We start from the raw sequence: 47173 nt of genomic DNA on the forward strand, positions 1-47173 counted from the left end.
TATAGAGCGACAATTACTCTGGCCGGCCGACGACAACTATTGTGGCCGGTTGCCCTAAGCTTGACCGCTTGTCCCGACCCACCAGGGAGCCGGTATGGCGGTCACCAGCCAACAGGTCACGCTCTATATGTCGCAACGCCAACAAGGCCAGACCCAGGAGGTCGCCGCCGCCAAGGCCGGCCTCTCCGTCAGAACCGCTCGCCGCCTCGAACGCCGGGCCGAGTCCTCTGAGCTGCCGGCACCACGGCACTGGCGAACCCGATCCGACCCCTTCGCCGATGTGTGGGAGACCACGCTCGTCCCCCAGTTGGCCGCTGCCCCGGGCTTGCAGGCACTGACCCTGCTGGAGTGGCTGCAGGAGCAGCACCCCGGCCAGTATCCGGACAGCCTGCTGCGCACCCTGCAGCGCCGGGTCAAGGGCTGGCGGGCCGCGCACGGCCCGGAGAAAGAGGTGATGTTCCCGCAAACCCATGGCCCCGGGCTGCGCGGCCTCTCCGACTTCACCGAACTCAAGGGGATCGTCATTACCGTGGCAGGGGAGCCGCTTGATCACCGGCTCTACCACTTCCGCTTGGCCTACAGCGGCTGGTGTGATGTGCGGGTGGTGCTCGGTGGAGAGAGCTACCCGGCGCTGGCCGAAGGCCTGACCCGCGCGCTGGAGCGCCTTGGCGGTGTCCCCGCGGAGCACCGCACCGACAGCCTGTCGGCGGCCTTCCGCAACCTGGGCCGGGAGACGGAAGCCGACCTCACCGTGCGTTATGCCGCCCTGTGCGCTCACTACGGCATGACGGCCACCCGCAACAACCCGGGGCGCGGCCATGAAAACGCCAGCATCGAGTCGCCGCATGGTCACTTCAAGCGGCGCCTGCAGCAGCGCCTGGCGCTGCGTGGCTCCCAGGACTTCGCCAGCCTCGATGACTATCAGGCGTTCCTCGATGAGGTGGCCGCCGCGATCAACCGCCGCAACGCGGCCCGCATCACCGTCGAGCGTGGCGCGCTGCAGCCACTGCCCAGCCGGCCCGGTACCGACTACAGCGAGGTGACGGTGCGCGTCACCACCTCCAGCACTATCCAGGTGCGCAAGGTGCTCTACTCGGTGCCGTCCCGGTTGATCGGCGAGCGGCTGCGTGTACACCTCTACGACGATCGCTTGGTGCTGCACCACGCGCAGCAGGAGTTGCTGACGCTGCGGCGACGGCATGCCACGCCGGAAAGCGGCCGGCTGCGGGTCATCGACTACCGCCATGTGATCGGCTGGCTGGTCCGCAAGCCCCGGGCGCTGGCGGGGCTGACGTTCCGCGACGAACTGTTGCCGAGCGCGGACTGGCGCGAGCTGTACGCCCGGCTGACCGCCGCCTTGCCGGTCGCCGAGGCCTGCAAGCGCATCGTCGGCGCCTTGGCGCTGGCCGCCGAGCAGGACCAGGCCGAGGCGATCGCCCGCTACTGGCTGGGCGCCCTGGAGCGAGGGAAGAGCCCAACGCTGGCTGAGCTTCAGGCCCGCTTCGCCGCCACCCCGAGCCACACGATTGCGTTTCCCCAGGTGACTCAGCATGAGATCGCCAGCTACGACCATCTGGTGCCCAGCGTGCCGGCCACAGAGGTGCGCTGCCATGCCTGATGCCCAGACCCTGCCACTGCTGCTGCGACAGCTCCGCCTGCCCACCATGGCCGCCTGCTGGACCCAGCTGGAAACCCGCGCCCGGGCCGAGAACTGGAGCCTGCCACAAACGCTGGCCGCCCTGTGCGAGCACGAACTGGCCGAGCGTGAGCGACGCCGGCTGGCCCGGCACCTCAAGGAGGCTCGGCTGCCGGTGGGCAAGACGCTGGAGACCTTTGAGTTCGCTGCCATCGCGGCGGAGCAGCGCCGGCAGCTGAGCACCCTCGCGGGCGACACGCAGTGGGTCGACCAGGCCCACAACCTGCTGCTGTTCGGGCCCTCCGGCGTCGGCAAGAGCCACGTGGCGGCCGGGCTCGGCCATGCGCTGGTCGACCAGGGCTACCGGGTGCGCTACGTCACCGCCTCAAGCCTGGTCCAGGAGCTCCAGGCCGCCAAGCAGGCCCTGCGCCTAAGCGATGCCCTGATCAAGCTCGACAAGTACGCCGTGCTGGTGATCGACGACATCGGCTACGTCAAGCGCAGCGAGGCCGAGACCTCGGTGCTGTTCGAGCTGATCGCCCACCGTTACGAGTCGGCCAGCCTGATCATCACCGCCAACCAACCGTTCAGCGCCTGGGACAGCATCTTCCCCGACAGCATGATGGCGGTGGCCGCCATCGACCGGTTGGTGCACCACGCCACGCTGATGGAGCTGAGCGGGGAAAGCTACCGTAAGCGTGCTTATCAACGTCAATTACAAGGAGGAAAAGCCGGGTCGTCAGACTGACGACAATTACCCCACCCAACCGGCCATTTTAATTGTCGCCAAGCGGCCAAAGTAGTTGACGTCGCATAAGCTGGGCCGCCTCCAAGCGAAATTCCGGGCTGAACGTTCTCTTCTTCGTCATCATCTGCAGCTGGGCCGCCTCCAAGCGAAATTCCGGGCTGAACGTTCTCTTCTTCGTCATCATCTGCACCTGACTGTCTATGGGAGTGATCATACACCCAAAACCAGGTGGCCAGATTCACTATGCCACTACAGAAGCGGCCATTGAGATATTTCTGATATTTAACGCCGCCAACCCGCGCGGCTTTGTAGTGTAGGCGAAGCCGCAACGTAAAAGCCGTTGGACTTCCCCCAGAAAAGTGGACACGCCCCATCAGTTAACCTCCTCGAACTCTACCGGAGTCCGGTAACCAAGGCCACTGTGCAACCGATGGCTGTTATAGTAGCCATCAATATAGTCCCTGATATGCTTGCGTAGCTGACGCAACGTCATGAAGCTGGTGGCGTGCAGCAACTCTCCCTTCAGCGTTTTGAAGAACGACTCCACTTCTGCATTATCAGTACACTGTCCCGGGCGGTTCATGCTGTGCCGTACACGGTAATGATTCAGCAGCGCCTGGGTCTTGTGAGCCCGGTACTCGATGCCGCGATCCGTATGGAACAGCAGGTCAGGTGCTGGTTGCCAACTTAGGAAGGCTTCACGCAGGGTGGCTCGAGCAAAGTCTGCGCTCAGACTCTCGCCCAATCGCCAGCTGATGATTCGACGTGAGAATAGGTCCAGTCCCACCGCCAGAAACACGTATTTTTTACCCAGCTTGATGTAGGTGACGTCGCTACTCCATTGCTGGTTTACCGCAACCGGCTTTTGGGCTTCTAACCGGTAATTTGGCAGGGCTTTCAGGTCGTCTCGACGTTTGCTCAAGCGGCGATAGACGCGCGTGACTCGGGCCTTCATGCCCCATTCCCTCATCAGTCTGGCCACCCGGTTCTCACCTACCGCAAGACCTTCTCGGCGCAGGGCCTGATAGACCCGGGGACTGCCATAACGGCCCTTGCTGGCGTTGTAGACTCTGCGGACCTTCAACAGCAGGTCTGCATTTTCAGCGGCTCTCTGGCTGGGCTTCCGGTTTGCCCAGGCGTAGTAGCCAGACCGAGAGATGTTCAGGTGGCGACATAGCGCCTTTACTCCGTGCTGTCCTCGGTGTTTCCAGACGAATCGGAACGCTTCCGTCGTTCCTCTGCCTGAAAACGTTGAAACTTTTTTAGGATGTCATTCTCCTCCTCAAGCTCCGATACGCGGCGCTTCAGGCGAGCGACCTCATCCTGCTCCTGAATCTTCTGCTTAGCATCAGGCGGGGCTTTCTTGACCCGTTTCATAGAGAACTGTCCCTCTCGGTATTCCTTTCGCCAGCGTGACAGCATGAAGGGGTGAATATCCAGTGCTTCGGCAACGCCTTTGACGCTTCTGTGGGCCTGGTGGCTCCACTCCACCGCTTTGACTTTGAACTCGGTGCTATAGCGTTGCGTTTTCTTCCCCGTGATCATCTCGGGCATCGGTTCTCTCCTGTTGGGGAGTTATCGATGCGTGTCCACTGGAGTGGGGGAACTCCACGTCGCGGTGCTTGGCATTGTTATGAATTGCCAAGAAATTCATCGAGCGTCATGCCAACTAATAGCTCTTTAGATCCCCCCCCGAGCTGCCGCCGCATTGTTCGTTCGAATGCGTCGATCAAGCCTTGATCTGCCTTGCTACGAAGCGCCTTTAAATATTTATCAAAATGGAGGCGCACACTCTTAGCCACCAGGGGGATGTTTAGGATTATCGACTCCACTCCTTGCGAGGTATCAAGTGTTCCATCAGGATTCTTAGGATAGGTGGCGTAAATCGGCTTTTGGCCTGCTTGGCTGTAGCTTACTCGAAAGCTCAACATACCTTCATGTACCAGGCCGCACCGAACATGCTTGTATATATGATTTGCGGCTGATTTAACTCCTGGCTGATCTGACGTGAACACGCGGCAAAACCCCGCAACAAAGAATTTACGTGATTTTTTTCACTGCTTTCGCCGGCATAGTGGCTTTCAATTGCTTCAAAATACGATGAAAGCAAAGTTGCGGCAGCAACGTGTCCGTATTGGTTGTTTAGAAGCATTTCCACAGGCGAAAATACGTACCCAATCCACAGATCCTCAAAAACATCAATCAGGTCATCAACTGTTGGGTTATCAAGCTTAGAATGATCGTATTTAGGGCTTAGGCAATACTCCACATTCTTTCCTCTTCATAACGCCGCGCTCTGCGGCAAATTTGGAGCGCAGCGAAAAATTTGTCCGACAGCAGCGCTTGGTTAGCTTTCATCGCTCATACGCTCAGTTCGAATATTAACCATAGAGTCGAATTCTGTGCCATTCCATGTCCTATCAGCTGACCACCGGGCATATAAATAACCTGTGCCAGTGTTCTCGTAGGTATTCAGATAAAAACTGTACGTATCAAGAAACAGCTGCTCCAAGTATTTGGAGATGCGGTTTTCGCACTCATAGAATGTAACCCAGAGAAATTGTGATTCTGGCCATTTATTTTTGACATGGCTCAGAACTCTGCTTTCAGCAATACCTTTACCTACGTAGACACATAGCATTGAATTAATGCCATGGTCATCGCACTCGCACATTGAAACCCAAAGGTGATAGATACCTGACCGCCCTTTTAAGCCTTTCAGGTGATCATTGATGGTTAGAACTTCCGCACCATCAGCCTCTTTAAGGATTTCAATTGGTAAGACAGTGCAAAAATCGCTTTCGTTAATTATCTCGTGAACTGATATTGGCTTTTTAAGCTCACTAGAACATACCTCATCGAAATGCTCATACTCAGTTACAAGGCACGGAACCCCAAACTCTTCACAGTGATACATAAATCTACTCGCAGAAAGCTAACGCCCACATAAACCGCGCGAGCTTGCGAGCGTCGGGCGAACGAAGAGAGCGAATTTAATGTGCTTGTTAGTGGTGTGACTGGCAAGGTTTTTCGAGGTAAGAGTCCAATGCACATAGGAAGCGGGAGGAATACCCCCAAACCTAGCAGAAAAAGAGTGGCCCGAAAGCAGAATGAATTGACGCTTTTTAGAACGTATTCTTTGATTTTACACAAGTTGCTTGCAAGCAAGCTATTTCTATTTTCGTTCATAGGTAGCACCTCGCTATTTTCCGTGGAGACTCGAACTCCAAAGTGATTGTAAAAGTTAACTGTTAAATCGTATGCCGCGACAGAAACTGCCACAATATTAGTTAAAATTTCGAACCACTCTCCCGCGCTACCTATGTGCACTGGATCCTGAACTATAACATAAAACGCCATATTTTTCAATGCATACGACTTGATCACTAACGCCGCGCTCTTGGGCAAACCGAAGCGAAGCGTAGGTTTGTCCCTAGCAGCGCCTTGTTAGCCATTTAGCCCATCATATTTTTGATCGAATATCATGAATATTCTAGTATTTACTCTCTCGATCCAATCGAGGATATTGATCATGTTCTCATCTAGGCAATCGATTCGTTCTAACCAGAGTCGGTATGACTCATTGCAAAACTTGAGTGTTGGACATATATATCTCACATCAGCCTCATGGTAGAACGGATATACGGAAAACGTAGAGTCTTCATTCTTTTGAAGACACCAATCCATAGATTCGTTCCACGAACCATGTATTGACTCTGACATCATCCCGTATGTGTACTTGTAGAGATCCTCATCCGTGATTTCCTTGAAAATATCGAAGAATGTTTTGCCCTGAAGTCTCCATCGATTTTTCTTTTGCTCTTTGAAATTGTCTTCTGAGAAGCCCTCCAGATCCATCTTTTCCTGCACAGACTTGAGCAGACGCTTCCCTGCCTTTGTCTCAAAGAAGCGAGAACCCTCTTTGAGTTCACGAAGTATCCTCAATCGGTCTTTGTACGAGCACTTTCTGTAATCTTCGATTACATCTGAATCGCTCATTAGCAGATATTCTGCTGTCACTGCGGCTTCGATTAATGGCCTTTCTAGAATGCTTATAATTTCAGCATTATCTTGCTCGTAGTAATTTACAACCTCTTTGAGCAATTTCCATATCCTAGTTAGCAAGCCCAAAATTGGAGCATCTTCTAAGCTGAAACCAGTAGGATTACGATCAACATTCCGAACTCTAGTAATGTAGTCATAAATCTCTGCCACATCTCTAACAAAAGTCCCGGTAAATCTATTTATGTCATCTAGTGACTGTAAGCCTTGCCCTACGTATTCCTCATCGTATCGGCCTATGATTTTCTCTATTTCATCCATGCGCAGTACTTTTTCGTATGGCTAACGCCGCCAGCACGTGCGGCTTTGTAGTGAAGGCGAAGCCGCAACGAAAAAGACGTCACGGTGACAGGCCTTGTTAAAAGCCGATTTCGCCAAGAACGACACCTACCACAATACCAACAAAACCTGCTATCGAGTGGTCTTTGACCTTCGATTTCCAACTATTTCCCTCAGCAATCTCGCACCTTAGTCCGCCAATGGTCTTTTCTAGTGACTCAATCATAAGAGTTTGTTTTTCCAGCACACCAGAAAGAGCTTCGATAGAACCACTAGACGATCCGACTAGTGATCTAATCTCATCTTGGTGCATCACTCTAATATTTTCGCCGTTTCGTATGTAGGCTCCAGAATCACAAAAAACAATTTGATCTGATTTTTCGACCGTTATAACAGCTACATTCAGAACAATACGGATTTTCTGTATATCGAATTTCACAATATCTGCTCTGCTGAGCATTCCAATAGCTTTTGTGATCTTTGACCGTGCGGTGTCTGGGTCTACTCCATCTATGGTGGAAGAGTCACTAACCCCAAGCAGAATTGTTCCACCATCTGCGTTTGCAAATGCAGATATAACTTTTGCGACAATCAGTGGCGAGACGTCGGCACACATAAACTCAACGTCTTGGCTCTCTCCACGAGACATCACTTCAAAAATATCGACTTCCAATCTATAATACTCCGAGTCTCTTTGGCTTTTAACGAGGCTGTAGAAAAACTCGATTCTGAGCCCTTCCCACCGCCTGTTTTCCGATTTTATGTATCGCCCACCAAATGGACATTTCCTTTGGCCAAGTGGCCAAGGTACCTAGCTGACCATTTCGGTACCTTGATGATGTCAAAGACACTCATCACCAGCATTTGGCGGCCACATTTAAGCCTTGTAGCCCCTTTATCACGTGCCTAACCGACCATAATTGGCGAGCTTCTCAATGTTGTGTATCAAGCAGTATAACTGCCACTGACCCTGTACCTTCTTCTTGCCACGAAGCCCGAATCGGTTCAAACGTTTCGTGGTGCCGATGTTGCCGAATACCGGCTCCACCACTGACATTCGATGGCTATATATCTCCTTACCTTGCTGGCTATCCACTCGGTGCTTCATCCAGTTTGTGTAGCTCGATTGTCCGTCGCGCTCTATCGTAAAGGAGACTTGTCGGCCAGCTCCGTTGCGGTGATCTGCCGAGGCGGGGTTCTGCATGCACCGGTGCTTCTTGGGGCAGTGCCGGCATTGCAGCAGTCGACCTTCAAAGTGCGCCCGAACCTTACCATTCTCAGCTTCCCGCTGTCCCCGGTAAGTCAGGGATTCCCCATTGGGGCAGATGCAGCTAAGGGTGACCGGGTCGAACTGGAATTCGCTGGCCGGAAAAGTGGCTTTCCATCCCTTGTCTGGCAGGTTCTGGTGCCGCTTGCCGTACTTGTCTTTCTGCTCGGCAAACCTCGGGTCTCGGCTACGGAACTGATTATCTGGCACATAGCCATTGATCTGTCGTTCGTGCAGGTACTTCATATTGGCTTCATTGGCGAAGCCCGTATCAGCAGTGACGACGGTGCCTTGTTGGTAGATGTTGTCAGCAATCCCCAGCTTCTTGAAGCGGGCCTTCACCCTCTCGAGTACCGGTTGCAGCGTGTGGTGTTCCTGCCCCTCTCCAAACGCCTGGGCATCAATGATGATCTGGTGTTTCTTGTCCACCGTGGCCACGCCGTTATAGCCCTGGATCGTGCCCTTGCTGGTGGTCATCTTGGCGCTTTGGTTATCCGTGATGTTGCTCTTCACTTCCTTGCTCCGCTTCCCCTGGCCCATCCTTGGGCTGTGCGTCTTTAGGAAGCGATCGACTTTGTTCATGGCAGCATCTAGCGAGAGGATCGTCTTGGCTCGACGGATATCCCGATCAAGGTCGGCCTCCGTCTCGGCTTTATCCCGCGCGTAGTGCTCCAGCAGGTGATGGCGAATCAACCGTCGTAGCTTCTCCCGTTTCTCACCCAGCTCTTTGAAGGTGCCAGACCACTCCTTCGAGGCATCCGAGGGCATCTTACAGCCGTCGATAGCAAAGAGCTCGTTGCCTAGCAGGCCTTGCTCATGGCACACCAGCAGCACCTGCTCAAAGAGCTCTTCAATCTCATCGGCATGGCTGCTGACGAACTTCGCCAAGGTGGTGAAATGAGGGACGGTATCGCAGGACAACGCCTTGAAGATGATGTTGGTTTCACAGCACCACTGCATCTCGCGGCTGGAGGTGATTCCCTTGGAATAGGCGAACAGGATGATCTTCAGCAGTATGGCGGGGGCATAGGCCAGCCGGCCCGTATCGTGGTTGCGGTACTGGGGATGGAAAACCGACAGGTCCAGCTTGTGTTCGATCAGGTAGTGCACAGCGTGCTCGAAGGTGCCGGGCTGCAGCTGGTCCTGGTAGTTGATCACCACCATGGCGTTCTGATCATGGTTGTAGGGCTTGAAGCGGGGCATGCTGACCACTCCTAGGCTGTTTTCCCGATCCTACCAAAACGGCGTGGGCTGTGGGCTTTTTCTACAGCCTCAACGCTTGCAGCATGCGCGCCCACGGAATGGAGCCGGAGGCGCAATGTAGTGGGCGTCGCCGTGCTGCACTGGTTAGAGTGCATTTTGCCGTGCGACCCATTGTGTATGCTCACGAGAGAAAGCGAGCTCTGCTTCATTAATAAAATCTGATAGATCTTCTTCAGATTCTATTTCTTCGAGGCGCCCTTGGATTATCCCGATTTCATGTGCGGTTAGCGTATAGGCCGAGGCCAATTCATTGAACTTCTTTATTTGCATCCAGCCGATAATTGACGACGCTAGCACTATTAGTGGCTCGAATGGCCAAAACTGCCATTCTGGGAATGAGGGACGGAGCACTAGTAGGACAATCGCAGCTCCATAGGTTGCCGTACACACGACGACCCAACGCGTTGCAGCTTTTTTATTGTCTCTCGCTTTCTTTGTGTACCAACCTCGCTGCTCCTTAATACGGTTTTCCATGTAGAACTGCTTACGTTCCTCAATCGATAGCGCTCTAATGTCATCCATCGAACCAGTGATCTGATCATCTGCGGCCGAATCTGGAGGGATACGGTCTCCGATGTATCGGTTGGCTCGTAAGATTTCGCGTAAATGATTTCTGAACTCAGCTCGAATTATGCGAACATCAGTTACATTCTCAAACGGAGCCGATCTGATACAGTAACGCCAAGTTGAGGTTTTAATTGATTCTGCAAGTGCCCGCCCCTTATACCAATCTTGCTCCGGTTTAGTCTTGAAGCGATAAAGCAACAACGCAGCAAGTGCAATAAATACTATTGTATGTATTGACTGAACTTCTCTACTAGGATCGGCCACCATCGAAATAACTGCGGCTAAGATCAAAAGGCAGTATTCCGATTTAAGGAGTCGGTGATACCAATTCTGAGATTTCTCGGACAAATCACTTGCAGCTTTATATAGTGCCGGATAATCCAAATCCTGAGATTTCAAGGGGTTATCTCCCTGATACCCGAAACGATGGTATTAGCGTTCCAGCCAACCATCTTATTTGCTGCCAATGACACACTTATCGGTGTCCGCTCTGCACCCCATGGAACAATTCCAAGAATGGGCTTACCGAGCGATTGAGCAAAGTCAATTTCAAACTGGATCCAATCACTATGGGCTGCATACATTCCCGCGAGCACAACTACGCACTGGGCGGGACGAATCTGCTGACGAAGCTCTTCTTCAAGCGCACGGACCGACATTTGCCCAAATCTCTTGTCAACGGGCACCGAGTAGTTTGTCCACGAAAAGTTAGGAGCTGCGTTTAAAAATTTGATCGCTCGGTCATACCGTTCGCTGTAACGCCAGGCATGGCTAACGAAAAGCCTGTAATTGTGTAGGTAAGGCATATACCTTATCTCCGATTGAATTCATTCTGTGATGTCTGACTTAGTATTCTCTAACAGGTATTAGATAGCGCGCTCGTTTATTGACTTGAACGAGCACGCGCGTTCAACAATGTTATACCGCACGCAAAAACACTCACAACCCATTGAAAACCCTATGACTTAAGTATAGCTCGGCAGTATAACACCAATCATCATGCATGCTACATATCCTCAATGGTCGTGCTTGCTGCCTTTGTCGCCATGTCAGCTTTGGGTCGAAAACGGACCTGATGGCGACATAATAAGCTGAATATCAAGGCAGTAATGCCTTGAGCAGATCTGAACAGCCATAACGAAGCCCCGATTTCTGAATATCCTAATGTTCAGTCAGCTTAGCACTTTTGTCCCCACAGCGCCCGGACCAGGCCTGAACGTGCCGCGGTCCCTTGGCAAGGTCTACTGCATGCCTGATACTGTATGTATATCTAGTGACAAGGAGGCCCTCCATGCCGCATGACACGCTGATCCTAGCCCGTCGCGAACCGCCGTCGCTACCGCTACCTTTTCCGCTGCCGCTGACCCGCGCAGGTCTGTCGGGCTTCCCGAGCCCGGCTCAGGACTATGAAGGCCGTACCCTGGACCTCAATGAGCGGCTGGTGAAACGGTCAGCCTCAACCTTCTTCATGACGGTGACCGGCGACAGCATGGAGTCGCTGGGCATCCAGGAGGGGGACCTGCTAGTGGTAGATAGCTCGATAGAACCACGGCCCGGGCATATCCTCGTCGCGACGGTGGAGGGGGAGCTAGTGGTCAAGCGCTACGAGCTGCTGGGCAACCGGCCTTACTTCACCTCGGGTAACCCTCGCTACCGTCCGATACCCGCCGCTGACCTGGAGTGCCAGGCCTGGGGCGTGGTCCGGGCGGTGATCCACGAGTACCCGGTGTAGCCAGGGGGCCACCAAGTGATTGGACTGATCGATTGCAACAATTTTTACGTGAGCTGCGAGCGGGCGTTCCGGCCGGATCTCGACGGTGTGCCGGTCGGTGTCCTTTCGAATAACGATGGCTGTGTGATTGCCCGTTCCAACGAGCTCAAGGCCCTGGGGGTGGAGATGGGCACGCCCGCCTTCGAGTTGAAGCAGCTGCTGCGTCAGCGTCGCATCGTGCTGCTGTCGTCCAACTACGAGCTCTATGGCGACATGTCATCACGGGTGCAGCAGGTGCTGGAGGAGTTCTCGGCCGGGGTAGAGCCTTATTCCATCGATGAGATGTTCGTGCGCTTCGATGGGTTTGCCCCGGAGCAGATGCATGACCATGCCCAGGATCTGTTTACCAAAGTGCGTCGCTTCACGCATATCCCGGTCAGCGTGGGGATCGCACCGACGCGCACCCTGGCTTTATCCGTAGAAAATCAAACCTGCCGGAAAGTTCTACCAAATCTGTGTCCTGACTTGTGCAAGTAATGCAAGCAATAATGTTCAACATACATGAATCATGAATTGGTCCAGTTGGAGCGGAGTGCGCCAAGCTTGGATTTTGATCGACAGATAGCGACAACGAAGTAGTGCCACTTCCACAGTTTCTACCCCAGGAACTTGATCATCACCCCGGCGGCCACCGCCGAGCCGATCACCCCGGCCACGTTGGGCCCCATGGCGTGCATCAGCAGGAAGTTGTGGGGGTTGGATTCCAGCCCTATTTTGTTGGAGACCCGCGCGGCCATCGGCACCGCCGAGACACCGGCCGAGCCGATCAACGGGTTGATCGGCATGCGACTCACCGTGTTCATCAGCTTGGCCATCAGCACCCCGCAAGCCGTGCCGATGGCGAACGCCACCATGCCCAGCGCCAGGATCCCCAGCGTCTCGAAGGCCAGGAAACGGTCGGCCATCAGCTTGGAGCCCACCGAGAGCCCCAGGAAGATGGTCACGATGTTGATCAGCGCATTCTGGGCGGTGTCCGAGAGGCGCTCCACCACGCCGCATTCACGCATCAGGTTGCCGAAGCAGAACATCCCCAGCAGTGGCGCGGCATCCGGCAGGAACAGCACCACCAGGATCAGCAAACTGAGCGGGAAGACGATCTTCTCGAGCTTCGACACCGGGCGCAGTTGCGTCATGGCGATCTCGCGTTCCCGCTTGGTGGTCAGCGCCTTCATGATCGGCGGCTGGATCAGCGGGACCAGCGCCATGTAGGAGTACGAGGCCACGGCGATGGCACCCAGCAGCTCCGGGGCCAGGATGCTCGCCACATAGATCGAGGTGGGACCGTCGGCGCCACCGATGATGCCGATGGCGGCGGCCTGGTTGAGCGAGAAGTCCATCCAGCCCATGGCCGACATGCCCACCGCCCCGAGCAGGGTGGCGAAGATGCCGAACTGCGCGGCGGCGCCCAGGAACAGGGTCCGGGGGTTGGCCAGCAATGGGCCGAAATCGGTCATCGCCCCCACGCCCATGAAGATCACCAGCGGGGCGATCCCCGAGGCGATCGCCACGTTGTAGAACTGGTAGAGCACGCCGTTGGCGTAGCCGACATCCATGGCCACGTCGTTGGCGGCGCGCACCAGCGTCGGCGAGAGGTCGCCATGCAGCGCATCAGAGAGCGTCCCACGCCATGCCTCGATACCGGCGACCGGGTCCAGGGCGACTCCCAGGGCCGCGGCCATCTGTTCGAGCACCCCGGGACGCGCCAGGTGCGCGGCCTGCTCAGCCGCCGACAGGGCGAGACCCGCCTCGGGGATGTTGGCCAGAATCCCGCCGAAACCGATCGGCACCAGCAGCAAGGGTTCGAACTTCTTGGCAATGGCCAGGTAGAGCAGTCCCAGCCCGACCAGGACCATGACGCCCTGCCCGAGGGTCAGATTGTAGAGCCCCGAGCCATACCAGAGTGTCAGTAGCTTCTCCACGGGGGCTCCTTACAGCTCGACCAGCACGTCACCGACGGCGACACTGTCACCCTCGCTGACCCTGACGGCGGTGACGGTACCGGCGCTGGACGCCCGCACCTCGGTCTCCATTTTCATGGCCTCGAGAATGATCACCACATCGCCTTCGGCCACCGCGTCGCCTTCACGCACATTGACCTTGAAGATGTTGCCGGCCAGCGGCGCGCTGATCGTTTCGCCGCTCGGCGCGGGCGCGGCCTCTTCGGCCGATGCCGTGGCACTTGGCTGCTCGCTGACCTGGCCGACCTCGCCCCCCTCGGAGACCTCGACCACGTAGGCCTTGCCATTGACCTTGATGGTGTAGGTCTCAGGGCCGGCGGCGCTTCCCTGGGCCGCCGGCACCTTGGCCTGGCCTGCCCCCTGTTGAGCGGCAACCGGCGCGCTCGCGGTGGCATCGTCCTTGCCGGGCGCCTGGGGCGCTGGCTCGAAGGCCTCGGGGTTGTCGCGGTTCTTGAGGAACTTCAGGCCGATCTGCGGGAACAGCGCGTAGGTCAACACATCGTCGATCTGACGCTCGCCCTCGGCCAGGCGGATGCCCTCGACCTTGGCCTTGTCCTTGAGCTCGGCGGCCAGCTTGTCCATTTCGGGGCTGAGATTGTCGGCGGGACGGCAGGTGATCGGCTCACCGCCCTCCAGCACCCTTGCCTGCAGTTCCTCGTTGAACGGCGCCGGCGCGGCCCCGTACTCGCCCTTGAGCAGCGCCTGGACCTCCTTGGAGATCGACTTGTAGCGCTCCCCCATCATCACGTTCATCACCGCCTGGGTGCCGACGATCTGGGAGGTGGGGGTGACCAGCGGGATAAAGCCCAGATCCTCGCGCACGCGCGGGATCTCCTTGAGCACGTCGTCGAGCTTGTCGCCGGCGCCCTGCTCCTTGAGCTGGCCTTCCATGTTGGTGAGCATGCCACCCGGCACCTGGGCAATCAGGATGCGCGAGTCGATGCCCTTGAGCGAGCCCTCGAAGGCCGCGTACTTCTTGCGCACCTCGCGGAAGTAGTCGGCAATCTCCTCGAGCAGCTCGAGGTCGAGGCCGGTGTCGCACTCGGTGCCGGCAAGGATCGCCACCACCGACTCCGTGGGGCTGTGGCCGTAGGTCATCGACATCGAGGAGATCGCAGTGTCGACGTTGTCGATCCCCGCCTCGGCGGCCTTGAGGGCGGTGGCGGTGGACATGCCGGTGGTGGCGTGGCACTGCATGTGGATCGGGATGTCCACGGCGGCCTTGAGCTTGGTGACCAGCTCGAAGGCGTCATAGGGCTTGAGCAGGCCCGCCATGTCCTTGATGGCCAGCGAATCGGCGCCCATGGCGGCGATGCTGCGGCCAAGTTCCACCCAGCCGTCCAAGGTATGCACCGGGCTCACGGTATAGGAGAGCGTGCCCTGCGCATGTCCCTCGACCTTGCGCACCGCCTGAATGGCACGCTCGAGGTTGCGCGGGTCGTTCATGGCATCGAAGACGCGGAACACGTCGACGCCATTGGTCTTGGCGCGCTCGACGAAGCGATCCACCACGTCGTCGGCGTAGTGGCGGTAGCCGAGCAAGTTCTGGCCGCGCAGCAGCATCTGCTGGGGGGTGTTGGGCATGGCTTCCTTCAACGCCCGTATCCGCTCCCACGGATCCTCGCCGAGATAGCGGATACAGGCGTCGAAGGTGGCCCCGCCCCAGGACTCCAGCGACCAGAAGCCGACCCGATCGAGCTTTTCGGCGATCGGCAGCATGTCATCGAGCCGCATGCGGGTGGCGAACAGCGACTGGTGGGCGTCACGCAGGACAACATCGGTGATCCCAAGCGGGCGTTTGGTGTCAGTCATGAGCAAGACCTTGTCGTTATGAATGGAAGGGGAAAGGGGGGAGCGGCCGCCTCAGCGGCGGTGGCGGCGGCGATAGCGGTGCACCGCGGCGGTGATGGCGACCATCACGTCATCGTCCTGGCGAGGCGCCGGCGGGCGGCGGTTGCCGGTCGCGACAGGGGCGGGCGGCTCGGGAAAGAAGCGGCCGATGGTCTTGGACATCAGGGTGGTAACGATCACCAGCACGGTAAGAAAAACAAAGACAAAGCTCATTCCCAAAGCCATGAGGGCCAAGCCCTCACCCATCAAAATATTTGCGCTCATCAGCTTCCGTTGTATTCGATACATTTATACAAAATGCCTCAGTCAACGTCATCAGCTCATATAAGAGTTGGCATAACTAAAGCTTCCAGAGTATTTGTCCCGCCATGAGCGTTCATGTGGTCACCGCGCGGCCCGATCAGGCTGAGGGGCGCGCTACTACCGCTGCGCAGCGCCTGCAGCATAAAAGGTTCGAGCGACAGGACGGCCCCCCCAGCTCGGGGGGTAGCCCACAATCACTCGCATCAGGGGGTGTTGCTGTCAGGATTAATGGATCCGTTGGCTCATGTTGCAACCGTCCTAGCTGCTCTCGGGAGGGGCCTTCATAGGCCCCTGCCCGCTAGCTGGCAAACGGCGATGAACTATCCCGACACCGGACCGAGGAAGTTGCTTCAGGTGGTCTTGTTGCGCTTGCGCTGACGGTACTGATCGACCACCACGGCGGCGACGATGATGGCGCCCTTGATGATGTCCTGGTAGTAGGCGTCGACGCCCAGAAAGGTGAAGCCGCTAAGCATCACGCCCAGGATCATGGCGCCGATCACGGTGCCTGCGATGCGGCCGACGCCACCCGCCAGGCTGGTGCCGCCGATGACGGCGGCGGCGATGGCATCGAGCTCGTACATCATGCCCATGCCGGCCTGGCCGGTGCCGGCACGGGCGGCGGCGACCACGCCGGCCAGTCCGGCGAGCAGGCCGGCGATCGAGTAGACGAGCACCAGGTGGCGGCGTACGTTGATACCGGAGACGCGGGCGGCCTGGGGGTTGGCGCCGATGGCATAGGTGTACTTGCCATATCGAGTGTATTTGAGGGCGATATGGAAGAAGACGGCCACGGCCAGGAAGATGATCACCGGATTGGCGCCGGAGCCGATCCAGGTGAACTGGTCTGTGAGCATGCTGACCGGCTGACCGTCGGTATAGGCGCGCGCCATGCCACGGGCGCTGACCATCATGCCCAAGGTGGCGATGAAGGGCGGGATCATGGCGAAGGCGATCAGGGCCCCATTGACCAAGCCTGCCAAGGCGCCGACCAATAGCCCGGCCAGCAATGGGAGTACCCAGGGCAGGTCGGTGAGGGCGGGGTAGACAGCACGCAGGTAATCGGACTGCTGGGCGAAGCTGGCGGTGACCATCGCGGTTAATGCTAGGACCGAGCCCGAGGAGAGGTCGATGCCGCCGGTGATGATGACCTGGGTGACCCCGATGGCGATGATGCCGATGATCGAAACCTGCAGGATCATGATCAGCAGGCGGCGGGGGTTCATCAGGAAGGAGTCGCCGCGTATCGCCCAGCCAAGGACCTCGAACAGTAGGGCGATACCGATCAATACCAGAAAGATGCTGACTTCGGTCGGTAGCTTTCTCTTGCGCTTCTTGGGCACCTCGAGGTGCTGGGTGCTTTCGGTGTTCGTAGCCATTGTCGTTCTACCTCTGTGTTGTTCGTGTCGGTGAGCGCTCAGTCATGCGCAACCGGCGGCTGTACCGGGGCGGAGGCGAGCTCCATAATGTTCACCTGGTTGGCTTCGCTGCGATCGAGGAAGCCGGTGACCCTGCCCTCATGCATCACCATGATGCGGTCGCTCATGCCAAGCACCTCGGGCAGTTCGGAAGAGATCATGATCACCGCCACGCCATTCCTGACGAGCTCGGTGATCAGCTTGTGGATCTCGGCCTTGGCGCCTACGTCGATGCCGCGGGTGGGTTCGTCGAGAATCAGGATACGAGGCTTGGTCATCAGCCAGCGACCGATCAGCACCTTCTGCTGATTGCCTCCCGAAAGGTTGCCGATGCGCTCATCCATGGAGGGGGTCTTGACGCTCAGCCGCTCCGTCATCGAGTCGCACTCCTGGTCGAGTCGATGCTGTTCGACGAAGGTGGCCCGGGTGTAACCGTCCCGCAGCACGGCCATTTCCATATTCTCGATGACCGAGAGCCCCAGGAACAGGCCGGTCTCCTTGCGGTCCTCGGTGAGCAGCGCCAGACCGCGCAGCATGGCTTGGTGTGGCGAACTGATGACCTCTTCCTTGCCATCGATGACGATCCTACCCGAACTGGGCGGTGTCACGCCGAACAGGGTCTCGGCCACATTGGTGCGCCCCGACCCCACCAGGCCAGCGAGGCCGAGGATCTCGCCGGCGCGCACCTCGAAGCTGATGTTCTCAAATACGCCGTCTAGGCTGAGGCTGTCCACCGACAGCACCACATCCCCGATCGGCACCTCCTCCTTGGGAAACATCTGGGTGACCTCGCGACCGACCATCAGCTTGATGATCTCGTCGGAGGTCATGTCACTGGCCGCAGCGGAGTGGATGAACTGGCCGTCGCGAAACACCGAGATGTCGTCGGCGATCTCAAACACCTCGTCCATCTTGTGGGTGATGTAGATGATCCCCTTACCCTGGGCCCGCAGGTCGTTGATGATCCGGAACAGGTGCTCCACCTCGCGATCGGCCAATGACGAGGTGGGCTCATCCATGATCAACACGTCGGATTCATAGGAGACGGCCTTGGCGATCTCGATCATCTGGCGGCCGGCCACGGTGAGGCGGCGAACATCCATTTCCGGGTCCATATCGATGCCCAGTCGCTCGAACAGCGTCTCGGTCATCCGGTTCATCCTGTCGTGGTTCACCATGCCGAAGGCGTTGAGCGGCTCACGCCGGATCCAGATGTTCTCGGCGATGGTCATGTAGGGCATCAGGTTGAGTTCCTGATGGATCATGGCAATGCCGGCTTCCAGGGCACCCAGCGGGCCGTGCAAGTGCAACGTCTTGCCATTCAATCGGACCTCGCCCTGGTCGGGGATATAGACACCGGCAATGATCTTCATCAGGGTCGACTTTCCGGCACCATTCTCGCCCATCAGGGCATGCACGGTGCCAGGGCGGACCTTGAGCTGGACGTTGTCCAGGGCGACTACGCCGGGAAAGGTCTTACGCACACGCTCAACTTCAAGTAAAAATCCGGCCCGATCTTTATTGAGCGTCTCACTATAATTATTTGGCTCCATAACAGCTCCGCAAAAGATTCACATTAAAAAAATTAACCTGATAGCATTCAAATTCTGCCTCAGAATAATTCAAATTAAACGGAGGATTCCTTAACAACACACCAGCCTAAAACATCGATCGAAAGCCCAGCGATCCAGGCAGGCCAATAGTCAGCCCACCCGGTCAGCGAGAACTTGTTATTTAAAATTATCAACATTGTCTAAAGTAACAATCTCAAACGGAATTTCGACTCGACTTTCAAATTCTTGACCTCTAACAATCTTCAAAGCCGTATCAAGAGAACCCTGAGCTTGACCTGTTGCGTTCTGAAATACAGTAACATCAAGGTCTCCGGACCCCAGCATAAAGAGACCATCTTGGGTGCCATCCACGCCCCCAACGACCACATCATCCATTGATATTCCAGCCGACTTCATTGCCATTATTGCGCCTATAGCCATTTCATCATTATTGGCAAATACAGCATCCGGAACAACACCAGAACTAACCCAGTTGGACATAACATCCATTGCAGGAGTACGCATCCATTCAGCCGTCTGCTCACCTAAAATATTTATGTTATTGCACTCGTCGGTATCAAGAACATCTCGAACTGCAGCTGTCCTACCACGCTGACCTGTTGTACCAAGCTGCCCCATCAAAATAACGGCATCACCTTTTCCGTTAAGTTGCTCGCATATATATGTAGCCTGGAGCTCTCCTGCCTGATATTCATTGGAGCCCACCCAAGCTTGTTTATCAGGAAAATCCTCCATGTTAGATGGCAACATGTTTACAAAAACCAGCGGAACATCACTTTCATCTGCAATCCTAGAAAAAGTTACTCCAGAATCAGCATCAACCAACATTGTAATGATGGCATCCACATCATTAGCAATAAAGTTTTGTATTTGAGATTGTTGGCGACCAATGGAGCCTTGAGCGTCTGAAACTTGGATAGAAACCTCATCCATAGTATCAGAATATGATTGCAAGCTGCGCCTCAAGTCGGTGAGAAAATTATCATCAAATCTTGACATGCTGACACCAATATTGATGTCCGCATGGGCCGAAACTGATACAAAAGAAGACAATGCCACTACTACAAAGCTGAGCTTTTTCATAATCCACCTCTATTACTATTGTTATTCCCGCAAAGCCTTACGATGCAGGATTGGCTCATGAACCCATAAGAATAAATGGTTTTCATGAAAGGTTTCTCCTGGTTCACACAAGAACCAAGAAGATCATAAGAGTTAAACAGCTAATGGAGTAAGCCAGGGTTGATTTGCATCTTCATGGCTATCCACTACCGCATCGACAAAAGCCACCCCTTTTAGCCCATCATAAGCGGTGGGTAGGTTTTGCCCGATCGGTCCGGGATCACGCCCGCTCTGTCGAGCAAGGATTGCTTCTGCAAAGCCCGCATACAGATTGGCAAAGGCTTCGAGGTAACCCTCTGGATGACCCGGCGGCGTGCGCGTGCGTACCTTGGCATCTTCGGACAGTTCCTCGGCACCACGTTTGATGATCAGGGTACGACCATCGAGCGAGGCCAGTACGAGTTCATTTGGTTGTTCCTGGAACCAAGACAAAGAGCCCTTCTCGCCAAAGACACGAAGTCGGACACCGTTGGAATTACCCAAAGCCACCTGCGATGACCACAGCAGGCCACGCGCTCCCCCCTCATAACGCAACATGACGTGAGCGTTATCATCTAGGGCTCGCCCCTCGACAAAGGTTGAGAGATCCGCGGTAAGGGATTTGAGCTTTAGGCCCGTCACGAACCCTGCGAGATGATAGGCATGCGTGCCGATATCGCCGATCGAGCCACCACGGCCATTCTTTTTAGGGTCGGTACGCCATGAAGCCTGTGCACTGCCCTGGTGCTCGATCGCGGTTGCCATCCACTCCAGCGGATATTCCACTTGTACGGTACGCACGCGTCCGATTTCGCCGTCCGCTACCCGCTTCCGTGCCTCATGCACCATCGGGTAACCCGAGTAGGTGTAGGTCACGCCGACAAAGCGTCCACTCTCGCGCGTGAGTTCCTCGAGCGCCACCGCATCTTCGAGCGTTGCCGTGATTGGCTTCTCGCAGATCACGTCGAAGCCCGCCTCAATGAAGGCGCGCGCGATCGGATAGTGCGTGAAGTTCGGCGTGCAGATGGCCACGGCATCGATCCGATCCTCACGCGCGAGTTCGGCGGCGACCATCTCCTTGTAATCGCCATAGCTGCGGTCGGGGTCGATACCCTGGGTCAGGGCAAAGGCCCGGCCACGCTCGGCGTCCACGTCGAAGGCACCGGCGACGAGCTGCCAGGCGCCGTCGAGACGCGACGAAATGCGGTGGATGTTGCCGATATAAGCACCCTGGCCACCGCCAACCATGCCAAGACGAAGGGGTCGTTGATAGCTCATTTGTCCTCCAGCCCGAGTATTGCCCGGTTGGCGCTACGATTGGCGCCGGATTTCACGAAGTCGTCAAAAGCACGACCCGAGACCCTGATGATGTGGTCGTCGATGAATCGCGCACCCTCGGCTGCTCCATCTTCGGGATTCTTGAGGAAGCATTCCCACTCCAGCACAGCCCAGCCGTCGTAGTCGTAGGTCGCAAACTTAGAAAAGATCGCGCCGAAGTCGACCTGGCCATCGCCCAGAGAACGGAAGCGCCCCGCGCGCTTGGACCAAGGCTGATAGCCGCCGTAAATACCCGACTTGCCATCGGGGCGGAACTCGGCATCCTTCACATGGAAGCATTTGATCCGGTCGTGGTAGTGGTCGATGAAAGCCAGGTAGTCGAGCTGCTGCAGCACGAAGTGCGACGGGTCGTACAGCATGTTCGCCCGGGGATGCGCCTTCACGCGATCGAGGAACATCTCCCAGGAGTGGCCGTCATGCAGATCTTCACAGGGGTGAATCTCGTAGCAGACATCCACGCCATGGGCGTCGAAATCGTCCAGTATCGGCATCCAGCGCTCGGCCAGTTCGCCGAAGGCCTCATCCACCAGGCCTTCGGGCCACTGTGGATAGGGGTACAGGTAGGGCCAGAGCAGCGAGCCGGAGAAGGTTACATGGCGATCTATGCCAAGGCGCTGCGAGGCACGGGCGGCGTAGCGTAGCTGCTCCTCGGCCCAGGCCCTGCGCGCCACCGGATTGCCGCGCACAAATTCGGGCGCGAAGCTGTCCATGATCTGGTCGTGAGCGGGGTGCACAGCAATAAGCTGTCCTGTAATGTGCGACGCCAGTTCGGTGATTTCAAGACCATGATCGGCCAACAAACCCTTCATCTCATCGCAATAGCTCTCGCTCTCTGCGGCCTGCTTCATGTCGATAAGGCGTGTATCCCAGGTCGGAATCTGCACGCCCTTGAAACCTTTGTCCGCGGCCCACTTGGCGAGTGACTCCAGAGAATTGTATGGCGCCTCATCGGCTGCGAATTGTGCCAGGTAAACACCTGGACCTTTGAGTGTCCGCATTCTTTTATTCCTCCAGTGCTTGGGCAGGCACGGGAGGCACCGCATCGTAGCCGCCCCAGACGGACTGGTCGAACTGGACTACTGCTCCGGTCATCATTCCGCTATCTGGTGAGGCCAGAAAAAGCACCGCGCGCGCCACTTCTTCCGGCTCCAGCAAGCGCCCGAACGGCAGAGTCGCTGAGATTTTTTCGAGCCAATTCGGGTCGCCAGATTCTCGCGCCTGCAACTCCTTTTCATTGTCGGACGCCATCCAGCCGATATCGAGCTGATTCACGCGAATCCGGTTGCGCATCAGCGCATAACCCGAATTTCGCGTCAGGCTGGCAAGCGCACCTTTGGAAGACGAGTAGGACGAAAGGAATGGTTGACCGGCACGCTCCGAGACGGAACCGATATTGATGATCGAGCCCTCGATTCCCTCTCGAATCATAATTTTCGCTGAATCCTGCATCAAGAAGAATGGTGCGCGCACATTGACCGCAAACATGCGGTCGAAGAGTTCGGGTGACGTATTAAGAAGATTGCCGCGATCCGTCAGGCCGGCAGCGTTCACGAGGATATCCACCCGACCGAAATAGCTATCGGCCTGTGAAATCACATTGCGGCAATCGTCTACGATGCCGAGATCTGCCTGCACGAATCGAACCTCGGTGCCAGTCTCACCGGTAATCGAGGAGGCGATGGCGTTACCCTTCTCGACACCACGGCCACAGATGATGATACCTGCAGCCCCGGCACGCGCGAAGAGACGGGCGACAGCGGCACCAAGCCCCTGAGTACCACCCGTTACAACACAAATTTTCCCATCGATGGCATTCATTATTGCAGTACCTCATAACCTGCGGCGGCCATTACACGCATCAACTCGCGATGCCCTTTCTCCGCCATTTGCAAAGGTGGATTGGCGACAGGGTCCTGCTCCGCTTCCACTACGAACCAGCCTTCATATCCCTTGTCTGCCAAGGACTTGACAATGTCTTCGAAATCTAGCGAGCCGTCACCGGGCACCGTGAAGGCCCCTTTGACGACTGCGTCAAGAAAACTCTCCTTGGTGCGGTCCAGTCCATTCAAGACATCCCCCCGGACATCCTTACAGTGCACCTGGTTAATGCGGCTATGGTACTTCTCGATGACGCGCAACGGGTCCCCGCCTGCAAACACCATGTGACCGGTATCGAACAACAGCGGCACGGTGGAGTGCTGCATGAAGATGTCGAGCTCCGCTTCGGTTTCGATTGCGGCCCCCATGTGGTGGTGGTAGGCGATTGGCATTCCCTGCTCCTCACACCAGTCGGAAAATTGCGATACCTTGCGCGCATAGGCGACGATCTCTTCCTCGGTGAGTTTCGGCTTTGTGGCCAGCGGTGCGCTCATTACGCCCTGGATTGAGCGCGCGGTCTCGCCGTAGACGATACATGGCGCTTTTGCGGCCTTGAAAAAAGCCAGTTGCTGGGCGATCCGCGCTTTTTCCTTCTCGATATCACCGTCGAGCAGAAGACCCGAGAACCAGCCGCCACAGACCGACATGCCGAAGGCATCAAGGATGGGGCCGAGTTCCCTCATGTCCATCGGGAAGCGACGGCCCGTTTCCATGCCGGTGAAGCCGGCCACCGACGCCTGTCGCAGGCACTCTTCGAGACTCACGTCATCCGAGAGAGCTTCGAGGTCGTCGTTCCACCACGCAATGGGAGCGATCCCAAGTTTAGCTTTCAGCATTCCTTAAATCCCCACTCGCCGCTTTGAACGGATGGCGTCGTGTGCTTTACGTGCCTCGCGCACACTCTCGTACGCCGACACCTCGGGCACGCCAACATCCCAATCCGCATCGCCCGGCACCCATGCATAAGCGTCGGAGACGATGCTAAGCACTGTGGTACGGTCGTTGTTCTGCGCCCACTCCATCGCCTCTTCCAGATCTTCGAGGCTTTCACATTTTCGCGCATAGGCGCCCATCGACTCCGCGTGCTTCACGAAGTCGACGTGGAGTGGGTTCTCGGGATTCTGGATCCGGCAGTCCTTGAGCAGGTTGTTGAAGCCTGGCACGCCCTTGAACTGCTGGAGGCGGTTGATGACCGCGTAACCGCCGTTGTCGCAGACGACGACGATCATTTTGTGGCCGGTAAGCACGGCGGAATAGATATCCGAGTTCATCATCATGTAGGTGCCATCGCCGATCATGACGATCGGAGTGCCACCGGCCGCGCCAGGCCCTTCCTGCGCCATCGCGCACCCCCAACCGGCAGCGATCTCATAGCCCATACAGCTGAACCCGAATTCGCAGTCGAAGGTGTTGGGGTTCTTGACCCGCCAACCCTTGATAATCTCGCCTGGGGTTCCGCCAGCTGCGCCGATCAGCGTATCGTTCGGGCGTGCCACCTTGTTGAGTACACCAATTACCTGCGCATAGGAGGGTATTGCCGCATTGGAGGGCGCCTGGTGCTCATCCAGCAGTGCATTCCATTCATCGAAGAGCCCTTTCGCTTTGGCCATATAGCTGGCCGGCATGGCGAAGTCGCCCAGCGCGGCGTCAAGCTCGGCAACAGTCTCAAGCGCGTCACCAACAACCGCGATCGCCCGGTGTTTGGTGGCATCCCAGCGGGCGGCATTGACCGAAATGAATTTTGCGTCCTTGGAGAAGGCGGTCCAGGAACCGGTGGTGAAGTCCTGCAGGCGCGTGCCGATGGCCAGGATGACATCTGCCTCGGCCGCCAACGCATTGGCCGAGGTCGAACCGACGATCCCGATGGGGCCAGCGAGAACCGGGTGATCGTGGGTCAGAGCGCCTTTGCCCGCAATGGTTTCCACCACGGGAATCCCGCGCTTCTCCGCGAATGCCGCCACCTCGTTCTCGGCGAGGGAATAACGCACGCCGCCCCCCGAAATGATCAACGGATTCTTAGCTGTCTTGAGCAGCGCGGCGGCTTCTTCTATCACCTTGCGATCTGGACGCGGACGCGGGATCGACCAGACCTTCGGCTCGAAGAAGGCTTCCGGGTAATCGAACGCCTTTTCCTGGGTATCTTGAGCCAGACCGATGAATACCGGACCACAGTCGGCCGGATCAAGCATCGTGGCAAGGGCCTGGGGCAGCGAGGTGATTACCTGTTCGGGGTGGGTGATGCGATCCCAATAGCGAACCACCGACTTGAAACTGTCGTTCACGGTCACAGTCGGATTGTTGAAGTGCTCGACCTGCTGGAGAACGGGATCGGGCAGTCGATTGGCAAAGGTATCGCCTGCAAGGAGCAGTACCGGCAGGCGGTTCGCCATCGCTGTACCCGCCGCAGTCACCATGTTGGTGGCACCTGGACCGATCGAAGTGGCCGCAATCATCGCTTGGCGGCGACGCTTGGCCTTAGCGAAGCCAACAGCGGCGAGTGCCATCGACTGTTCATTCTGCCCACGCCAGGTCGGCAATTGATCCTGAACGGCCTCGAGCGCTTCTGACAGGCAGGTCACGTTGCCATGACCGAAGATACCAAACACACCTGCGAATAGCGGTACGCGCTCGCCATCGATCTCTATGAACTGGTTGCTGAGGTATCGGACGATGGCCTGAGCCATAGTGCATCGGACGGTAGACATAGCTTCTCCTGTATACGTTCTGCTAGGCGCAAGCAGCCATAGCACTGGCTTGTTATCAGCAACACTATTGCAGAAATTTATTTTCTGCAATGTTAATTGCTGATGGCACGACTAAAGTGTAAGGTCAGCTGACGCTTGAGGGTTCGGAAACGGATAGGAAAGGAAAATACATCGAAAGATCAAAGCTTTATAAGATGACGGACAGAGCCTGTTCTTCATCGCCATCGGCCAGTACCAGAGCCACTCGCACAACGAGCAGCAATAGCTAGTCCTTGGGATGGCAACTCTTTATTCTGCGCCCGCCTACGCGTGAGGTGTAGTGGTCAAGTGTTTTTGGCCACTGAATTTTGAGCATTCCAGTAGTTCTTTTCTGCCGCATTCGGCGGCAGTCCATCGTTATGCTTATGCGGCCTGAAGCTGCTGTAATAACCGATCATATAATCAGTGACAGATTGCTTCGCCGCAGCAACACCGGGATAGCCAATTTCTGGCATCCATTCCGATTTCAGGCTCCTGAAGAAGCGCTCTGTCGGGGCGTTGTCCCAGCAATTCCCACGGCGACTGAGGCTCTGTGTCATCCGATAGCGCCAGAGCGTCTGTCGGAACGACAGGCTGGTATACTGGCAACCCTGGTCCGAATGAAACAGAATGTCAGCTGGCTCTCCACGCGATTCGTAGGCCATGGTCAGTGCCTTCTTCACCAGCTCTGTATTCGGAGACAAGGACAATGCCCAGCCTACGGGTTTACGGGCATACAAATCGATGACCACCGCCAGATAAGCCCATCGTGCCCCTGTCCAAAGATAGGTAATGTCGCCGGTCCATACCTGGTTCGGCTCCTTTACATCGAACTTTCGATCGAGAAAGTTCGGAATATCCAAGTGCGGCTGATCAGCCTTCTTGTAGGCATGGCTTGGCGGCTGTGTGCTGACCAGCTCCAGCTGCTTCATCCGCCTGCTGGCCCGGTAACGACTCAGCGGCGTGCCAGCCTGCGTGACCATTTTGGCGATGCTACGCGCGCCGGCAGAGCCGTTACTGATGGTATGCGCTTCGACAATCTGATCCAGCAGCTTCTGCTCAGTCTCAGAGGGCCTTCTGTCCCGGTCACGCCAGGCCCGGTAGCTGCTGCGATGCACCCCAAACACCTGACACAAGTGCTGCACCGCATAGCTCTCTTCAAGTCGCTCGATTATCGAGAATTGTTCAGCGAGTCCGACATCAAGAGAGCAGTAGCCTTTTTTAATATTTCCTTTTCGTCCTCCACCCGACGTAGCTTGCGCTTCAGCTCCTGAATCTCACGCTGTTCGGGCGTCAGAGCCTCACCTTTCAGCGGTGCCTTGCCTGCTCGCTCAGCCCGAAGCCTGCGTACCCAATACTCCATGGTGGATTTGCCAACACCCATGGCCTCACACGCCGCCTTCAGCGTGTAACCCTGATCGACCACGAGCTGGGCCGCCTCCAAGCGAAATTCCGGGCTGAACGTTCTCTTCTTCGTCATCATCTGCACCTGACTGTCTCTATGAGTAATCATACACTCAAAATCAGGTGGCCAGATTCACTATGCCACTACAAGCTGTCCGCGACACTATATGTGCCAATGGCATGGCATCAGGCAACTGCTTTAGAAGACGCTCAGTTGAAAGTCACGGGCGAATCGACATTAATGACTGCTGGAGAATCACTTCTGCTGGCCATTGGCTTTCCCCCCTCGTGTGCGGCGGGTGCGCTTGCGCTCGTTGCCGGTAACCGTCGCGATCTGGGGTGCCTCCTCATCCGGCTGGAGTATGGATGCCAAGGCGATCGCGATGCTCTGAGAAAGGCACATAGGCGCAGCCAGGGAGCGGGAAAAGGTGTATTCCTCTTCCGGAATGGTGAATAACACGGTCGAACCCTTGGCCAGAGGCGAGAGCTGACTGTCGGTAATGCCGACTACCGAAGCTCCTGCATCGTTCGCGATATCGGCTATGTTGATGACCTCTTTCGCGTAATGTCGGAACGCGATGGCGACCAACACATCGTCCGCCCCTATGGTTCTCGCCATTTCAGGGGCTAGGCCTCCCGCGGAATCGAGAAGCACTACACGCTGCTTCAACATCGTTAGCAGATAGCGGAGGAAGATGGCGATGGGTTCCGAGCGGAGCTGTCCAGAGATGTAAATCGTATCGGCATCTTTCAATAGCATGGCTGCCTGTTCGAGGCTTTCCGCGGCAACCGAGTTCAAAAGTTCCTGCAACGTAGCGATGTCCCGCACGACGAGGTCATGCATGAAACCGACGATACCGTGCTCGCGACTTTTTCGGATATCGGTTCCCAGGGCCTTGACACGCTCCTCATACCCGGGCGCAGCCGTCGCCAAACGGGACTGGAATACCGTCTGCATCTGCTTAAAACCGGAATAGCCGAAATTCTGCGCAAAACGAACCAAAACTGAGGGATGGACACTGCACTTGGCCGCAACCGAATTCACGGACTCCATCGCCACAATATTCGGGTTCTGCGTCACGTAACGTGCAACTTGCTTATAGCGCTCCGACAAATTTTCATATTGATTGGTAATTTCATTGACAATCCGCTCGTAATTTTCGGGCGGTGACAGGGGGTTAGAAGAAGAACTGCTTTTCTGGGACATAAGGTGACATCCATTAGAAATGAGCTTTCGATGGCTATAGTGGTATCATGAAGCACATGCAAGTGCCCAGCCCATCGTTGATCCGACCAAGAACACACATGCAACATCTGCTGCCATATGCCAATTTGCCTGTCAACTCTCCGGTCCCTGCGCATCCGCGCCATTTTGTGAATCACGCAGCCTCAGGACACCGGCATCCAGCAACCCTCCTTCGACGACCGCACAGCGGTATCGACTACCTTCTGGATTTCCCAGGCTTCACGGAAGTCCGGTCCTTCCGGGTCTTTGCCTCGAGCGATTGCCTGCAAAAACTCAGCAACCTCGATCGTCTTGAGATCATTGAACCCTAGCTGATGTCCCGGGGCCTTGCAGAAATACCCGTAGGGTGTGTGTTGCGGTCCTGCTTCGATACGCTGGTATCCCGAGTATTTCGGATCATTTCCGGCCTTGAAGTGTAACAGTTCATTAAAACGTTCCTGGGTAAAGGCCAGCGAGCCTTTCGAGCCGACTAACTCGAAGCCGAGTTGCATCTTGCGACCGGTAGCGACCCAGCTCGCCTCGATGGAACCCCGGCAGCCACGGGAGAACTGCACCGTCAAGCGCGCAATATCATCCAATTCGACCGCTCGCATCTCGCTCGCTCCAGACGCAATCGGCCGCTCCTTGATCACGGTTTCGAGATCTGCATAGAGGCCAGCTATCGGACCAAGCAGGAAACGTGCGATGCCGACGATGTGGCTGCCCAGGTCCGCGATGACGCCCGCTCCCCCGGACGGATCAAAGCGCCAGCTGTAGGGCAACCGAGGATCCGCCATATAGTCTTCGGCATGAATACCGCGAAAGCTGATGATTTCACCCAACTCTCCAGACTCCACCATCTGCCGCGCCAGTTTGAGCAACGGATTTTTAATATAATTGTAGCCAACCTGCGTCACCACACCCGCCGCTTCGGCCGCTTCCGTCATCGCCTGCGCATCGGCTGCAGTCGGCGCAATCGGCTTTTCGCAGTGCACATGCTTGCCCGCGGCGATCGCGGCCAACGCCTGCTCCCGATGCAGGGTGTTCGGTGTCGTGATCGAGACGACCTCCACCTCGGAATCGGCCACCAAGGCCTTCCAGTCGGTGGTACTGCGCTCGAAACCGTACTGGATACGCGCCCGTTCGAGTGCTTCCTGGTTGATATCGCCGATTACCTTGAGAACCGGGTTGAGGCTGCCTGGGTAGACCCCCGCGGCAGCACGATACGCCAATGCATGCGACTGGCCCATAAAACCAGTACCAATAATGCCAACACCTATATCACGCATTTTTCAAACCCCGTCGTTTATTACCGTTGTTGAAACCCCACCCGCTAGCAGCGCTTGGCAGTGCGAGTGCCGTGAGAACCAGTGGATATACTGCGACTATATCTCAATAGCACTCGCAAGAACTGTTGATAGGGTGCTGCCATGCCGGCGTTACACCTTGACGACTTTACCGGTGCGCACCGATTCCAGAGCGCAGTTCGCCAGGTGCAGTGCCTGGCGGCCGTCGTAGGGAGTCACAGGTACCGGTTTGCCGCTTCCAACCGCCCCAAAAAACGCTTCGAGCTCGGCTCGAAAGGCATCGTCGTAGCGCTCGAGGAAAAAGTTCAGTAGAGGATCGTGGACTTCGGTCTGATCCTGATTGTAGCGCCGCAACGTACTCGGCCGAAGGTTGTCATTGAGCAGCATGCCATTCGAGCCGAACACTTCCATCCTCTGATCGTAACCGTAAACGGCTTTGCGACTATTGTTGATGTGGCATTGCTTACCGGAAGCGGTACGCATTACGACCATGACGGTGTCATAGTCGTCGTATTTCTCGACTAGGTCCGGGCTTACCAGCCGGCTGGCAGTCGCCAACACCTCGGTGGGCTCTTCGCCTAGCAGCCAGCGCGCCATATCGAAGTCGTGGATGGTCATATCACGGAAGATACCACCTGAAGCCTGCACATAACCTTCCGGCGGCATACCGGGATCACGGCTGGTGATTACGACCTGATGCACATCGCCTATCTCGCCGGCGTCGATCGCCTGCCGCATGGCCGCCGCACTAGGATCGAAGCGACGATTGAAGGCGAGCATAACAGGCACGTCTTTGTCTTCGAGCTGCCTCAGCGCCTCATCCACTTTTGCAATGTCCAAGTCAACGGGTTTCTCGCACAGCACAGCCTTGCCCGCTTCGACCGCCTTGAGCATCAGGTGGACATGCGTATCGGTTGGGGTCCCAATAATCACAGCATCGATATCATCGCGAGCGATCACTTCGAGTGGGTCGGTAGCCGCTTCACAGCCTATCCGCTCGGCAAGCGACTTTGCGGCCTCTTCAAACGGGTCGACGACGACCACAAGCTGCGCGAGCCGACTGGCGGCGACAGCCGATGCGTGAACCTGCCCGATTCTTCCGGCGCCCAAAACAGCTGTACGAATCATGTGAAATCTCCATTGCTATTGCGTCACGCTACGGGCATGACAGCTTTGACCAAACCTGTATAAAGTCGTAACGACACATCCTCAAGAGAAGCCAACTTCCCTGGCATTGACCACCAATGCCGGATCTAGATCGCCGGAAAAACAGTTGAGAATATTCTCGACAGCGGCCACTGACATGCGCATCGCGGCTTCCTGCGTCAGCCCGGCCACGTGCGGGCTGAGCAGTAGCCGGGGGCAATCCAGTAGCGGATCACCAACCGCCGGTGGTTCATCGACGAGTACGTCGAGACCGGCACCGCCGAGTCGGCCAGCGTGCAGGGCATCGGACAGCGCCCGTTCGTCGATAATGCCGCCGCGGGCGGTATTAACAATGATTGCAGACGCTTTCATCCGCGCCAGCTCCGGCTGGCCGATCAGCGGCTTGCCATCTTTCAGCGGCATGTGCACCGAGAGAAAGTCCGCGTCGGGCAGAGAGGTGTCGATACTGGCGACAGGAGTACAACCCTGCTCCCGGATAAAGTCGTCGCTCTGGAAAGGATCGTATACGGCGACGTGCATGCCGAATGGCAGGGCCAGCTTGGCCACCCCCTGGCCAATACGCCCGAATCCCAGCAGTAGCAGTGTCCGACCGGCGAGCTCGACGGCTGAAAAAGCGTTGCGGCAACCCCAGTCCCCACTGCGGACGCCAGTGTCGTGATGAAGCGCCTGCTTGGCAACCGCGAGCATCATCATCAGCGTGTGCTCCGCGACTGAACAGGAATTTACGTCTCCGACGATAGCAAGTGGAATACCGCGTTCGTTGAGCGCCTTGACGTCGACGGAGTCATAGCCGACACCGTGGCGGGAAACGACTTTCAGGTTCTTGCCAAGCTCGACCTCTCCCGCCGTCATAGGCTGCGTGCGGATCAGAAGGCCGTCGGCCTTGTCGAGCAGCGGCGCATAGCTTTCCGTGCTCACCTCTTCGATTAGGTCGAAAGTCACGCCCGGTGCGTTGCGCAGCCGCTCAACGCCGGCGTCGTGAATCCTGCCAGCCACTAGAATATGCGGCATAGTTAGTACCCCCCCACTTCGTTGGACGTCGAGCCGCCAGCTTCGCCCCGAAGAGCGCGAACCTTGTCGACGCTCGCTTTAGCAGCCCCCACCAGCAGCCGGACGTCGTTGGACACCGTTACCAGGTCGAAGCCCCACTCGAGTGCGCGGGCGGCGTACTCCGGCGTTCCGTTGTGCAGGCAGGCGCGCAATCCCGCTTGCTGTGTACGGGTCATGATGTGCTTGATCGCCTCGATTATCTCCGGCTCTTCGCGGTCGAACCCGGTGCGGTACTGGCGCCCGGTCAATCCGAGGGTCAGATCGGCCGGACCGATATAAACCCCGTCCAGGCCCGGCGTCGCAACGATTTCATCGATGTTGGCAACCGCCTCCGCCGTCTCGATCATCGCGAAACACAGCATCTGGTCGTCCGCGTGCTGGCCATAGTCGGCGCCCGCAGAGAAGGTGACCCGGGTCGGACCAAAGCTGCGAGTACCGATCGGCGGATACCGCACATAGGACACCAGACGCGCCGCTTCTTCCGCATTGTTGATCATTGGACAGATAATGCCGTAGGCGCCAGCATCCAGCGCTTTCATCACCGAGCCCGGATCCAACCAAGGCACCCGTACCATGGGTGCCACGCCGCTCGCGCGCATCGCCTGCAACATGTTGGTACCGACTTCGTACCCCACGAGACCGTGCTGCATATCGATGGTGACGGCGTCATAGCCTTGCTCGGCCATGATCTCCGCTGTGAAGGGGCAGGCAATGGACAGCCAGCCGTTGATGACCTGACCACCCTCAGCCCAGATCTGTTTGATTCGATTGGGAACCATGTCGTACCTACCTCTAGACTGTAATTTGCGCGAGTTTGACATTGGTGTAGTCATGGATGCCTTCGGCACCGCCTTCACGCCCCATGCCGCTATCCTTGATGCCGCCGAAAGGCGCTTCGGCCGCCGCCAGCGCAAAGCTGTTGACCCCGACCATACCAGCCTCGAGCCGGGCCACGACTTCGCGCATGCGCGCCGGATCCCGGGTAAAGGCATAGGCCGCCAGACCAACGGGCAGCGAATTGGCGCGGGCATACACCTCCTCGGTGTCGCTGAACGCGGTGATAGCGGCGATAGGGCCGAAGTTCTCCTCGGCCATGGCCAGGGCATCGTCCGGCACGTCGGCGAGTACCGTCGGCTCGAAGAAATAGCCCGCGCCGATTCCCTCGGGGCGCTTGCCGCCGGTGACTACGCGCGCACCGCGACCGATGGCGTCGGAAACAACAGCTTCGATCGCATCAAGCCGCCGCTGGTTGATGAGGGGTCCCATCTGGGTCGTTTCGTCTAGCCCGCTGCCCAGCTTCAGCAGCTGCGCCCTTTGGGCGAAGCCTTCGACGAAACGGTCATAAAGGCTTTCGTGAACATAGAAACGGTCGGCCGTGACACAGACCTGCCCAGCGTTGGCGTATTTGGTGGGCACGCAGAGGTCGAGGACCTGCTCGAGGTCGGCATCTTCAAAAACGATGACCGGTGCGTTGCCGCCCAGCTCCATGCTGACGCGCTTGACGGTGTCGGCGGAGTCGCGAATCATCTGCTGACCGATCCGCGTCGAGCCGGTCAATGAAATCTTGCGCACCACCGGCGAGGCCAGGACCGGATCGTAGGTGCTGCTCGTCGGACCGACGACGAGATTCACGACGCCCTTGGGGAGTCCCGCCTTGCGGAGGCATTCGAACAGCACCATCGCCGTGCCCGGCACCTCGCTCGATGGCCGCACGATCACCGCGCAGCCCGCCGCCAGGGCCGGCGCCACCTTGCGGGCGATCAACACGGCCGGAAAGTTCCAGGCGGTAAAGGCACCGACGACACCCACGGGTTCGTGGTGGACTTCGATACGCCCGCCCGGCACGCGGCTTTCTACGATGCGACCGTAAAGACGACGGGCTTCCTCGGCGTACCAGCGGAATTGGTCGATGGACAGGACCCACTCCCGGCCGGCCTGTACCAGCGGCTTGCCGGTTTCCAGGGAGATGCGATGCGCCGCCTCGTCGGCTGCCGCCACCATCTGATCCGCCACGGCATGCAGCAGATCGGCCCGGTTCCAGGCGGCAGTTGCGCGCCACGTCTCGAACCCTGCCGCCGCAGCCTCGATGGCCGCCTCCGTATCCTCGAAGGACGCCGCCTGAACGTCGCCCAAGACTTCAGCAGTGACGGGATTGAGTACCGAGATGACGGTATCGCTGCTCCCTTTGCGCCATTCACCGTCGATGAAAAGTCCGTAGTTGTTGTACATAGCGTGGAGGCTCTCCTGAGTGTGATTACCTGGGAGCACCGGCATTCGGCCCGCCGCCCCTTCCGATTTCTCCGGTAACGCGTACCAGCTGACCGGGCCGCCCCCGATCACCTGACTACGTCCGCAGTTCCATGGCAGCACGATAGCGCCACCGCAGCTTTAATTGCAAATAATTTTTTAATGCAACTATGATTGCACAATCGGTTCGGGCACCCGACTGTCGGCCGCAAAGCTTCGTCTGCCCGAAGGCGCGTCGACGCGACCCGGAGCCTCGGCGTCAGCCCAGGCAACCTGCGCCCCTGGCCGGCAGTCCCACGCCACGGGACCAAGCTGCCAGGCGATCGGCGCGCAACTGCAATTTTAGTTGCAATTTCAGTTGACCTGCAATTTTAGACGCAATATGCTTTCTCGTCATAGCAGATCGCCGCGCAGCATGAGCATCTGATTTCCGTCCGACACCCTGCAGTCCCCAAACCCGAGCTACGCGATCTCAGTTCGATATCGGCAGGCGCAGAATGAAAAGCGGCGTACTTCAACGGCACGGCTCTACGCTGACACTCACTTTGATTCGAGGTACCGATATGCCAAACACAATCAATCATTTCGTAAACGGAGAAGAGAGAACTGGCCGGGGCACGCGTACCAGCCCGGTGTTCAATCCCGCTACTGGCGAACAGTCCGGCGCCGTGACGCTGGCCACCACGGAAGAAGTACGGGACGTCGTGGAAGTCGCCAAGAAGGCCTTCCCCGCCTGGTCCACCACGACCCCGTTACGACGCGCCCGAATCCTCAACCGTTTCCTGCGTATCCTGGAAGAACGCACGGATGAACTGGCAGCCGTGATCACCGCTGAGCACGGCAAGGTCCTGTCCGACGCCAAAGGCGAAATTCAGCGCGGCATGGAAGTCGTCGAGTTTGCGGTGGGCGCACCGCAACTGCTCAAGGGTGAAGTCACCGAGAACGTCGGCACCCGAGTCGACAGCCATGCATTGCGGCAGCCGCTGGGTATCGTCGCCGGCATCACCCCCTTTAATTTCCCGGTGATGGTGCCGATGTGGATGTTCCCGGTCGCCCTGGCCTGTGGCAACTGCTTCATCCTGAAGCCCTCTGAGCGTGATCCGTCCGCATCGCTGCTGATTGCCGAATGGCTCAAGGAGGCGGGCCTGCCCGACGGCGTTTTCAACGTGGTCCAGGGAGACAAGGAATCGGTCAACGCACTGCTGAACGATCCGGACATCGCCGCAATCAGCTTCGTCGGTTCGACGCCGATCGCTCGTTACATCTACGAAACCGCCGCGCGCACCGGCAAGCGCTGCCAGGCGCTGGGCGGTGCCAAGAACCACATGATCATCATGCCGGACGCCGATCTCGACCAGGCCGTCGATGCGCTGATGGGAGCGGCCTACGGTTCCGCCGGCGAGCGCTGCATGGCGATCTCCGTCGCGGTTCCGGTGGGTAGGCAAACCGCCGACGCCCTGGTCGCCAAGCTCGAGGCACGGCTGCGGGAGCTCAAGGTGGGCCCCGGTACCGATACCGCCGCGGAAATGGGGCCGCTGGTCACACGCGAACACCTCGAACGCGTGCGCGGTTATATCGACTCCGGCGTCGAGGAAGGCGCCAAGCTAGTCATCGATGGCCGGGATCACAAGGTCGCTGGGCACGAAAACGGCTATTTCATCGGCGGTACGCTGTTCGACCACGTCACGACCGATATGAAGATCTACAAGGAAGAGATCTTCGGCCCGGTCCTGGCCGTCGCACGCGCAGATTCCTACGAAACCGCTGCGCGCTGGATCAACGAACACGAATTCGGCAACGGCACCGCGATCTTCACCCGTGACGGCGATGCCGCCCGTGAATTCGCCCACCAGATCCAGGTCGGGATGGTCGGCGTCAACGTGCCGATTCCGGTACCGATGGCCTTCCACTCTTTCGGTGGCTGGAAAGCTTCGCTCTTCGGCGACCACCATATGCACGGCCCAGAAGGCGTTCGCTTCTATACCAAGCTGAAAACCATTACCTCGCGTTGGCCGACCGGCATCCGCTCCGGCGCGGACTTCGTCATGCCGACCATGCAGTAACCAAAGTACGGCTCTTGCAGACGTCGAAGTCTGCGCATTATGCGGCCCTTTGGCCGTGTCGATATCGCAACAGTATCGGCAGGTATTGGCCCGGTGAACGTCAACTGCCGGGGCAATACTTTTTTGCAGTTCACAAGACCACATAGTCCCAATGGCAGCCAGCTAGATAATCCTATTCCAATACTGATGCGTTGGCCCAGCGACAATTCCTAAATATCAAATCAACGGAGAGGGGAGCAGTTATGGAAAACGATCAAAACTTCCCCACCAACCTCGATACTGGTCCGTCGGTCAGCTACCTAACCCTAGAATGTCACAAAGTTGCTGACACTTTCGTTCGCAACGAAGGAGAATCTTATGAGCGCAAACTATGTTGTAGGAACTATCGGTCGCCGCCTCCGACTGGGCGTTGTAGGCGGTGGCCCAGGCTCATTTATCGGTTCAATACATCGGGGTGCCGCACTGATGAACGAGCAGTACGAGGTTATCGCCGCCGTTCTCTCATCCGACGCGGCGCGGTCCACTGCTTACGCAGCCGCCCTAGGAATCCCTCGCGGCTACGACTCAGCACGGGAGATGATCGAAGCGGAAACCGCCCGCGAAGACGGCATCGACGTCATCGCCATCATGACGCCTAACAATAGTCACTATGAAATAGCACGTCTGGCCCTAGAAAGCGGCCTGCACGTGATCTGCGAGAAACCTCTTACCAACCATTACCACGAAGCCATAAGCCTGGCCGCACTAGTCAACCAAACTGGATTGCAGTTCTGTGTGGCTTACGGCTATGCGGGGTATCCCATGGTCCGCCAGGCAAAGGCAATGGTCGAGGCCGGGGATCTCGGTGAAATTAGAATGATTCAATGCAATTACGTTCAGGGGCATTTGGCCGAGATGGCCGAAGACGAAAAAAATGGTACCAACTGGCACATGCTCCCTGAAGTCGCCGGTGAAAACCTGATCGTCGCTGATATCGGCACGCACTGTTACCACCTCTGCTCCTATGTCACAGGCATGCAGCCCGAACAGTTGAGTGCAGATAGCTGCACGATGGTACCGGGCCGCACCGCAACCGACTACACCAGTATTCAGTTGAGGTACGCCAATGGGGCTCGCGGCTCCCTATGGGTGACCCAGGCCGCAGCAGGGGCGGAGCATGGACTTTATCTGCGCGTGTTTGGCAGCAAAGGCGGCATCGAATGGCATCAGGAGTACCCCAACGAACTGCTCTTCCGCAGCCTGGACCAGCCTGCTCAGGTGTTTACCAAAGGTGGGCCGGGCCTATACGAGAGCGCCAAACATGCCAGCGCAGTCCCAATCGGGCATCCGGAGGGCTATCGCGAGGCTTTCGCCACCCTTTATCGCGACTTCGCAGAAGCTGTCACAGATGCGCTGACAGCCCAGGCGTCACCGAAAGATCCCCTGCTATTCCCGCAAATCGAGGACGGCGTACAGGGCGTGAGATTCATAGAAGCCGCCGAGGAGTCAAATCGCGGCAATGGATTCTGGGTTCAGGTCATTCCGAAGTACGACTATTCGATGATATAGCGCATTATCAGTCCGAGTTTGTCCCTCCTTGGCCTGAGACGCATACACTGCCTGTCGGTATAAGGCTGTCTGACATACTGACTCTATAGCTATGGAGATGTCGATTTCCAAGGGGAACAGACCGAAGGCCCCGACACATGCCACCTTGAGTCCGGTACTGCTGAAGTTGCTCAGGGCCAGCCAGGCGTCATCGAAACCGAAGGTCAACGTTCAGCCGTTAGCCTCAATCGATTTCAACCACGACGCCGACCACATCACACCCGCGTGAGCGACGGCTTGGTCAAGGTGATGGTCTGGTACAACATCGAGTGGGCTTCTAGAATCGCATACTCTTCTCCACCCTGGCGATGCTGGCCGCTGACGTCGGCAGCGCCGCCCCCCAGGGGAAGCTGCCAGCACTGACGCTCCACCCCATGCGGTATCATGACGCCGGAGCACCGCCATGGGGCGGTATCGTCGTATTCATTCGTCCCATTCAAGGAAGTACCATGTCGCTCCCCGACTACTCCTGGCTGGCCTGGACCCTCATCGTGGTGTCCACTTACCTGACCGGTGTCTCCAAGGGTGGATTCGCCGGAGGCTTCGGCACACTCTCGGTGCCGCTGATGGCGCTTGCTATCGGCCCCGTAGAGGCGGCCGGCTTGCTGCTACCGCTGCTTCTGGTGATGGATGGTTTCACGGTGAAGGCCTGGTGGGGGCATCACAACCGTCTCGAGGTGCGTCACTTGCTCCCAGGGTTGGTCATCGGGGTGATCATCGGCACCCTGCTGATTGGTCGCTTGGACGAGGATGGCGTCCGCCTGCTGCTGGGCGTGATCTCCTTGCTGTTCGCGGCCTACATGCTGTTCAAGCCCTCGGCGGGCCGCCCCATCACGACTCGCTGGGCACTGCCGGCCGGTGCTGGCTGCGGCTTCACCAGCTTCCTGGCGCATGCCGGGGCGCCACCGCTCAACCTCTACCTGGTTCCCCGGCGGCTGAGCAAGGAGGCGTTCATCGCCACCAGTTCGATCCTCTTCGCAGCGCTCAACCTGATGAAGCTGCCGCCCTACCTGTGGCTCGGAGAGATCAACCTGACCAGTGCCGGGGGATCGCTGGTGCTGGTACCGGTGGCCTGGGCCGGGGTGCACAGCGGCCTGTGGCTACAGCACCGGGTCAGCGAGCGCCTCTTCTACCGTCTGGTGATTCTGGTCATGGCCATCGTCGGCGTGCAGTTGCTGGTCAAGGCACTGGGGTGAGACGCCCCTAGCGGCTAGCAGAGGATAACTTCTATAGGCGATTTGATCATCCGGGACTCTACATATAGGCATTGAAAAATATGATTATAGGTTCAATTTCTCTCGGAGAATTTGGTCACGCAGTACCCCATTCGCTTTTTCCGAGCAAGCCAGCTCTCGCTCCACAGCGATAATGCGGGCGGCCAGTTCAGCTTTGGTTTGGCGCATCAAGTAATGCATGCGACGCCGCTCCGCGTCGCTGGGTCTTTCCACCTCGCGAGCAAGTGGCCGACCAACAGTACGCCGCCGGCGAACAGGTTGGGCGGCTTCTTCGTATAATTGACGGCATTCAGGATTTCGAAGAATGGTGGATTCTGAAACACCAACTCCCGTGTCGGAGAGTTCACGCGATATTCTCGAAATACGTCCCAGTGTCACGGGGCTGCCAGTCTCCTGTAGCCGGTTGATCGCTCTGCGCACGATCACTACGCTTCGATTGCGACGCTGCTGATGACTGCGTTTCAAACCGGCCATCGCCGCCTCTGAACGCGCCTTACGGGATGGTCGTGTCATCTCTCCTTTCTCCCGATGGTCAGTATGACGGGATCGGCAGCCGCCTGATCAGCTTGTTCCAGCAGTTCCATCTCGGCCAACACATCGTCGCAGCTCGCCATGGCTTCCTTTGCCTTGCGCCCTTCGGCGGGCAGGTTCTGTGCTTCCGCCATTTTCGCCATCTGCGCACAGGCCTGCCGGTAGATGATCACTTGGTCACGCTTGCGCCAGTCGGGCGCATTCCCGGCACAGCCGATGCAGGCGAACTTGATGGGGCACTGACTGGCCACCGTGCACCGTCCACCGATAACCGGGATCAGTGCGCCCACCTGCTCCTGCGCGGCTTCGATCTGCCGCCGGATTTGCGCTGGGGATCGCACATGGGTACGGGACAGGTCCACACGGCTTTCAAAGATCTTTTGTTGTAACTCCATCAGCCTGGCCGGCGTCGGTTGGGAATAGTACTCGGTCACTCGCACATCTCGCTGCTTCATGAGGAGTGCGATCACATCCACAGGCGTGTTCAACGCCCGCATTTCCGTGGCAAAGCCGTGGCGCAACAGGTGGGAAGTGACCCGTACGGCCTCACCGGCAGCAGTTTGCAACGAGATGCCGTGCAACATGATGGACATCGTCGCATTGACATCCTTATGACTGAAATGCCTTCCGGCATGCTGCCATAAGTAGGGCGCCGGTCGAAGTTTGTGACGCAAGCTTCTGGTAGGCGGGATGGTCTCCAGGTACTGTCCTCGCTCACGCTGGAACTTCCACCAAGCGTGTAGTGCCCTCATGCAGCGCTCGTCAATATAGTAGGGCTCTTCTGCCTGGCGTCCCTTGGGGATCGCGCGGAAAGCAATCGCTTCACGATCTTTGGAGAGAAGCACTCGTGATAAGTTCTCTTGACTCAATCTTATCTGCAGGAACTCGTTCATGCGAGCCCCGGTCTTGGTCATGATCTGAATGGCCGCATGCCCGACGAGAGCAGCTAGCCTGAGTGCCTCCAGTGGAATAAAGGTTATGTCAAGATCCCGTGAGATTCGCTCCAACCAATGGGATATAGACACACCCCAAGTTGATCGTGGCGGGAGTTGGAAAGCCGCCTTTGAGAAGCCGTTATGCCTCAGAAAGTCAGAATCGATAACTTGAGACTTAAGCACATTGGCCTGCAAAAGCTCGATGAACCAGTAAGGCTCTATCAAAGTGGCATCATCACGAGCATGGCCACCCTCATAGCTTAGGAAGTAACGTGCCTGGTTACATACCGCCGCACGTATACGCTGACGCTGATCCTGATGATAATAGAAGTCTTCTGCCACGGGCTCATGCACAGAACGCAATGTTGCTGCATCCCAGAGCCTAAAATGCTGCTGTGTCGGTCGAGTGCGGCCTGATGTTGATACCGTTTCATCGGTGATCGAGAATGACATCGGCAGGGCTTCCCCTTCCCGTTTATGATGGGCAATGGCGTCCTGCAAGGCTGTATGCAGTCGCTCGACCTGAATGCTTCGGCGCTCGGCCACATCACGAAGCAGATAGAATTGATCATGTACAACGGCGGTCGCTGCCTTGCGACGCATCCTCTGGTCGGTTCTCACGTCTCGATGGATAGTGGAGCGGTGCCAGAAGTGGTCATCCTTCAATCCACTGAGCTGCCAGGGCGCCACGGCCCGGCGCTGCTCGGGTGTCAGTCTAAGCAAGTAATCCTCTTGTTTGCGCAGCAGGCGAAAATAGGTCTGCAGGAACCGACCGCGTTTGGGTGAGCCTTCTTCTGGCAACACCTCACCATCATGGTATCTTTGGTAAAACACCTCAGGGTCAAGTGCGTCGATATCCGGTAGCTTCAACTGTTTCAGATAGCGCGACATGTTGGCAAAGAAAGTGATGTCGTTAGGCCGGTTTCCGTCGGCGAAAGTCATGACAAAGAAGGCCACGTCCCGCAGTTTCGGCTGCAAAATGGAATGGATCATTCGTCGTTGGGATTCATTGAAGGGCCGTCCCATACTCAATGATTCCAGAAAGGTCAACGGCAGGTGATGGAGTGCTGGTGATACGCTGTCGAATACCATCTGTAGAGTGATCTCCTTCCATACCCGCAATGGCCTGGCCTGATGCCCCGTCTCTGCTTCCCAACGCCGGATTTCTTGTTTAATGTGACGATCATTGTGATCGGAAATCCGCAGTACCTCGCTGTAGGCTACCGTATGTCCCTCACGGTGTAGGTGCTCAATGGTCAGACGTGTGAGCCGCGTGAGCACTTCACGTGAACGCCGCGTATTGGGAAGCGAATAGCGAAAGGTGTTGAAGTCCCGACGCCAGCCCTCATAGGCCTCACGACTGTCGACCGGGGCGCTCAAGAGCTCATCGGCCAATGTTGCCACATAGTGGCGCGAATACCCCGACACGGTGGCTACGCTAAATCCTAAGCATCTACTGATGTCGGCCAGCTTGAAGGGAGTGCCGAGCCGGCGACGACGGTCCAGTTCGGCCTTGATCGATTCGTTCCGCTGGTTCAGCGCATGATTTTCGCCCACGAGGACGGTGGTACCGTAGGTGTCGAGAGATTTCCAGGCAACCGTGCGCGCTACCTGATGACCGGTCTCCTGCTCCCAGAGAACCAACTCCTCATTGAGGATCTGTCTTCGTCCTCCCGTAATGGCTTCAACTGCGTTCACCGTCATCACCGCGTTCTCGCGATGCAGCTGTTCGATGACCAGCCGCGCAAAGCGTCGGAACAGCACCGGACCACTTGTTGTGCGCGTAATAGAGGGGCGAAAGGTGCGGTAGTCACGTACCCAGCGTTCATAAGCTTCTTGATTCTCGACTGCCGTGTCCAACAACTCCGCTGCCAGTTCACGGACATAACGCTGGGTAACGCCACTGATCGTCTTGCGATCGTAGCCGGTTACCGCCATAATTTCCTGGTTCACGAATGCCACACCCAGCTCGCGTCGGCGATCAAGATCGGCACGTATCGTAAGCCGTCGATGCTCCGGATCGACGCGGTGTTGCCGTGCCGGCGGCGTCATGGTTTCAGCATCTCATCTAACATTTTCTGGCTCTCGGTTATTGACTCGGGACGAGGAGCCGGTTGGGAACGGCGAGCGCGATCATGCCTGTGCTCACGTTCGATGCGAGCATGAATGCGATGAGCCAACTCCGGCAGGTTATGTCGGCGGATAGCTTGGTCATAGATTGGCAGCATGTCGCTTGTCCAGGCCATGAGCTCACGTAGGGCACCACGCAGGCTCTGCAGTTCCTCGGCGGATCGGGCACGCTGGTGGATGTCATTGAGCGCCTGTGTCACGAACCAGTGGCGGACCTGATGGCAACGCACTTGTAGGCCCGCGGCGCTGAGAGCCGGTGCCCAATAGTCGCGGCGGAAGTGGTCCGGGTTCATTGATGTGCCGCGTCGAGTCAGAAACAGTGGAATGCGGTGAAGGGCTTCCACAGGGAGTTCAGCGAGTTCCGTAAGCCCATATCCTCGGGGATCTAGCCGAGCACGCTGCTCGTCCACATATCGTCGCAAGACCTTGGCCGTGCGGTCGGTAATGAACAGCCTTTTCACTCGGCGTCCATGACTTCCCTTGCTGATCGCCAACATCTCTCGCATAAAACCACTCTGTACCCAGTCCGCCACGCTGAGTTGGCAAGCCTCGTGCACACGGCAGCCGCTATCAAAGAGGATACGTACCAAGGCGGTTTCACGTAGTGTCCACCCCCACTGCTCACCAGCTGACATGACCCTGTTCATCAAGGCTGGTTCATCCAGTATCTCGGGTAACCATTGATTCCCTTTCAGCCGGAAATAACTGGCGGAAAGGCGCATCTCTCGAACGCCGTCTACGCCACTGTCAGCAGGCATGGGCATTCGACCATGGGCATCGACAAACGCTCGGAGTTGCCGGCGGCGCTCCTCTTCGATGTAACGACGGGCGCCGTCGGCATCCATCGGATTGCCATGGTGATAGTGACCGTGCTCATGCAGTACCGTGTAGAACGATCTCAGCGCCGCCAGGAGCCGTTCCAGGCGCCGGCCAGTCTGCCAAGTCGGTTCGATCCGGCGAGTTTCGAATCCACCGCGATCTCGACCTAACGCCACGATGCACTTCATTTCCGAAGCGAGGAAAAAAGCCAACACTACCCGCACCTGAGCCGGTGGCCCCAGCAACTGCCAACCCTGTCGAATCACGACGGGATGATCTGTCGCCCATGAAGCAAAGGAAACCACTTCCCTCGTGTAGGCTCTTGCCGTCAGCGATGCATGGTGACGCACGGACAGGCAGGCATAGAGGGTCAGCTCCGGATGCGGCAACCCATCGCGATCCACCACATGAAAGGGATAGCAACCTTCGGCACGCAAGACTCGATAAACCGGCATAAGCGGTTACCTCCCCAAGGCAAGGCACACTGATGCTACCTGCACATGTTCTATGACTGCATTACAGTATCTTTGATGAGAAAGAACCCACTCTGGAGTATAGAGCCAAGTTGGCTAATCGGATGGCCAAGAAGCTGCCCCTCTACGGTGGCGTCTGCGTGATGAGGCCGGGTACCAAGGAGTGTGAGGCGCTGCTGAAGCAGGTTGCCCTTGGCGACGTATGGGGCGTGGGGAGACGGCTGGTCGAACGGCTCGCACTGCTCGGCCTGCACAGCGCCTGGGATCTAGCTCAGGCGGATGCCAAGCAGATTCGTCGGCGCTTCTCGGTGACCCTGGAGCGCACCTGCCTGGAACTGAAGGGCATCCCCTGCATCGAGATGAACGACCCAGGCGACGCTCGACAGCGCATCATGACCTCGCGCTCCTTCGGGCGCCTGACTGATAACCGCCAGCAGATCCATCAGGCCATTCGTCAATTCGCTCAGCGCAGTGCCGAGAAGCTGCGCGCACAGGACAGCCTGACGCGCGCCGTATACGTCTTCCTGAAGACCAATCGGCACCGGCCTGACCTGCCACAATACTCCCCCAGTGCCATTGTCGAGCTGCCATCACCCAGCGATGACAGCCGCGCCATCCTGCATGCGGCCAGCCAGGCCCTGGATGCGATCTACAGGCCTCGCTATCGCTTCATGAAAGCGGGCGTGATGTTGGTCGACCTGATCGATGCCAACCGTGAGCAGCTCTCACTGCTGGATACTCCACAGAGCCAGGCTGAGAGTGCGCGTAGCGAGCAGCTGATGTCCGCGGTCGACCAGTTAAACCAGAGGATGGGTAAAGGCACCGTCACCTTCGGACGAGCAGAGGCCGGTGCTGCTTGGCACCTGCGTTGCGCCAACCGAACGCCACGCTGGACCACACGCTGGGATGAGCTGCCCATCGTCCGACCGGGATGCTTGCGTCGGTAATCACCTACATACATTGCCGAGTTGTCCTACAGCCGCGCAGACACCCTGGCCATATGCTCTTCGTAGACGATGGAGGGCAACATGCGACACTGCGTTTTCACGCTGTGCGGTACCGAAGTTGAGCTGAGCATGGTACGCGACCCGACTAACCACGAGTGGCTCGCCATCACGCGCTGGCACCCTGAGGAATTCCCACAGCCAATCACTTACATCATGCCGCCCCAGGCAGCGGGCACAGATGAAGAAATGGCATGGGAGACGGCCAAGGACTGGGCTAGCCGTAACCTCTCACGCGACTGGATCGCCGTCGTCAGCACGGAACAGGACATTCAGCGGCTGGCCGCCGCACGAAGCCAGATGTTGCATTGAAACGCTGACGGTATAGTCGGTGTCGACGCTATCGTGCTGGCTCGATCAGGTCGGCTCCGTCGTTGGTCGGGCGGTTGACGCGGGTGCTGACCGGCCAGTGAGTGATCAGCTGTGCATCTAGGTGATGGACCACATGACGGATGGTCTCGCGGTCGGTCAGGTGTGGGTCGAGCCACGGCTCGAGGCTTTCGGCATCCAGGGCCAGCGGCATACGCGAGTGGACCTCCCCAGCGACTCCGCGGGCCGGCTCGGTGATGATGGCACACCCCGGCGTGCCATCCGCCCGTTTGGTCCAGATCCCCGCCAGCCAGAGTGGCTCGCGATCCTCACGGCACAGGAAATGCGGCTGCTTCTTGCCATCGGTAAGCTCCCATTCAAACCAGCCATCAGCGGGCACCAGGCAGCGGTGATGGGCGAAAGCACCGCGGAAGTACGTTGAGGTCACGACCTTCTCGACCGTCGCATTGATCGGCTGCGGCGCCTTCTCGCCGGCCCAATGAGGGCGATAGCCCCACCACAGCTCAGTCATCAGTAACGGCGCCTCGTCATCGCCGCGGCGCACTGCCGTGATGAAGGTACCCGGGGAGACGTTGTAGCGCTGCGCCAGAGGCTGCTCAGGCTCGGCTAGCGGTAGCTTCAGCGAAGCCGACAGCTTGGGGTAATCACTGTAGAGAGCGAAGCGTCCACACATGGCGTACCTCGGAAGCCTGACAACTAACCTGCTGACGCAGCAACGCTCATCGACGGTCCCCGCCATTCACCATAGATCATGCCGATACCTTCAGCTTTCCAAGGCGTAGGCCGACAGCGCTGCGGGTTGATTTAACTGCGGCGTCGCCATTTCCATAGCCTGGCGGGTGGCTAGGATACCCCAAGCGATTCACTGAAGCGGGCATTGCCGATGATCATGTAAGGTCTTCTTGCTGTGTACTGAAATAGTAAGGTGGCGGTTGAACATCACGTAGCACGTTCGCGGCCGCGGTCAGGCCGGCGGTCGTGAAACCAGTCCAGCCAGTCAACTTCGAAAGCGACAGGCCCCGTCTCACCATCAACGACAGGCACGGCTGCGCCAAGTAGATAGCGCATGAAGCCATCCTGAAACCGTTCCGGGATGTCTTGAATCCGCACATACGGGGTTCCTGTTGATGTATGGTGCACGTTGACGATCGGCTCACCTGCTTCGCGCGGCCCTTGATGCTGCGTGCGTCGACCATCACCCAACGTCTTTTGCATTTCCCAAAGCTCATGCGCAATAGCCAGCATGGCACGAGACGCCATAGGGTCCGCAGCTTCCAGCCGCAAGCCGTGCTCTTGCAGCAAAGAGGCATGATCATTGAGATCATCAACCAGGATCTGGATGTCATGGTCGGAGAAGACAACCATTAGATACTCCGAAGTTATGGGCTATTGAGCGTTATGAGAATTCGCCGCATTCGATTTTTCCCAAAGCCTCGCGTATCGACTGCCGCCCTCTAGACGTGCCGAGCAGATCCATGGGCCGCGAGCCAGATAGCGCCGGCACCTCGCAGTGCAGCCACTCGCGAGCGATGTCGGCGTCCTCGAACACGTTAACGACGTAATCCAGCACAGCTTCAGCATCGACCACCTCAGCGACGGGATGGCCACGCTCAGTCACTTGCTTGATCGCTTCGACCTTGAATTCTTCGGTGTATCGCTGGCGACTCATGGAACCTCCTGGGTATAGAGCGACAATTACTCTGGCCGGCCGACGACAACTATTGTGGCCGGTTGCCCTAAGCTTGACCGCTTGTCCCGACCCACCAGGGAGCCGGTATGGCGGTCACCAGCCAACAGGTCACGCTCTATATGTCGCAACGCCAACAAGGCCAGACCCAGGAGGTCGCCGCCGCCAAGGCCGGCCTCTCCGTCAGAACCGCTCGCCGCCTCGAACGCCGGGCCGAGTCCTCTGAGCTGCCGGCACCACGG

43 protein-coding genes and 2 pseudogenes are annotated in these 47173 nt (G+C 57.6%); 9 read left to right on the forward strand and 36 right to left on the reverse strand.

All coding sequences use genetic code 11. The features are described 5' to 3' along the window. Window positions 1-94: 94 nt before the first annotated feature. Window positions 95-1618, forward strand: a complete 1524-nt coding sequence (istA, locus tag CK498_RS24220) for an IS21 family transposase (RefSeq protein ID WP_095623417.1) — start codon at window positions 95-97, stop codon at window positions 1616-1618. Further along, window positions 1611-2384, forward strand: coding sequence for an IS21-like element helper ATPase IstB (gene istB / locus CK498_RS24225; RefSeq protein ID WP_095623418.1), 774 nt, complete (start codon window positions 1611-1613; stop codon window positions 2382-2384). The genes istA and istB overlap by 8 nt, the downstream gene beginning before the upstream one ends. Window positions 2385-2757: 373 nt before the next feature. Here istB and CK498_RS24235 read toward each other — a convergent pair. The 10 genes and pseudogenes from CK498_RS24235 to CK498_RS24265 all read right to left on the reverse strand — a co-directional run. Further along, window positions 2758-3582: pseudogene (locus CK498_RS24235) on the reverse strand (IS3 family transposase); the annotation flags it as partial. Continuing rightward, the gene (locus CK498_RS24240; protein ID WP_095623421.1) at window positions 3567-3938 is read right to left on the reverse strand and encodes a transposase; all 372 of its coding nucleotides are present in this window, start codon (window positions 3936-3938) and stop codon (window positions 3567-3569) included. The gene CK498_RS24240 and the pseudogene CK498_RS24235, both read right to left, overlap by 16 nt. A 77-nt stretch (window positions 3939-4015) precedes the next feature. Further along, a complete protein-coding gene (locus CK498_RS25990) occupies window positions 4016-4315 on the reverse strand; it encodes a hypothetical protein (RefSeq protein ID WP_141247009.1) in 300 nt (99 codons plus the stop codon). Next, the gene (locus CK498_RS25995; RefSeq protein WP_141247010.1) at window positions 4309-4653 is read right to left on the reverse strand and encodes a hypothetical protein; all 345 of its coding nucleotides are present in this window, start codon (window positions 4651-4653) and stop codon (window positions 4309-4311) included. Before CK498_RS25995 ends, CK498_RS25990 begins: the two co-directional genes overlap by 7 nt. Before the next feature lie 78 nt (window positions 4654-4731). Next, entirely contained in the window at window positions 4732-5301 is a 570-nt protein-coding gene (locus CK498_RS26000; RefSeq protein WP_141247011.1) for a hypothetical protein, read from the reverse strand. 530 nt (window positions 5302-5831) lie between these two features. After that, a complete protein-coding gene (locus tag CK498_RS24245) occupies window positions 5832-6707 on the reverse strand; it encodes a DUF5677 domain-containing protein (RefSeq protein WP_095623422.1) in 876 nt (291 codons plus the stop codon). A 97-nt stretch (window positions 6708-6804) separates the two neighbouring features. Then, complete coding sequence (locus CK498_RS24250) at window positions 6805-7398, reverse strand: AlbA family DNA-binding domain-containing protein (protein WP_095623423.1); 594 nt, start codon at window positions 7396-7398, stop codon at window positions 6805-6807. A 225-nt stretch (window positions 7399-7623) separates the two neighbouring features. Then, window positions 7624-9195, reverse strand: a complete 1572-nt coding sequence (locus CK498_RS24255) for a transposase (RefSeq protein ID WP_095623424.1) — start codon at window positions 9193-9195, stop codon at window positions 7624-7626. A gap of 144 nt (window positions 9196-9339) precedes the next feature. Then, window positions 9340-10221 carry a DUF4231 domain-containing protein gene (locus tag CK498_RS24260; protein ID WP_141247012.1) on the reverse strand — a complete coding sequence of 294 codons (882 nt, stop codon included), beginning with the start codon at window positions 10219-10221 and terminating at the stop codon, window positions 9340-9342. Continuing rightward, window positions 10218-10628, reverse strand: coding sequence for a TIR domain-containing protein (locus CK498_RS24265; RefSeq protein WP_095623425.1), 411 nt, complete (start codon window positions 10626-10628; stop codon window positions 10218-10220). Before CK498_RS24265 ends, CK498_RS24260 begins: the two co-directional genes overlap by 4 nt. Before the next feature lie 485 nt (window positions 10629-11113). Between CK498_RS24265 and CK498_RS24270 the strand changes: the two genes are divergently transcribed. Both CK498_RS24270 and CK498_RS24275 read left to right on the forward strand, forming a co-directional pair. Then, window positions 11114-11554 (forward strand): LexA family protein, encoded by a 441-nt coding sequence (locus CK498_RS24270; RefSeq protein WP_095623426.1) that lies wholly within the window; start codon window positions 11114-11116, stop codon window positions 11552-11554. 15 nt (window positions 11555-11569) lie between these two features. Then, window positions 11570-12070, forward strand: coding sequence for a Y-family DNA polymerase (locus tag CK498_RS24275; RefSeq protein ID WP_095623427.1), 501 nt, complete (start codon window positions 11570-11572; stop codon window positions 12068-12070). A 119-nt stretch (window positions 12071-12189) separates the two neighbouring features. Here the strand turns inward: CK498_RS24275 and CK498_RS24280 are convergent, their stop codons facing one another. From CK498_RS24280 to CK498_RS24365, 18 genes are all read right to left on the reverse strand, one after another. After that, window positions 12190-13512 carry a sodium ion-translocating decarboxylase subunit beta gene (locus CK498_RS24280; protein ID WP_095623428.1) on the reverse strand — a complete coding sequence of 441 codons (1323 nt, stop codon included), beginning with the start codon at window positions 13510-13512 and terminating at the stop codon, window positions 12190-12192. Between the two features lie 9 nt (window positions 13513-13521). Beyond that, complete coding sequence (gene oadA / locus CK498_RS24285; RefSeq protein ID WP_095623429.1) at window positions 13522-15363, reverse strand: sodium-extruding oxaloacetate decarboxylase subunit alpha; 1842 nt, start codon at window positions 15361-15363, stop codon at window positions 13522-13524. Between the two features lie 51 nt (window positions 15364-15414). Next, window positions 15415-15615: an OadG family protein gene (locus tag CK498_RS24290; RefSeq protein ID WP_407645909.1), complete on the reverse strand. Its 201-nt coding sequence runs from the start codon at window positions 15613-15615 to the stop codon at window positions 15415-15417. Between the two features lie 440 nt (window positions 15616-16055). Continuing rightward, window positions 16056-17084 (reverse strand): ABC transporter permease, encoded by a 1029-nt coding sequence (locus CK498_RS24295; protein ID WP_095623431.1) that lies wholly within the window; start codon window positions 17082-17084, stop codon window positions 16056-16058. Between the two features lie 38 nt (window positions 17085-17122). Next, on the reverse strand, window positions 17123-18676 hold the full coding sequence (locus CK498_RS24300; RefSeq protein ID WP_095623432.1) for a sugar ABC transporter ATP-binding protein: 1554 nt from the start codon (window positions 18674-18676) through the stop codon (window positions 17123-17125). 177 nt (window positions 18677-18853) lie between these two features. Then, complete coding sequence (locus CK498_RS24305; RefSeq protein WP_095623433.1) at window positions 18854-19780, reverse strand: substrate-binding domain-containing protein; 927 nt, start codon at window positions 19778-19780, stop codon at window positions 18854-18856. A gap of 132 nt (window positions 19781-19912) precedes the next feature. Further along, window positions 19913-21076 carry a Gfo/Idh/MocA family protein gene (locus CK498_RS24310; RefSeq protein ID WP_172118823.1) on the reverse strand — a complete coding sequence of 388 codons (1164 nt, stop codon included), beginning with the start codon at window positions 21074-21076 and terminating at the stop codon, window positions 19913-19915. After that, window positions 21073-22134 carry a sugar phosphate isomerase/epimerase family protein gene (locus CK498_RS24315; RefSeq protein ID WP_095623435.1) on the reverse strand — a complete coding sequence of 354 codons (1062 nt, stop codon included), beginning with the start codon at window positions 22132-22134 and terminating at the stop codon, window positions 21073-21075. Before CK498_RS24315 ends, CK498_RS24310 begins: the two co-directional genes overlap by 4 nt. Before the next feature lie 4 nt (window positions 22135-22138). Beyond that, a complete protein-coding gene (locus CK498_RS24320) occupies window positions 22139-22954 on the reverse strand; it encodes an SDR family oxidoreductase (RefSeq protein WP_095623436.1) in 816 nt (271 codons plus the stop codon). Next, on the reverse strand, window positions 22954-23850 hold the full coding sequence (iolE, locus tag CK498_RS24325) for a myo-inosose-2 dehydratase (RefSeq protein WP_216658133.1): 897 nt from the start codon (window positions 23848-23850) through the stop codon (window positions 22954-22956). The genes CK498_RS24320 and iolE overlap by 1 nt, the downstream gene beginning before the upstream one ends. 3 nt (window positions 23851-23853) lie before the next feature. After that, entirely contained in the window at window positions 23854-25719 is a 1866-nt protein-coding gene (gene iolD, locus CK498_RS24330; RefSeq protein WP_095623437.1) for a 3D-(3,5/4)-trihydroxycyclohexane-1,2-dione acylhydrolase (decyclizing), read from the reverse strand. 323 nt (window positions 25720-26042) lie between these two features. Further along, window positions 26043-27217 (reverse strand): IS3 family transposase gene (locus CK498_RS24335; protein WP_229359207.1). Its coding sequence is split into 2 segments (ribosomal slippage): window positions 26043-26962 and window positions 26962-27217, totalling 1176 coding nucleotides; the frame shifts between segments, so codons are not numbered across the junction. 180 nt (window positions 27218-27397) lie between these two features. Then, the gene (locus CK498_RS24340; protein WP_095623438.1) at window positions 27398-28348 is read right to left on the reverse strand and encodes a MurR/RpiR family transcriptional regulator; all 951 of its coding nucleotides are present in this window, start codon (window positions 28346-28348) and stop codon (window positions 27398-27400) included. Window positions 28349-28530: 182 nt separating this feature from the next. After that, complete coding sequence (locus CK498_RS24345) at window positions 28531-29655, reverse strand: Gfo/Idh/MocA family protein (RefSeq protein ID WP_095623439.1); 1125 nt, start codon at window positions 29653-29655, stop codon at window positions 28531-28533. 150 nt (window positions 29656-29805) lie between these two features. Next, complete coding sequence (gene iolG / locus CK498_RS24350; protein WP_095623440.1) at window positions 29806-30801, reverse strand: inositol 2-dehydrogenase; 996 nt, start codon at window positions 30799-30801, stop codon at window positions 29806-29808. 81 nt (window positions 30802-30882) lie between these two features. Beyond that, window positions 30883-31851: a hydroxyacid dehydrogenase gene (locus tag CK498_RS24355; protein WP_095623441.1), complete on the reverse strand. Its 969-nt coding sequence runs from the start codon at window positions 31849-31851 to the stop codon at window positions 30883-30885. Between the two features lie 2 nt (window positions 31852-31853). Further along, window positions 31854-32669, reverse strand: coding sequence for an HpcH/HpaI aldolase family protein (locus CK498_RS24360; protein ID WP_095623442.1), 816 nt, complete (start codon window positions 32667-32669; stop codon window positions 31854-31856). Between the two features lie 13 nt (window positions 32670-32682). Further along, window positions 32683-34119 (reverse strand): NAD-dependent succinate-semialdehyde dehydrogenase, encoded by a 1437-nt coding sequence (locus CK498_RS24365; protein ID WP_095623443.1) that lies wholly within the window; start codon window positions 34117-34119, stop codon window positions 32683-32685. 581 nt (window positions 34120-34700) lie between these two features. Here CK498_RS24365 and CK498_RS24370 point away from each other — a divergent pair. Together CK498_RS24370 and CK498_RS24375 are read left to right on the forward strand one after the other, a co-directional pair. Then, window positions 34701-36200, forward strand: a complete 1500-nt coding sequence (locus CK498_RS24370; protein ID WP_095623444.1) for a CoA-acylating methylmalonate-semialdehyde dehydrogenase — start codon at window positions 34701-34703, stop codon at window positions 36198-36200. Window positions 36201-36557: 357 nt separating this feature from the next. Next, a complete protein-coding gene (locus CK498_RS24375) occupies window positions 36558-37748 on the forward strand; it encodes a Gfo/Idh/MocA family protein (protein WP_095623445.1) in 1191 nt (396 codons plus the stop codon). Between the two features lie 254 nt (window positions 37749-38002). On the opposite strand, the gene CK498_RS26285 is transcribed toward CK498_RS24375, so the two are convergent. Next, window positions 38003-38173, reverse strand: a complete 171-nt coding sequence (locus CK498_RS26285) for a hypothetical protein (RefSeq protein ID WP_176475898.1) — start codon at window positions 38171-38173, stop codon at window positions 38003-38005. 63 nt (window positions 38174-38236) lie between these two features. Here CK498_RS26285 and CK498_RS24385 point away from each other — a divergent pair, with 63 nt between their 5' ends. Next, on the forward strand, window positions 38237-38983 hold the full coding sequence (locus CK498_RS24385) for a sulfite exporter TauE/SafE family protein (RefSeq protein ID WP_095623447.1): 747 nt from the start codon (window positions 38237-38239) through the stop codon (window positions 38981-38983). 84 nt (window positions 38984-39067) lie between these two features. Here CK498_RS24385 and CK498_RS26005 read toward each other — a convergent pair whose 3' ends face one another. From CK498_RS26005 to CK498_RS24395, 3 genes are read right to left on the reverse strand one after another with little or no spacing between them, the layout of a single operon-like run. Further along, complete coding sequence (locus CK498_RS26005; protein WP_141247013.1) at window positions 39068-39535, reverse strand: hypothetical protein; 468 nt, start codon at window positions 39533-39535, stop codon at window positions 39068-39070. Next, window positions 39532-42540 (reverse strand): site-specific integrase, encoded by a 3009-nt coding sequence (locus CK498_RS24390; protein ID WP_095623448.1) that lies wholly within the window; start codon window positions 42538-42540, stop codon window positions 39532-39534. Before CK498_RS24390 ends, CK498_RS26005 begins: the two co-directional genes overlap by 4 nt. After that, the gene (locus tag CK498_RS24395) at window positions 42537-43892 is read right to left on the reverse strand and encodes a site-specific integrase (RefSeq protein WP_095623449.1); all 1356 of its coding nucleotides are present in this window, start codon (window positions 43890-43892) and stop codon (window positions 42537-42539) included. Before CK498_RS24395 ends, CK498_RS24390 begins: the two co-directional genes overlap by 4 nt. Before the next feature lie 122 nt (window positions 43893-44014). Between CK498_RS24395 and CK498_RS24400 the strand changes: the two genes are divergently transcribed. Together CK498_RS24400 and CK498_RS24405 are read left to right on the forward strand one after the other, a co-directional pair. After that, entirely contained in the window at window positions 44015-44857 is an 843-nt protein-coding gene (locus tag CK498_RS24400; RefSeq protein WP_095623450.1) for a DinB/UmuC family translesion DNA polymerase, read from the forward strand. Window positions 44858-44938: 81 nt separating this feature from the next. After that, window positions 44939-45226 carry a hypothetical protein gene (locus CK498_RS24405; protein ID WP_095623451.1) on the forward strand — a complete coding sequence of 96 codons (288 nt, stop codon included), beginning with the start codon at window positions 44939-44941 and terminating at the stop codon, window positions 45224-45226. A 28-nt stretch (window positions 45227-45254) separates the two neighbouring features. On the opposite strand, the gene CK498_RS24410 is transcribed toward CK498_RS24405, so the two are convergent. From CK498_RS24410 to CK498_RS26425, 4 genes and pseudogenes are all read right to left on the reverse strand, one after another. Beyond that, complete coding sequence (locus tag CK498_RS24410; protein ID WP_095623452.1) at window positions 45255-45917, reverse strand: SOS response-associated peptidase; 663 nt, start codon at window positions 45915-45917, stop codon at window positions 45255-45257. Window positions 45918-46183: 266 nt separating this feature from the next. Next, a complete protein-coding gene (locus CK498_RS24415; RefSeq protein ID WP_095623453.1) occupies window positions 46184-46609 on the reverse strand; it encodes a hypothetical protein in 426 nt (141 codons plus the stop codon). Between the two features lie 31 nt (window positions 46610-46640). After that, window positions 46641-46832, reverse strand: a complete 192-nt coding sequence (locus CK498_RS26645; RefSeq protein ID WP_229359208.1) for an MbcA/ParS/Xre antitoxin family protein — start codon at window positions 46830-46832, stop codon at window positions 46641-46643. After that, window positions 46824-46913, reverse strand: a pseudogene (locus CK498_RS26425) (transposase); the annotation flags it as partial. The pseudogene CK498_RS26425 and the gene CK498_RS26645, both read right to left, overlap by 9 nt. Window positions 46914-47173: the final 260 nt, after the last annotated feature.

The organism is Halomonas salipaludis (assembly GCF_002286975.1).
GTDB lineage: Bacteria > Pseudomonadota > Gammaproteobacteria > Pseudomonadales > Halomonadaceae > Franzmannia > Franzmannia salipaludis.

Coding starts and splice junctions, on each gene's coding strand:
- CK498_RS24355 (WP_095623441.1), bottom strand. CDS start 31,851: ATGCCGCATATTCTAGTGGCTGGCAGGATTCACGACGCCGGCGTTGAG.
- CK498_RS24340 (WP_095623438.1), bottom strand. CDS start 28,348: ATGTCCCAGAAAAGCAGTTCTTCTTCTAACCCCCTGTCACCGCCCGAA.
- CK498_RS24400 (WP_095623450.1), top strand. CDS start 44,015: ATGGCCAAGAAGCTGCCCCTCTACGGTGGCGTCTGCGTGATGAGGCCG.
- CK498_RS24390 (WP_095623448.1), bottom strand. CDS start 42,540: ATGACGCCGCCGGCACGGCAACACCGCGTCGATCCGGAGCATCGACGG.
- CK498_RS24265 (WP_095623425.1), bottom strand. CDS start 10,628: ATGCCTTACCTACACAATTACAGGCTTTTCGTTAGCCATGCCTGGCGT.
- CK498_RS24245 (WP_095623422.1), bottom strand. CDS start 6,707: ATGGATGAAATAGAGAAAATCATAGGCCGATACGATGAGGAATACGTA.
- CK498_RS24295 (WP_095623431.1), bottom strand. CDS start 17,084: ATGGCTACGAACACCGAAAGCACCCAGCACCTCGAGGTGCCCAAGAAG.
- CK498_RS24270 (WP_095623426.1), top strand. CDS start 11,114: ATGCCGCATGACACGCTGATCCTAGCCCGTCGCGAACCGCCGTCGCTA.
- CK498_RS24405 (WP_095623451.1), top strand. CDS start 44,939: ATGCGACACTGCGTTTTCACGCTGTGCGGTACCGAAGTTGAGCTGAGC.
- CK498_RS26005 (WP_141247013.1), bottom strand. CDS start 39,535: ATGACACGACCATCCCGTAAGGCGCGTTCAGAGGCGGCGATGGCCGGT.
- CK498_RS24415 (WP_095623453.1), bottom strand. CDS start 46,609: ATGGTTGTCTTCTCCGACCATGACATCCAGATCCTGGTTGATGATCTC.
- CK498_RS26285 (WP_176475898.1), bottom strand. CDS start 38,173: ATGATACCGCATGGGGTGGAGCGTCAGTGCTGGCAGCTTCCCCTGGGG.
- CK498_RS24360 (WP_095623442.1), bottom strand. CDS start 32,669: ATGGTTCCCAATCGAATCAAACAGATCTGGGCTGAGGGTGGTCAGGTC.
- iolD (WP_095623437.1), bottom strand. CDS start 25,719: ATGTCTACCGTCCGATGCACTATGGCTCAGGCCATCGTCCGATACCTC.
- CK498_RS24310 (WP_172118823.1), bottom strand. CDS start 21,076: ATGAGCTATCAACGACCCCTTCGTCTTGGCATGGTTGGCGGTGGCCAG.
- CK498_RS24305 (WP_095623433.1), bottom strand. CDS start 19,780: ATGAAAAAGCTCAGCTTTGTAGTAGTGGCATTGTCTTCTTTTGTATCA.
- iolG (WP_095623440.1), bottom strand. CDS start 30,801: ATGATTCGTACAGCTGTTTTGGGCGCCGGAAGAATCGGGCAGGTTCAC.
- CK498_RS24385 (WP_095623447.1), top strand. CDS start 38,237: ATGTCGCTCCCCGACTACTCCTGGCTGGCCTGGACCCTCATCGTGGTG.
- CK498_RS24320 (WP_095623436.1), bottom strand. CDS start 22,954: ATGAATGCCATCGATGGGAAAATTTGTGTTGTAACGGGTGGTACTCAG.
- CK498_RS25990 (WP_141247009.1), bottom strand. CDS start 4,315: ATGTTGAGCTTTCGAGTAAGCTACAGCCAAGCAGGCCAAAAGCCGATT.
- CK498_RS24315 (WP_095623435.1), bottom strand. CDS start 22,134: ATGCGGACACTCAAAGGTCCAGGTGTTTACCTGGCACAATTCGCAGCC.
- oadA (WP_095623429.1), bottom strand. CDS start 15,363: ATGACTGACACCAAACGCCCGCTTGGGATCACCGATGTTGTCCTGCGT.
- CK498_RS24290 (WP_407645909.1), bottom strand. CDS start 15,615: ATGAGCTTTGTCTTTGTTTTTCTTACCGTGCTGGTGATCGTTACCACC.
- CK498_RS24365 (WP_095623443.1), bottom strand. CDS start 34,119: ATGTACAACAACTACGGACTTTTCATCGACGGTGAATGGCGCAAAGGG.
- CK498_RS24255 (WP_095623424.1), bottom strand. CDS start 9,195: ATGCCCCGCTTCAAGCCCTACAACCATGATCAGAACGCCATGGTGGTG.
- istB (WP_095623418.1), top strand. CDS start 1,611: ATGCCTGATGCCCAGACCCTGCCACTGCTGCTGCGACAGCTCCGCCTG.
- CK498_RS24300 (WP_095623432.1), bottom strand. CDS start 18,676: ATGGAGCCAAATAATTATAGTGAGACGCTCAATAAAGATCGGGCCGGA.
- CK498_RS26000 (WP_141247011.1), bottom strand. CDS start 5,301: ATGTATCACTGTGAAGAGTTTGGGGTTCCGTGCCTTGTAACTGAGTAT.
- CK498_RS24370 (WP_095623444.1), top strand. CDS start 34,701: ATGCCAAACACAATCAATCATTTCGTAAACGGAGAAGAGAGAACTGGC.
- CK498_RS24410 (WP_095623452.1), bottom strand. CDS start 45,917: ATGTGTGGACGCTTCGCTCTCTACAGTGATTACCCCAAGCTGTCGGCT.
- CK498_RS24345 (WP_095623439.1), bottom strand. CDS start 29,655: ATGCGTGATATAGGTGTTGGCATTATTGGTACTGGTTTTATGGGCCAG.
- iolE (WP_216658133.1), bottom strand. CDS start 23,850: ATGCTGAAAGCTAAACTTGGGATCGCTCCCATTGCGTGGTGGAACGAC.
- CK498_RS24375 (WP_095623445.1), top strand. CDS start 36,558: ATGAGCGCAAACTATGTTGTAGGAACTATCGGTCGCCGCCTCCGACTG.
- istA (WP_095623417.1), top strand. CDS start 95: ATGGCGGTCACCAGCCAACAGGTCACGCTCTATATGTCGCAACGCCAA.
- CK498_RS24395 (WP_095623449.1), bottom strand. CDS start 43,892: ATGCCGGTTTATCGAGTCTTGCGTGCCGAAGGTTGCTATCCCTTTCAT.
- CK498_RS24240 (WP_095623421.1), bottom strand. CDS start 3,938: ATGCCCGAGATGATCACGGGGAAGAAAACGCAACGCTATAGCACCGAG.